The organism is Desulfosporosinus cupriresistens (assembly GCF_001707885.1).
In the GTDB taxonomy this organism is placed as follows: Bacteria; Bacillota; Desulfitobacteriia; order Desulfitobacteriales; family Desulfitobacteriaceae; genus Desulfosporosinus.
The window spans coordinates 1-54,413 of the sequence record NZ_MASS01000027.1; the positions used below are offsets into that span (position 1 = coordinate 1).

Genomic DNA, 54,413 nt, shown 5'->3' on the forward strand with positions numbered 1-54,413 from the left:
TTTACCGACAAAGAATTAAAACGTGGCTATGACAAACGCTTTTTCTACTTACCAAACGAGCAAATAACCGTAGAAAGCCTGGTAGTCTTCGCCATAGAACACGGCATGATCGAAAAGAAAAAAGAATCCCAATGCCTCGTCGTCATTGACGAAGCAGGAGGCCGCTTTAATTGCCGGGAATCCCTAAAAACAGATCGTGCAGAATGGATCGATTTCTTTTCACAGTACAGAAAACTGGGCTATTACTTCATACTCGTTGCCCAAAATGACCGAATGATCGATAAACAGATCAGAGGATTTGTCGAGTATGAAATGATCCACAGAAAAGTCAATCGCTTCGGACCCTTCCGCATCCTACCATTTACCCTATTTGTCTGTGTAGAAAAATGGTATGTAGTAAAGCAAAAAGTTGGTGCAGAGTTTATCTTATATCGCAAACGCATTGCCAATCACTATGATACCTACGCAATGTTTACCGGGTTCAAACTCAGTCAGACATTACTCGATAAAATTACAAACATCCGTGCACCAGTACCATTAAATCAGCAAATCCCTGTTACAGCTATATTTGATAAATCTGGAATGAACGATTAAAAACAAAGACTATGTGTCAGTGAGTGGGGTACTCGGGGGCCCCCGCCACTGATACATAGTCAATTTATTTGGATTAAATACTTATTATTAGGGTTATTAACAGTGGAGGCAACCGTAGGGGGGCACCTAGGAGGGATAACATTTGTGACAAAAAGTAGTATATTTAATAGAATAGAATATAATAGAACAAGATAATGCCATAGTAATTAGGTGTTTACTGAAAAAATTAATATCCAATAAAATGAATAATTATACAATGAAAATATAAAAAATTAAAATATAGTTACATAAAAGTGAAGTATATGTTGACATTTTTAGCAACGAGATGCATACTATGTATAAGAAGTTCGCTCACTGCGAACACTACAAATGCGCTAATCAAGTTTCCACAAATACGCTTCGCAATGTGCGGCAAAAAACATTGCTGTTACAAACACGCTTCACAATGTGCGACAAAGGAACATTGTTGTTACAAACACGCTTCACAATGTGCGGCAAAAAAACATTGTAAGAAAGTCCCAGACTATTGGGGCTTTCTTTTTTAGGGGGATATTATGCAAGAGAGCGCCATGTATTTCGGTAAAAATGAGATATATGAAAAAATTAGGGCTGTTGGTGGGCAATGGAATGATTCAAAAGACCGACCTTTGGTTTGTTTAATTGAGTCAACAGAATATCAAGGAATTTATTGGGCAATACCTGTAGGAAATTGGAATCATCGAGATGAAAGCGGTCAAAAGAGAATTCAACAATACATTTCTTACCCTGATAATGATTTAAGATCATGCTATTATCACGTTGGTAAAACAAATATTAGATCAATTTTCTTTATTAGTGATGTAATTCCAATAACCAAAGAATATATAGAAAGAGAATATATAGGTTTTGGTGGAAATCCATATGTCATTAAAAATCCAAAACTCCTAGAAGCTCTTACAAAGAAATTGAAAAGAATCTTAGCTTTTGAATCTTCAAAAAGAAATGCATTTAGGCAACGCATTACGGATGTCAAACATAATTTAATTCAGGAATTAGAACAGCGGAAAATTGAAGAAGTTGCCACTGTCGAAGAAACAAAGACTCCCGTTCAATTACATATTGCTCCAACTGAAATTGGAACCACAAAAGCGCCTATTGAATAATAAATTAAATAAAATACAATCCTGGATTTAGGTTCCAGTGAGTTGGGTACTGGTATTGTCTACTGGTTGCCAACGACGAGGCTATTTTTATGCTTAAATTCAGCCTTACAATGCAGGGTTTTAAATAGTGTAAGCTCGCCTCCACCAAATAAGTACTCAATAATTGATACAATTAATGAACATAAAAGGTCCAGCAATGCTGGGCTTTTCGGCTTTCTAGGGCAGATGAGCATCGTTTAAGACGGTGCTTTTTAGTTTTTTTGCAGCCTATTCGTTGAAAGGTATAGGAACCGTTAAAAGGTTTGAGGAAACGTTAATGTGATACGGCTTTACATCAATCTAACAAATCAGTCCATAATTTTCTCAAAATCTATAATGGTGAAATCAAAAGTTTCATGTTTGTCATATAAATTTCTAATCCACCTACACCATTTTATCCCCGATTGAGCATCAATGATTCCCTTTTGAATCAGAATATACCCTCCAAGTATTAAGTTATTTATGGGTTCTGCTTTACTATTTACATTTGTTTGCATGTCCTTTAAATACTTTTTGTATCTTTCCAACTGCTTCTGGTATCGGGCTTCAATTTGCTCCAGAAGGATTTCAACAGTAGCATAGTCAAAAATCTCGATGCAAAATGCCTTTAGGATCATCTCATCTTTGATAACTGCATCCTCCAATGGAGAAACAATCCACTTTTTTAGAGCTGTCATTCCGTCTTCTGTTATACTATATATTTTCTTATCAGGTTTACCCTGCTGATCTATTGAAGTGTATCTTGCGTACCCTTTTTCTTCCAGTTCCGCGAGCAAAGGATATATGGCACTATGATTAGTATGCCAGAATCGGTTAAGGCTTAGCAGCAAATCATAACCTGTCTGAGGCATTATTGATAAAAGGCTAAGTAATCCATAAGATAGCTTATTCAATAGAACCCCTCCGATTATCTCAAGATTGGTATATTACAAATAGTGTTAGTTTACATATTTATTTTATGTCATTATCCACGTATTGTCTATTAGAGCTAACCTTGCCCTATGTCAGTATTGACATAGGGCAAAATGGGTGTAAAATTGTACACAAGTCATATATCAAAATTGACATATGCGTGTGTACGATTTTTATATCGGTAGTTGTCAAGATAGTCGTCGCATAAACTCAAAAATCTTTATCATGATAGGGGCAACTGAATAGAATTAACGAACTAAAAACGGGACGCTCGGCGCTGGACAGAAGGAATTTTTGTGATCTGCGATCAAAAATCCCTTCTGTCCTCCAGCATATTTGTTCGTTTGTGTCACTGGGATATCAGCGCGCATATTCTCGGCCTTTGGCCCCCGATATCCCGTGTGGCACCCTGACACTTAACTCGTTACTTCGATCACAAGCCTTATGACGCATCCGTTTTAGACTCTGGCTGATTATCCTTCCAAGTTTTTTGGGATTCAGCCATACTTCTTTAGGCAAGGTTTAATTTTCTTGTTTGACGGTCCAGCGTTCTGGATGGCGAGCTTTCGCAGCCTCATAGAGCTCGTGACGTTTCTCAACTATCCTTTTGCCCATGTCCTTCATTAAGAGTGGTAAATCTGCTCCAAGTGTCCCGATCTTACAGCAACGTTGATAGGTTTGTAAGGATATGCTAGTTTCTTCACAAGCAAGCTGTTGACTCACCCCGCTTGCTACTGTTTCTTAATTCCAGCTCAATAATTATAATGCGATTCGCAGTGCTGGTCAGACCTCCTCGTCATTTGGTCAAATCGATTATTTTTCTTAGAACTAGAAGGGCAACCGTTTCAGCGAGCACTGACTCTTTGCGCTGAAGCACTTCTTCACCTGCCTTAACTCTTTTTCCATTTCATTTTCTCGCCGTTGTGCGAGAGCTAGTTCCTGAGCTACTCCGCCATTAGGCTGCATGCAGTTGTCCTGCTATAAGCTGGAAGGGATAAGGTATCGCTCATATACTGCTAATTAAATAGCAGACGAAGATACTGTGCGTAAACATATACAAGGAGGTCGAAATCAAAATGAAGAGAGTCATTCCAATTACTTTACTAGCCGTCTTATTATTGGGCGGATGCAGCCAATCCAGCAAGCCGAATATAGTGGCATCAGCCACTCAAACAACGCCACAACCTCAAGAGGTCTATATCATGACAGGTAAAATTGAGGCAGAAGATCAGGCTGCCGTTACAAGTAAAATATCCGCAAAAGTCGCGCAAATAGCCGTAGATGTGGGTTCACAGGTAAAGCAAGGGGATCCGATTATAATCCTGGATACCAATGATATTCAAGCTCAGGTAAGACAGGCTGAGACGGCAGTTTTGACTGCTCAAGCAAACTTGAGTAGTACCTTGGCAGGGTCTAGACCTGAACAAATTGACCAAGCTCAGGCATCTCTGGATAGTACCAAACAAAGTTATGATACTGTAAAAACCAATTTCGACCGCATGCAGGCACTCTATGACCAGGGAGCGGCTTCACACCAGCAGCTTGAAACTGCTCAAACCCAGCAGGTAGCGGCCGAAGCACAGTACAAGTCAGACCAGGACCAGCTGAGTATGCTAAAACAGGGGGCAACAAAGGAAACGATCAGCATCGGGCAGAAGCAGGTAGAACAGGCTCAGGCGGCTTTAGAAGTTACAAAAACCCAGTTAAACAATGGGACAATTGTAGCACCCATATCAGGGACTGTGATCGCAAAAAATATTAATGCCGGTGAACTGGCAACTCCCGGTACAGCCTTGGTTTCAATTGTAAATACTGAAAGCCTGTATGTGAACGCCTACCTTCCTTCGAGGATGGTTGGGCAAGTAAAACCGGGACAGCAGGTGATTGTAAAAGTTTCAGAAATTCCGGATAAAAAATTTGAAGGTGAAATAACCGTTGTGAATGCTGAAGTCGATTCTCTCAGCAAAAATGTCTTGGTTAAAGTTGCGCTCAAAAACCCGGACTCCAAATTAAAAAAAGGAATGTTTGTAGAAATTGCTTTAAAAAAGTAAAGGTAGGGATAACAAATGAATGGAAAACGCAAGGTGTTGATAATTGCCATATTATTCGTGATGGTGGCCGCATTAGGAAGTGTTGCGCTTTATTATTGGTATAACGGCACATATTTTGTTTCAACAGAGGATGCAACGGTCACGGGGGACTTGGTTAAAGTCAGCCCTCAAATTTCGGGCAAACTGCTTGAATTCGATGTTAAGGAAGGCAGCAGGGTCGTCAAAGATCAGATTTTAGGACGTGTGGAAATGGATAACCTTTCAGACAGCATTGACCAGTCGGCAATCAGGGCACCGATTGATGGAATTGTGATTAAGAAACAAGGAATCGTCGGAGAAATTGAATCTGTGGGACAAACGCTTGCAGTGCTCGTTGATCCCAAAACCTTATACATTAATGCCAACATAGAAGAAAAGAAATTGGGAAGGATTCACCCCGGGCAGACTGTGGATATAACCATTGACCAATTCGAAGGTGAAAAATTTACTGGGACAGTGAACTATGTTGGTCAGGCATCCAATTCAACTTTTTCGTTGCTTCCTTCCTCTACCAGTGGAACCTTTACAAAAGTAGTTCAGAAAATACCGGTGAGAATTGAATTTGACCAGCATGACGAGCAGTTGTTACCGGGGACGAATTCGTTAATAAAAATTCACGTAAAGTAGCGGAGAGGTTTAAAGATGCAAGAACAAAAAGACAATGGGTTCTACAAATGGATGGCTCTGTTTGTAGTGATAATTGGAACTTTTATGTCGATACTGGACAGCAGTATCGTTAATATTGCTATTCCCAAATTGATGGCGGTATTCGGAGTATCTCTGGATAGTGTGCAATGGATATTGACAGCGTATACGCTTGCCCTGGCGGCAATTATCCCACTCACAGTCTATCTGGGAGAGATTTTAGGAACCAAAAAGTTATACATCATTGCCCTGGCAATGTTTACAATGGGCTCCTTAGTCTGTGGATTTGCATGGAGCAATAGTTCCATGATCGTATTCAGAGTGATCCAGGCGCTGGGCGGCGGTATGATTATGCCTGTAGGAATGTCCATTATTTTAGAGGTTATTCCTCCTCATGAACGAGGGATGGCTTTCGGCTTCTATGGAATTGCTGCTATGGCGGCGCCTGCCATCGGTCCAACGTTGGGTGGGTTTATTATTGAGAAACTGGACTGGCGTATGCTATTTCTTGTAAATGTTCCTATTGGGATCGTCGGCGTTATAATGGCTGCGATCATTTTGCAGCCATCGAAGACAAAGCCTATGAAGGGCTTCGATTTTATCGGCTTTGCTTCCTCAGTCATTGGTCTGGTGAGTATATTATATGTCTTGGGAGAAGGTTCTGCCATCGACTGGGGAAATGTAAAAAATCCACTATTGATGATTCTCGGATGTGGAAGTCTCTTAATATTTGTCGTCAATGAACTGACTCATCCAGCTCCTCTGCTTGATTTACGGACGCTTAAAATCTATGATTTTGGAATGAGTCAGGTGGCTAGTTGCGTTACTACCTTTGCACTAATGGGTGGGGCCTATGTAGTTCCGATATTTTTACAAAGTATGAGAGGGTATACTGCAATGGAAACAGGTCTAATCATGCTTCCTGCGGCGCTGGCCACGGGAGTTATGATGCCCATTAGTGGTGCCCTTTTCGACAAGGTTGGAGTTAAGCCTGTAGTAATCCCGGGATTGATTATTTTAGCTATATCCTCCTATTATCTTTCCTTCATTAATATGAATACCAGCAAAGAAACTATTATTTTCTTGCTCTCGGTTAGAGGGATCGCTCTAGGACTTGCGATGATGCCGGTAAGCACGGCTGGAATGAATGCGGTTCCACGGGAGAAGAACGCAAATGCCTCGGCTCTAAATAATACCATCCGTCAGATTACGAGTGCCCTAAGCATTACAGTGATGACTACCATGATAAATAGCCGTCTACACGATAATTATGCTAAATTGTCCGGGCAAATTACAAGCTTTAATCCCCAAGCGGCAAACTTTATAAAGCAAATTCAAGCGCTCTTTACGATAAATCATTATTCATCCGCGGAAGCTCAGGCAGCGGCAACCTCTACCCTGTATGGAATGGTCTACAAACAGGCCTATCTGGATGCGATGGATTATGCAACTGCACTTTCGGTTATAGCAGTAATCGTAGCGATTATGTTTGTACTATTTATGAGCGGAAAAAAGAAATTAGCTTCTAAAGATGATCAAAACGAGGAAGCCGGGCATGCTATTATGTTCGAATGATCTGACGTCAAAAATCTGGGACTATTTACATTGAAAAAGAGGAACCGGATAAATGGAACCCAATAAGAATTGGATTGTAAGCGAACGCCTCAGAGAAGAGGCTATAGACTTGGATTTATTTGAACAAGCCAAAATTTAGGTGCAAAATGGGAGGATGAGACAGTTATTCGCATCAGTGTTTCTTCTTATCGAACAACTTACGAAGACATTGATCGTTCCGTAAAGGCATTTGCCGAGGCAAAATGGGAGGCGTCTTTATCTGCAACAATTTCTAATTGATTATCAGCAATCATAGTTAAATAAAACGCTAGTGCTATCTATTGTTTATTGATGTTAGGATCTCTATTTCCTATTCCAAAAGCTAATCCATACACTACTCCAAAGGCTATTGCATTAACAAAACTACTTTTGTCTGGAAATAAACTATCTTTAGTCATGAAGAACTTTCCTCACCCTTTTTCTATACTTGAGTCCGAGAAAGAACGTCTGCAATAATATACTATAGGCCTTAGATTTGAAGATGTATAATTCATAAAAAACTTCCAAAGGAGTTTGCCTCATGAATATTACATCTTTTTTAATATACTGCGTTATTGTCACATTTACGCCCGGTCCTACAAATATTGTTATATTGTCCACAGCTCATAACTTTGGGACAAAAAGGGCAATGGAATATTCATATGGAGCAACTGTTGCTTTTGGTATATTACTTGGTATTTCCGCTGTATTGAATACTGTGCTTTTAGCCCTAATACCAAAGGTTTTGCTAATTATGCAGGTAATCGGAAGCGTCTATATGCTCTATCTTGCTTATCAAATATACAAGATGGATGTATCGGATTCCGCAGGAATACAAACCGGTACTTTTATTTCTGGCTTCCTTATGCAGTTTATAAATCCTAAAGTCGTACTGTTCACAATGACAGTGATTCCAAGCTTTGTTATGCCATTCTATACTGCTCCGCCTGCACTCGCAGTATTTGTTGCAGCTATAACAATTATCGGATTTTGCGCATTTATTACGTGGGTTCTCTTTGGTGTAATGTTCAAGGAATTTTTGAAGAAATATCAAAAGACTGTTAATATTATTATGGCGTTATTTTTGGTCTATTCTGCGATCGTGGCATCAGGGATAGTTCAGCTAATAAAGAGGTAATTAATATGCATAGATTTATTTATAAAAAATTAGCAGGTATTACTGCATTATCAGCAAGCTTTACTGATTTTAAATATAAAAAGCACTCCCATATGGAGTATGCGTTAGGTGTAACACTGCGGGGTATTCAGGAGTATAACCTAGAAGGAAGTTTACAGTTGTCATATCAAAATGGCGTCATGCTTTTTAACCCGGAGCAGCCGCATGACGGTATGGCACACGATAAGACAGGTCTTGATTATGTTATGGTATACATTGAGCCGAAAATGTTTTTAGAAATTCTTGAAAAGAAGGATATCGTCCGCTTCTCTTCTCCGATTGTGTATAATGACAGGCTTCAACAAATAATACTCAACCTTTCTTGTGCAATATTAAGCGGAAAAGATGAAGCATTGTGCAGTGAATTACTTCTATCTCTTTCGGACAGCTTTACTCAGCCCAATCTTTATATGAGTTACAGGAAGGACAATGATTTAACCCAAAAAGCAAAGGATATGATTCATTGCAGGCTGGAAAATGTACTAAGACTTGATGACATTTCCAGAGAACTTGGCCTTTCAAAATTTCAGTTTATCAGAATGTTTAAAGCCAGTACCGGAATTTCGCCATATCAATATTTTCTAAACTGCAAGGTAGAGCTGGCAAAACAGTTAATAGAAAAAAGCAAGGATGTTTATTTAGCAGTAGCCGAGTGTGGTTTTGTTGATTTAACCCATTTAAATAAGCATTTTAAAAGCATCTACGGAATCACTGCATTTGAATATATGTCCTACTTAAATTAGGGCGGCATAGTGACAAATGACGGCACTCTTATAAACAGCTTTTTCATGAGGCAGACAAGCCCCTGTAATTTGCGAATATAAAGAAAGGCGTGAGCTATATGGCGGAATCAAAGAGTGGTTTCACCCCACAAACCCCTGATTTTTTAAACCGTGTTCAATCAAGTTTTGCCCAGCAATCGGTAATGAATTTAATCGGTGCGGAACTCGTTAAGGTCCTTCCGGGTGAAGTTGAGATTTCAATTCCGTTTCGTGATAATCTTACTCAACAACATGGTTTCCTGCATGCAGGCATTATAACAACCATCGCTGACAGTGCCTGTGGTTATGCGGCCTTTAGTCTAATGCCTGCCGGCGCTTCGGTCCTGACAGTTGAATTTAAGGTTAATCTACTTGCCCCAGCGAAGGGCGAAAGGTTTGTAGCCAAAGGGCTGGTAGTCAAGCCGGGACGGACTATAACTGTTTGCTCAGGCGAGGTTTTTACTCTAAGATTCAAAAATGCCCAAATTGGTTGCCACAATGACAGCAACGATGATGACGCTTCAAGGTCGTCCCGGAGTCGCCGAGGGTTAAGAACCTTGAAATTCTATGTGATAATTAGAAGATAGAGGGATTAAAGAATGAATGGTGAGACTAAAGCCAAATTAGCTGTTTGTGGACTGGATTGTACAAGATGCGCCGACTATAAAAATGGTGAGATCAAGAATTTGAGTGCCAGACTGACATATCTGCTTAGAGGTTATGAACGAGTGGCAAGTCTGAAGTCGATAAGTAATCCTTTCTTTAATGAATATCAAATATTTCTCGAATTTCTCCAGCACTTTGCCCAGGGAGTTTGCGGTGGTTGCCGGAGTGATAATTTACGGTGCCCTATCGAATGTCATGCCAAAACTTGCCATCGGCAACATGGTGTGGATTTTTGTTTTGAATGCAACGAGTATCCTTGCAACAAACAATTTGCAGGCAAGACCCGAGAAAGATGGCTGGAGCGAAACAATCGAATGAAGGAAATAGGCGTTGAGAATTATTATTTGGAACAAAGTAAATTACCCAGATATTAAAGACAAGCCTAATGAAAGACGTCTTGATGTCCATAATCTTCAAATTCCGCTAATCCGACAAATGCCGTCCAACTACATAAAGGTTGGACGGTATTTATACGTCTCGGCAGATCCCGAAGAGTCATCTATTCTACGTTTAGGAAACTGCCTGTTCTGCGAAGCCGAACGCCCTTAATATTTTTCCTTATACATAGCGTATTATTTATCTAATATTAACTTCAAAAGCCTGTTCTTCTAAAACGGATTTATGGTCACTGGAATTCTTGTAGCTATTCTCTCCTACTTACTGAGGTTCTCCGTAGTAAACGACAACCGGCGTTATCTTTAACTTCCTGATCTTGGCGTCCAAAGTGTCATAGATCCAAAAACTTGATTTTACCCCGGTTGATCCTGAAACCCATTTTAACTCATTGCCATTCTGATCCTGGACTATAAAGTGTATATCATAAGAATTATCCTGCAAAACCTGATCCTTCAAAGTAAAATTAAGTACCGTCGATACGGGGGAGGGAAATGTTTTTCGATATTTGCAAATATACTCAAGCACCCACGCATGGGGGCACGGCCAATGAGCAAATAAAATAATCCTGTTCTCTAATTAACTTCTCCAACCTTTTGATATCCAAGTGTTTGGTCCAAAGTAGTATGGAAGCAAGACTTGAATGTGCTGTATATCTCAAGGGGTAACCGTTTTAAGTACAATCACATACGATATAGTAGACAAGCCAAGTAAAAATGTAAAAAGAAGGTGTCAGTATGGTATGTCATGAAAATGAAGATGGTAGCCTTACTTGCTATTTTCCACTCCAAGTATGCACCTATTATCCAGATGGCACTGTTATCTGTGTTCCAAGGTGGGGTAATCTACTGGGTGGTATTCTACTAGCAGTTATGATTAGCTATCTGCTAGTTGTTAGACTACGCTAAGTCATCACTGGCGTCGCTTTAATTGCTAGCTGCACAAGTATAAACTCCTGTCATTAAGAACTATGTTTATTTAAGTCCGATAAAATAGGTTAATTAAGTAACCGGCCGAAATACACCCTAAGAATAGAAAGACCACTCATAGCCATTAATGAGTCAGATTACGTTAAGCAGTACCGGCACCGTTTCAAAAGGTGCTGGTGAATATCCCACAAATGCCGTCACAGCTCTAAGGTGGGACGGCATTATTGTTACATCATAAGAAAAGTGCAAGCTGCATCTGACCAAAGGCGGCTGGTGAAATTGCGGGCCACTTTTCACATTCTCAGCCGACAATTAGCCGTCATTTGAATGTGCTCAAAAATGCACATTTGATTGTCGATCAGAAGGAAGGAACATTTATTATTTACAGGCTCAACACAACAATATTGCAAGAATGGCTTGGGTGGCTTATTGAACACTTTGGAGGTGGAGATAGTGATGGGAAAGAATAGGGCAATGCCGTGGTGGGGTTGGCTTACATGGGTTCTAGCAATAATACTAGGAATGGTGGCTTACACTCATCTTCCTGCACAGGTTGTTGGCAATGCGAACCGAATGACTCCGCGTTTATTAGTGGTTTTGTATGAACCAGCAATCATACTCGGCATCATTCTTTTATGGCACGTGCTATGGAGGGTTGATCCAAAGAAAAAGAACTACGAGTCCTTTTGGCCGTCTTATCGATATATCGGTGGCGTCATTGTCGTATGTATTAGCTTAGTGTACCTGACGGTGATCGGTCATGCTTTAAATATCGCATCAATGCGATTAGTCCCAACTGTTATTGGTATCATGTTCATGCTTTTAGCAAATGTTTTACCCCGTATTCAACCAAATTGGTGGGTCGGATTCCGCACGCCATGGACTATATCGAGTACAGAAAGCTGGAATCGGACGCATCGATTAGGGGGACAACTGGGTATTCCAGCGGGAATTCTTATAATAATTCTTGCCTGGATTTTACCAACAAACTTTGTGATGAGGTTGGCTATTATCATACCGGTACTCCTATGGGTGCTCATTACAGTTGTGGCTTCGTATTTTTACGCTAAAAAAGAGTAATTGTTCTAACTGAGGGCACTGGCAGTTATTGATGTCAGTGTCCTTTATATATAACTGGGATCAAGACCTTAAGTATTTGTTTTTTTGATCTATGCCGTCCAGATGGTTCTTTCAGTATTGTTTATACGTATATGGTAATAATTGTTTTACTCGAAAGCTGCGTTAACTGCATTGTTTGGTTGATGGTGGATTGATTCAATTATTTCATTTGGATTGACATACATTGTGGTAAAGGAAGGTATCGAAGCCATGCAAGAAGCTCGTGGAGTGGAAGATACCTGTAGTTGCCATGATGATTGAACCTCGGTTCGAGGTTTTAAGCATTCTATTGTAATGATTCTATGGTTAAGGTGGAATGATATATTTACTAATATGTCTATTGCTCAATAAATAGAGGAGGTAATAAAAATGGCCAAGCATTATAAAGACTCGAAAAAAATAGCAATAACAAGCATGACTCCTATAAAGGCCACTGTTGAGATGGCAGAGAAGGCTATGGAAAATAATAGTCCCTTACTTGCAAATGCCCTTTTACATGAGGTGGAGGATCTCATTCATGAGGGAGAAAAAGAATGAGGAGAGGGCTGTTGAAAATATTCGGAAATACCTCCCTTCTTGGAGAAATGACCCCGTTTAAGCAAATGCACCCCCTTGATCATCAAGCAGGAGGTGTATCGTTAAATTGTATCTAAGAATGCGTTTTTTAACCTCATAATCTCAAATAAGAACTCTATAATTGATACAATTATAGAACATAAAAAGTCCAGAATTACTTAGTAATACTGGGCTTTTCGGCATTTTAGGGAAGATTGAGTTATCGTTTAAGACGGTGCTTTTTTGTTTTTATTGGAATTTTGCCCATTTCCCAGAAGGAAAATGGTAGGAAATGTTGAAGTATTTAGAAAAAATAATGTAAGTTTGTAAATGTGTTTGGTATGTTTACAAAAAAAATTCTATTATTTGCGCATTTATTTATTTTTTAGTTTTTTATGCTTTACCATTGGGTTTTACAAAATTAAACAAAAGGAGCAATGCATAATGAGTTCAGTCTGCACTGTCAAGTTGGGCGCAACGGCAAATCTTGTGCTGGGCTATAACCCTAATTGGAACCTAACTACTCGAGATGATCAGAATGGCCTTTTTCACCCAAATCAGAAGGCACTCGCGGAAATCGATGTCAACATAACGCGGAATGATGCCGCCTGGGGCTATCCAGTCATAGCGCTGCATGATTCAGCAAAGGAGTTATTGAGTGCTTTAGTTCCATATAAAACAGTAATTACTGCAGAAAATTCGGATGAGCCTACTTTGCCTGCGGGTCCTTTAATGATTGCAGATAAGGATCAAGGGTCCGCAATTCAGGAACTGTCCAGAACATTAGGTGTTGATTTAAGTAATTCTGATTATGGGTATGCCTTAGTTCAAATCCGCCGGGAAAATGGCAGTGCAGAACATCCTTGCATTGAAAAGGGAATACACCTCAATCCCAACCCTAATCAATTTCCAGTACAGCTAGGTGTCACAGATAATTTCCGCAAGGGTTTGGCTTCCTTGCGTCATGGAATTGATGATTTCGGAAACTTTAGCCCGGAGAACTTTACCAAAGATAGTGCTCAGGCCTATATTGATTTCTTTAAGGATTATGGTACACACTTTGTTTCAAAAATCACAGCGGGTGATGTTCTCTTCCAGGTCTTTGCCTTTCCATCGAATCGTTTTAAGACAATAAAAAGCGCCTATGCGAGTGGAAAGAATCCATTAAGCGGCCCAGAAGCGGTATCATTCGATTACTTTACGACTGATGCCAATACAGGCGCTTTTGGTTTTGTCAAAGAATATGGCAAGATTCTTTGTTTGAGCGGAGATGAACAGCTGACGGAATCCCTGGGGACTCAAGAATGGCTTGAAAATACATGGTCGGCAACGAACAGTATTTTTGCTCCCTTTCAAACCGGTTCCAAAGTTTCTCTGGAACGGCTAAATCGTGATTTCACAAAAATAGTACCGATAAGAATTGAACTCGCATCGCTGGCTTTATTTGCTGAATTTAACCGCAAAAAGGCTTGGAGAAGGGTGTTGAACGCAGTCATTGCCCAGAAATATAAAGGAGACGTTCAAACCATATTTACGAAATACTGTACTGTGGACTTCAAAGCCCAGATACCAGACAGTGGCGTTACGGGGTTCATTTCGACGATCGCTACCCCCACAATCAATGCTTACAAACCAAGCATTGATTTGTCCGAAGTCCAATTGGTCGGCGCGAACTATGTAAAAGACTTTACTCTATGTGCAAATTATATGGAGCAATCAAATCCGAATGGCGTCCATATCCCAGGCTCTGACGTGTTGTTGCTTGCCCAAGTAGTCAACCTTGAAGACAGCAAATCGGTTCCGACTATTTCGCTAACGGATACGGCATACAAAACTGCAGCCTTCAATTGCGATAGCTTCTTCGGTGCTCTGATTATCATGAATGAATCGGGCTCTGAATACCATACAATTGTCGATGGACTCAAGTATGTACTAACGGCTGATGCTTCTGAAACTCGATTCAATGTGAAGGTTGAGGCGGATATCCGTAAGGTGCCCTGCGCAGAAGCGATGCCGCGTTTGAAAGATAGCCTGGAATTCTCATTGACTTTTGCTCAAGGCCTCATTTCGGGTAACGCAGTACCCTTAGATCAAGATCAAAGCTTCCTGAAAGATGGGCTGAATTGGATAGCGGATATTATTCCGAAAGATAGCACAGATCTTGAGCTCCTGGATATTCGTGTTCGTGCTTTGGATCTGGCTCGCCTCAATACGAAGACCAGCCTTGGGGTGTTTGTTCCGTTATTGCCCTATTCCGACTATGAAAAACAAGTCACCAATATTTTAAATTACATCAAAGAAATTGATGACAACGTATACCAGGCACAGGAAAAAATCGAGCAACGCAAGCAAAGCGAATTGATTATTGATGTTGCAAAAACTCTCAATCAAAATATCATTCAATCGGGTGAACTGCTCGCTGGGCTGGTTAAGGCAACTGCCGATCAACAGAATGATCTGTCAACTTATTACGAATCCATTATAGCCCAGCAAAAAGAAGAATACCAACGTCAAGATAATTTAATCAGTAGTCTTGAAAACCAAGTATACTCACAACAAGCTGTCGTAGCCCAATCCGTCGAAGCTTATAAACAAGCTGTTAAGGATTGGCAAACAATGGAGGCAATAAAGTTTGGCCTGGATCTTGCGACGAACTTATTTGCTCTGGGAACCAGCTTTGCTGTTCCTGCGGGTTCAATCAAAGCCTTGGAAGATCTGGGACTTGCAGCCCAGAGAATCCAGAAAGCGCTCAATGTTTTAAATGCGGTCTCCAAGCTCTATACTTCCGGCTCAACAAGTATAGAGTCGATCCAGAATGCCCAGGAGGCTCTTGATGGGATGAATGATTTGGATATTTCCGGTTTGAACTGGGATGAAATGAGCCTCAACATGAATGCCATTATGGCTGTAGGCCCATCAAGCCCTAGCGTGGCCCAAGAAAAGGCGGATCTCCAGAGAAATTTTGGAATTCTTGTTCTTCGTGGAAAAGCTTGGGTTAACGCAAAATCATCCTCTCGTCAAACTGCTCGTGATATTTATCTTCAGCAGAAACAGAAGGCTCTGAGCAATGCCCAAGCAGAGCGCTTAACTAAGCTGCAAGGGTATTTGAAACCGGCGATTATTGCTGATCTTGACAAGTCAGAAATTGACCTGGTTGGTTTGACAGGCAGCCTCTTATTTATTCGTAATCAAATGATGGGTATTGTATCCCAAGCCTTTACTTTACAAGATAAAGTCTTGCAATATCAGTATTTACAATCTCCCACACCAATCAAGTCATTCGATCTCCTCGGATTCAAGGGCGCTTTAGCTGCTCAGACAAACAATACCATTCAAGCAAAGACCTTACTGAACCAGCTCCAGGCATCCGAAACAGATCCCATTGAGTTTGAAGTGCAAGGTGTTGACGTTAAGCAACTGATTAATGGGAGTTCCTATCAGATCTCGATTCTTCCAAATAATTCATGTTTCTCTGAATATGTCGATGTTCGGGTTGTTGCCGTAGTTGCTGCTGTTGAAGATGTTGTCTCGACACAAAGCGGCCGTTATTTGTTAAATCTGGCCTATCAGGGAAGCCCATTCTATGATCGGGATACAAACCGCAATCTCTTAACGTTCAACACCGTGCGGAGAGAACGGACGTATGAATATACTGTTGGAACCGACGAACCTGATTTTACTGATCGGGGCAGTTCGTGGTCTGACGATGTAAATCCAATAACTCCGTTCTCTACTTGGGAAATCAGCTTCCCGAAGACTCACCTGAATGAGAAGATTTGTTTCAAGGGTGCCACGGTAAATGTTAAGCTAAGCTTTGTTCTTAAAGTCAGAATCAAGGATCAGCCGATCAGTTTGCGCTCCGCTAATTTGATGTCCTTGACGGAAATCAATGGGCCATCAGAGCAGGACTTGGTTTCGACGATGGCCAAACAAGGATCTGCGCTAAACGGTTGGGATGTCGTTTTCAATATGTCCCTTGAAAATATTAACGATGTGCTTGCCGCGCAATACGACGAGTTTAAGAATAATGATCAAGAATTTGGCGGAAGAATAAATGTCGAAACAGATCCAGTAGAGGTTTTTGTTGGTCCCCCCAAAATCATATCCTGGCAGCTGTTTGATGTTCATTATGGTTATCCTAAGCTAAGCTTTCTTTCGAACAACAATCAAAACGTCCAATTAGATTTTCAAATTACGAGTGGAAGCCTTACAAAATGCGTAAAGGTCGGCGACGATCCCGAGAAGTGTGATCCGCCCATCCCAATTCAAGGTGAGATAGTAACAGCCATTGTTCCGATTTCGAAAATTCAAGGACTGGTACAGTCCAAATCCAATGATAGCAGTAATGTTTATAGTGTCGTTTTAAATATGCAGGATGGTAGTTTCGAAGCCAATAACATCCAAATGAGCGATGAAGAGAGGGTTTCTTTCAATCGAGCAGTAGCAGCATACTTTATCCATCATCCGATAACGTATGTAATTAATTCCCTTGATCTTTCGAATATCTCCACATTGCAGGATTTAACTCCTCATCAATTTCTGTTCAAGGTAATGCTTACAAATAATAAGAATAATATCCTGCAATTGTTTATTACAACATCGAATCGGGATGCCAAGGATTACAGCCAGACATTTCTGAACAATGTTCCTGAGCCAATTCCTCAGGGTTACGAAACTAGTTTAATGATTAGCAGCAAAGTTTTCTTTGGAAGTGTTCTTCCCAAAGGATTGGGCAGCAACACGGGCTGGGTGCTTGAGGGTAGTAAGTTGAATCCCAGTTCTAGTGATGACTCTGTTTGGACAAGCAAATTCACTTCAGGAAACCTGAGCATTAATATTAATCTGAGCTCATTAAATGAAAATGGGCACTATGTTGGCGGCGGTGGAGGTCCAGTTTGGTCTGATGGTCACAGGTATTGGTTAAAACAAAATCCATTTTCTTGGAGTATATCAGATATGACCATGGCCTCTAGAGACGATGGAAAATTAGCTATGGCATTAAGCTCCAAGCAAGAAACGGTGGAATTTTCTGTACAAACTTTTGCGGAGTATTCAAATTACACCAATGACTATGGAGCGGTTGTTGTATTCTCGGTTAATCCAACGATAATAAAACTTGTTGTTGATAAAAGCGCCGGGAATCCCAGAAACCAATTATTGAAGATTAATATTGAAACTACCGATGATCAAATCGTTTCTACGCCTGTAGTAAACACGGAAAAGAGTGGAATTTGCGATTATGCAAAGAGTAATGTTGGTCAACAAGTTCAACAACAAGCTCCAAGCCAAATTAAGACGAAAATTCAATCTTTGACCTTTGACTCAGTTTCTCTATTTGCATTGGAAAACTTACTATTCCCTAATAAGAATTGCATTGACCTTAAAATTGCCTATGTGCCTGGCGATTTGCTAGTTCTTGGAAATTTTATAAAGTCAGACCATTGATTTTGCTGGACAATTACTGCTTTTTAAAGTGTATCAAATTCGGAGGGAAAGAGAGGGCAAATTGAGTAGAAACCACCTTGAAAAACTATTAAAATATATACAGAACGTTTACAACATTGAACATGGTTTGAATAAATTGTCTGACGGAAGAGTTAACCCAACTTATAGCACAGGTCAAGTAATTCTGCCTGTGCTTTTGATTTTTGATCTCCTTTGTTGATGCTCCACACCGAGGGCAGATTAGTGCTAACGCCTCGTCTTATGGCATTGATTATCTATCTCAGGATAAGGGTTTCATCTTGCTTCAGGAACCTCCTTTTAAACCGAACACGGACAACCGGATGAAATTGTTGATCACGTCATTGACAGCTCTGCCTCTAATGTAAACCAATACGTACAAAAGATTGGAAGAAAGGATTGTATGTCAATGGAAAGAACGTTGGAAGAACTGATTATTCTAACGTCTATCATTCATCTAATCGATACCCTCGCTTACTCTGTTAGACTGAACTCTGTTAAGAGTGGGCAAGTGGCATTGTCCTTTTCTCTATTTAATCTTATCGCGCTTGTTTCCCGTACTGCAAATACCTTACAAGCCCCATTGATTGCAGGTATTATCGGAAGTAGTATTGTTCACGGGTCAAATCCAGCAATGGATATGCGGATAGTGATTTTCGCATCAACCGTTGGAACTTTAGCCGGTGTACTTTTAATTCCATCATTTCTTAGGGTTTTTGAGAAAGCTGTAAACCGTCTAGAGGTAATGGGTTCTGTCCCCTCGCTAGTGATTGAGGCCTTGCAGATAAATAATATTAAGCGAATCGTTAAGAGTGTCTCTAAACCCTCTAAGTCGATGTTAGAAAGATTAAGGTATCGTGAGATCCCAAAGAGATTGTTGATTTTAAATTCGTTAGTCACAGGAATATATACGGTTGGCGTCCTTGCAGCAAGTTACTCAGCAATATTGGTTCCAGAGGAACATAGACTTACGGTTGTTGCATCATCTGGAATGATCAATGGGGTTGCTTCAATTTTGCTTACGCTTCTTATTGACCCAAAGTCAGCGATGATTACTGACCAAGCATTAAGAGGAAAGAGGCCGTATGGTGATGTTAAGGCACTTGTGGTGTTGCTTATTACCTCTAAGTTAGTTGGGACTTTGTTAGGCCAGGTACTGTTCTTGCCCGCAGCCGAAGCAATTGCTTTTTTCTACAAGTAAATCGTGAAAGGCCTCGGCTGAGGTAAAATTTCTTCTATAAGAGATTAACAGACGATGAGTTTAAGCAATGAATAAGTCCGTTAAAGATTACTTTGAGGTTTTGTTCTTGATATAACAAGAAACTTCAATTCTTTTGATCATCCTAATCCTGCCACTAGGATTTAAAACCTTCGACAGGTGGTTGCAAGTTAAAGGTCTAAGATTCCATTGATGGGTTTTTAGTGAAGATTATTTTATCTACTCAACATCTAGGGTCAGTGAAACAATATCCCTATTGGAAATCTAGAAATCATCCCAGCTTTCCTACTTTGTTGTAGATGAATACGCGTTGGCTAAAACAAAGGTAGTGTTATTATATTCGTATTCTTGGGTAAATCTAGTCTTGGCATCTGCATGCGCTCCTACATTGAAGTTGTCTTGACTCATAATTATCTCATTTTTAGATATTTGCCAATCACCTTGGTCTCCGGCTGTAGCGTCCCAAATGATGTTGTATCCGTCTTTACCATTCCAATTTATAAGTGTTAATTCCGGATAACCTCCGATATCACCACATGTAGTTATTAATCCCAAGACAGGGAATGAAATACCTTCAAGCTTATATAATTTAATGCTTATTGGATACATAGAAAAGTCAAGATTTGAATAGTTAGTTCCAATTTGAAATTTGGCTTGCTCCTCAAATGCTTTGCCATTCCAATGTAAGACAACAAGTGAGCGCGTTTTCAGGTAATAAGCGATAAGCTCATTTTTGTTATCGTTATCTAAGTCGAAGAGATAATAATCATTTTCAGGAATACTGTATCCCTGAGGTAAAACTGCTCCGGTAATCTCTGTTGGTACAGGCGAATCAGAGAATGAGACTATTTGTTTAGCAACAACAAGCTGAGTATTGTTGTCTAGGGCCAAATATCGGCGAGCAATATTATCAGGAGTTGAGCTAGACTCCTTTTTCTTAAACAGGTACGTAATGTCTGTGTATTTGCGCCCAGGTACGACGGTAAATGATTCCCCACCAAAATAGCTGTCGTGGCGGGCTCCTACAGTTCTTAGAAGATTGATATCCAATTTGTAGTTTCCCGGAGCCAGATCATACGAGCTAACAATTCTAGTCTCATTGTCGTATTGAACTTTAGCAGATGTTCCATCACTTCTGGTTAGTGTAACCTTCGGTTTATCAGCAGGTTTTACAGATTCAATGTTGATGTAGTCGCTTAAGGCAAGCTGAAACTCGATAGCTCCAAAAGGAGGGTTAACTATTTGGTTCAGCTTGGAAATGAGATCATTGCCACCCGCCGTAATAAATGCGCTTGAATCGCCAAGCGCATTTAGCTCGTTGAGAAGACTTTTGGCCTTAGAGTAATATGTATCCTTTCCAAGCCCAGTATTGTAGTAGTTATCGTAAAGCGGTGTGAAAGTATCGATCTGGTGAGCGGCTGATTTGGCTAAGCTATGAGCATATTCTTCTGAGGCAGGATATTTTTCCTGCAATATTTTTAAAATATCACCGGACTTGGTCTCGTCACTAAAATTAAGTTCAAATAGTTTCCCATAAGCAAAGGCAACTTTGGCGTGTTGTGGGTAATTAGAGATGAAGGAACGAAAAGCCTCATCGGCTTCGGATTTTTGTCCAATACTTAAGAGCTTGGTAGCTCTGGTTAGGCTCTGATCAGGTTGATAAACCGTCTTAAACCAGTAGTAGCTGCAGCCCGCTAATACTAGGCAAACAGCTAAGATTAAAAAAGAGGCGATTTTGATTTTTTTCGGTTTTTTAGAGCTTATTTGGGCACTTACCGCAATTTCCTCAACCTCGCCGTTTCCATCTTTATCTAGTTGTTTAGTGGCCTCTTTATCCTCTTTATCCTCTGACACTGAGAGTGTATTGTCAATTTCAACAGGTCTCCCGCAGTTAGGGCAATTGTGGTAAGTTCCAACTTCATGGCCACAAGTACACTTCACGTTTTCTCCCCCTTTAGTTCGCCTTAAGCAGATACTAACAACCTATAAGGATTCACCGTTTCATCAATTTTTGACCTATCTTCCTCTATACGTTAATACGACCGTGGACTAGATTATCAGGGGGGACCACCAACAAATATGTTTGCTCAAATAAGTATATAACAAAGTTTTACCATTAATAAATATTTTTCCATAAAATCAACTATTTGACGTAGATCGACATTATCTCCAAAGGATATTTAGTGTGGATTGTGTAATATTTCTTTTAACAAAAAGGAAAAAATTTGTTACTCTCCTGCAGGCGAAGGATGATGAAGATGTACTCTGATAGCAGAGAGTATCTTTTGGATGAACTTAATCAATTAGACAGGATTATTCACCTACACATTCTCAAACAGCAGCAGGTGCGGTCGGTCGATCCATTGCAACAATTTAGGGGGTTGGTACTGTCTGAGGAGGAGATAGTCGGACTGCTCGGAGATGTTTCTGTGCTCCCGAAGAACAATGAGAGCTGCAAACTGCGGGAAATGAAGATCGAGCAAATTCGTGAGAGCTTGCGGGCCGAAGCTCTAAGGATCAGAGAACGGCGAGAGGCCAGTCTTAATAACGGAATTTACCTGTCCTTAAATCATCTCGCCCAAATATTCAACCTGACGCACTTTGAGCAGCAATGTATCATCATTTGTCTGGCCGTGGAATTGGAGCGCAAGTACGGTAAACTATATGCTTATCTGCAGAATGATGTTACCCGCCAAAAGCCTGACGTTGAGCTGATACTTAAACTGTTGTGCCCTGTGCCTCAGGAACGACTTGAGGCCAGGTCGGTTTTTTCGCCACAGGCTCCACTCATCAAACATGGGCTCCTGCAGTTGGCAGATAACTCACCAGGAGATTTGATCCCACTAATATCACGCAATCTTAAACTGAATGACCGGATCGTAGATTTTCTTTTGGAATTTGGACAGATTGATGTACGGCTTGCCCCTGTAGCTAGCCTGGTTCTTCCCGGAGCAGACAAGTCAGGGAAGTTTCAGGGCCTCGAAACTCGGCAGCGGGTAAAGGAATTTCTATATTCATATTTTGGTGAATCCGGTTCAGTTGGGGAAGGTGTGGTTTTTTATTGCCATGGGAAATATGGCGCAGGAAAAAAATTGCTTGTTGAATCGTTATGCGATGAATTTGAATTGCCACTGATTTACGGTGATACGGAAAGAATGCTGGACAGCTGGATTCCCTTTGGGGAGCTGATGCAGCTACTCGGCCGGGAAGCTGCACTGCAAGGAGCAATATTGTGCTTGGTGAATTTTGACCATCTCCTTGACAGGGGAGATAAAAGCCTGCTGCAATTGGAATCAATGATTGAAGCGGTGCAGACCTATTCACGGTTAACTTTTTTGCTGGGTCGGCGCCCATGGAACCCGCAGGGGGTGCTAAAAGGAACTGTCTTCATTGACATTGAAGCTCCGGCGCCTGATGTTACCGCTAGGCAAAACCTGTGGGAGGAACTCAGTGAAGAGTATCTGGGGGCGGATACCCCGGCTTTTAATCCGGATTGGCGGGAGCTGGCCGGTAAATTCCGATTTACGCCGGGACAGATCCGGGACGCTCTTGCCGTGGCCCATCACCGGGCCCTCTGGTGTCCTGCGGGGGACAGGCAGGTAACCATGGCAGACCTGTACGCTGCTTGTCAGGCTCAGTCGAATCAGAAACTGAGCAGCCTTGCGCAAAAATTAAAACCCGGATACACCTGGGACGATATAATCCTACCGCTTGACCGGCTAAAACAGTTGCAGGAAATTTGCAGTCAGGTCAAATACCGCGATGTTGTATTCGATCAATGGGGTTTCGCCGGCAAAATGTCTTATGGCAGAGGACTAAACGCGCTTTTTTCCGGTCCTCCGGGCACAGGCAAAACCATGTCAGCCGAGGTTATTGCTGGTGAGCTGCAGATGGACCTTTACAAAATCGATTTGTCTCAGGTCATCAGCAAATATATAGGCGAAACAGAACAAAACCTGCAGCGGATCTTTGATGAGGCTGCAACAAGTAATGCCATTCTTTTCTTCGACGAGGCCGATGCCCTTTTTGGCAAGCGGTCGGAGGTCCGGGATGCCCATGATCGTTATGCAAATATCGAAACGGCTTATCTGCTCCAGAAGATAGAGGAATACGACGGCATAACGATACTAGCCACCAATCTGCGGAATAACATGGACGATGCTTTTGTCCGCCGGATGCGCTTTATTGTAGATTTTCCCTTCCCAGACGAAGTACATCGGGAAAAAATCTGGAGGCATATGTTTCCCGAAGATACTCCGCGGAATGAGGATCTTGACCTAAAATTTTTGGCAAAGAAGTTTAGAATTGCCGGAGGAGATATCAAAAACATTGTCCTGGCAGCGGCATTTCTAGCTGCCGGAGAGACCGTGGCCATCGGGATGGAGCACCTTATCCGCGCCACTAGGGATGAGATGCACAAAAACGGTAAGCTTTGTCTGAAAGAAGACTTTGGTGAATATTATGAGTGGATTAATTGAAGAATTCTAAAATCCGATGAGGTGGGGTTATGAGCGAATTTACGGTGTTTGCCGATATTGGGCAGACCCTAATTAAACTGCTTAGAGACAATATGAAGGACCTGAACATGAACGAGAACTCGATAGTATTATGCTCACCGGCCGACGTAACCGATGACATCAGTCTGTCGATTTTCCTGTATCAGGTAGTGGAGAATTCGGACATGAGAAACCAGGATATGTTCGAACTGGGACCGGATCGGCTGCAGTATCCCCCTTTATACCTGGACCTCTATTATTTGCTGACGACCTATTCAAAGGCCGATCTGGCCTCCCGTTCACTGGAAGAACACCGGATCTTGGGGAAGGCAATGAGTATCCTGCATGACCATGTAGTTTTGAGCGGACCGGCACTGCAGGGCGGGTTAGCCGGCAAGCATGATGAGTTTAGGATATCTATGAACACCCTCTCACTGGACGATGCAAATAAGCTTTGGAGCACCTTTACCAACAAACAGTTTAGACCGTCTGTAAGTTATCTGGTCACTCCGGTGGCCGTTGATTCCACCCGGATTATGGGAACCAGCCGTGTATTGTCACGGGAATTGGAGTACAACGTGATGGGGGAGGATAGATAATTTTGGCCAACCAATTTTATCTAGTTCAAAAGACCGCTAAAAAAGTGTCCCTTGCTGTCCGGGTGACTGATGATTATACCCTGAGAGAACCTGTTGGCAGGATTAAGGTTGGCATCAAAGAAGCCGTCGCCGGACCGGTCAAAAACCCAAGCGGATATTATGTATTTACTGACTTACTCCCAGGCAGTTATTCAGTTGAGGTCGCTTCGCAATATTACTTAACCGGGGAGTCGGCCGTTAATACCGCTCTTCTTGATGCAAAATATCCGGTGTTAAATATTAGTTTAACCCCCCACAGCGCCTATCCCTTTACCGGGAGTGTCGCCCTAATCCGAGGACTGGTGTACGGATCGGCGGGTAAAAGCTTGGCGAAAGCCGGTGTACAGGCTGTCGTTACCGACCCGGAGAACGCTGATAAGGCAAAGTTAAGTAAAAACCCTGTCAAAGCGGGGGACAGAACTGTATTATTGGCCGATATTTACGGAGAGCTTACTCCAGATGAGCTGCTGATGATTAAAGATGTCAATAAAATGTGTAACGAAGTCATTAAAATTGCACCGCCCGTGCCTGCTAACTCGGCAGTTCAACCCGTTAGTTTAGCGTCACCCCTTAAGTTTGACCATCCTGCCAAAACTCCGTTGATGTCTGTTTTAAAAACCCTAACTAACGAGAAGGGGGAGTTTGTAATCTACTTCAGGACGCTTAAGGCTAATAAATTCAACGTGAGCATACAGGTGCATCATCCTGACTACCAAATCTTCAACCGGGAGGTGGAAATCACTGCGGACAAACAGGTTTCCCTGGGTGTAATTCAACTGACAACGGCTTAAGTGCTAAGAAATAAACAACAGAAAAGGAGGATGAAAAATGCCGGAATACTTATCACCGGGAGTTTATGTGGAAGAAATTGAAATTGGTTCGAAACCCATTGAAGGAGTATCCACCAGTACAGCCGGTTTTTTAGGTGAGGCAGAGAGGGGGCCTACGGCTGCAGCACTGGTTACTAACTGGCTGCAGTACCAAAGGGTTTTTGGCAGTTATTTCGGGGCAGACAAATATCTCCCCTATGCAGTAAAAGGCTTTTTTGACAACGGTGGGCAGCGCTGCTATATCGGGCGGATTGTAAAGCAGTCCTCGGAGACTGCCACTATCAGTTTGACGGCTGGCAGCAGTGATGTTCTGACGGTATCTGCTGTAGGTGAAGGGACATGGGGCAACTGGATTGCGTTGAAGCTTTCTGCAGGCTCCTTTAGTAAAAAAGATAATCCTCTCTTCAAATTAAGTGTAAGTTATTGGAAAAAGGAGCCCGCCTCATTGTATGACCCAGAGAGTGATGCCAAGACTAGGCCGCGTCCTGATGTGACGGAGATTTTTGACAACCTTTCGCTGGTTGAGAATTCTCCGGATTATTACATCAAGAGGATTAACGGAATTTCCGACCTAATCACGGTTTCCGAAATCAGTAATTCAGCGTCAATTCCAGATGGTCCGGCGGCTATCACCTATCTTACAGGTGGCTCTGATGGGACTGGTAACCTAGTATTGTCTGATTTTCAGCGGGAGGATACCGATGATGATCCTGCTAACAGGAAAGGATTAACCGCTTTCAAAACCATTGACGATATTTCAATTGTTTATGTCCCTAACGTCTTAAACATCAGTGGTCTTGCTGCCGAGTTAATCACCCACTGTGAGACAATGAAGGACCGCTTTGCGGTGCTCGATGCGGAACAAGGTTCGGCCAAGGTTTCCGACCTAAACCCGCGGGACAATTACGACACAAAATACGCTGCCTACTACTATCCCTGGATCAAGATTGTCGATTCTGAGGCTGGCCTGATGCGAACTATACCGCCGGGTGGCCATGTGGCTGGAATCTACGCTCGTAGTGATACCGAGCGGGGTGTTCACAAAGCACCGGCCAACGAACCTGTCCGCGGCGCGGCTGACCTAGAATTCCAGATTACTAGGGGTGAACAGGATATTCTGAACCCCAGAGGGGTCAATGTGATCCGCGCTTTTCCCGGCAGGGGAATCAGGGTCTGGGGCGCGCGTACATTGTCCAGTGACCCCCTGTGGAAGTATATCAACCTCCGCCGGCTGTTCCTTTTCCTGGAGGAATCCATAGACAAAGGAAACCAATGGGTGGTTTTTGAACCGAACAATGAAAAACTCTGGGCTAGGGTAAAAAGTACTATCACGGAGTTCCTAACCCGAGTGTGGCGGGATGGAGCGCTAATGGGCACCAAGGCAGAGGAAGCCTTTTTTGTCAAGGTTGACCGTTCCACCATGACCCAGAGCGATATTGACAACGGGCGCCTAATTGTTCTCATTGGTGTTGCGCCTGTAAAACCGGCAGAGTTTGTTATCTTCCGCATCGCCCAGTGGGCTGGCGGCTCTACGGTTACTGAATAAAACAGGAGGTGCAGAAGTATGCCGGGGCAAAGAAAAGATCCATTGCGGAATTTCCGTTTCAGAGTGGAGATAGACGGCATCCAGCAGGCCGGTTTCACAGAAGTTACCGGCTTTGATGCCACAGTGGATGTAATAGATTACCGTGAGGGGAGTGACCCCACACATGTACGCAAACTATCCGGTTTAACCAAATACGGAAATATAACCCTAAAATGGGGCATCACTGATTCCATGGAGATTTACAACTGGCACAAAGGGGTTATTGATGGGAGTGTCCAGCGCAAGAATATTTCGATCATCATCGTTGATGAAACCGGGGCCGACAAAGCGCGCTGGAACATCATCAATGCCTGGCCTGTTAAATACGGTCCCCCTGATCTCAATGCCAAGGGTAATGATGTGGCTATTGAAACCTTGGAACTTGTCCATGAGGGGATGACGCGGGTCAGTTAAGATGCCGGAAGCTAAAGCAGAGGCATTCATCATTTCAGAAAGCAGGTGGATAAGTGGCTTTTCAAACTGAATTCGAATTTACTCTCCCCAAGGGTTATGTTGACGAGTACGGCAGTTTGCACCGCAGCGGGACCATGCGTTTAGCCACTGCGGCAGACGAAATCCTACCTATGAAGGACCCACGGGTACAGCAGAATCCTGCGTATCTGACCGTTATCCTTTTAGCGAGGGTAATTATCAAGCTAGGCGAGGTACAGTCCATTAACCCCAAGGTTATTGAAGGCTTGTTCTCTTCAGATCTGGCTTTTCTTCAGGATTTCTACCGTCGGATTAACGGGGACGGAAGAACGGTGCTCAAAACCATATGCCCGAAGTGTGAATATGAGTTTGAAGTGGAGGTGGCTGGTTCGGGGGAAGTCTAACGGGCTACCCCCATGACCGGCTTTACGAGGAGGTAGCCTTTATTGCCTATTATTTTCACTGGCCCCATGACGAAATCATGGAAATGGAGCACCGAGAGCGCAAAAGGTGGTGCAGGGAGATTTCCAAAATAAACCGCAAACTGAATAAAGAACCGGAGAATGCATTTGATCTCTAAGGGGGAGGGCGGAATATGGCCACGGGTAAGAGGAAGAACCCTTATACAAATTTTAAATTTCTGGTGGAAATCAACGGCATGGTGGTGGCTGGTTTTTCGGAAGTTTATGGACTCCAGGCGGAGACTGAAACAGAAGAGTACCGGGAAGGCGGGGTCAACCATTTCGTGCTTAAGTTGCCCAAGGTCACCAGTTATCCTAACCTTACCCTCAAAAGAGGCCTAACCGATTCCGATGCGCTCTATAAATGGTATCGAGATGTAGCTGTCGGCAGTATTGTACGGAAGCAGGTTTCTGTAGTTGTATTGGATCATTCGGGAAATGAAGTTCGCCGCTGGAATTTCTCCCAGGCTTACCCAGTAAAATGGACAGGGCCTGAGCTTAGTGCCGACAGCAGCGCAATTGCGGTGGAAGTTGTGGAACTTGTGCATAAGGGGCTAATCTGAAATGATGACTGATCAGACTTTTTGGCAGTGGGTATGGCGTAAAAACAGCATCATGAAAAAATATGGGTCGGCGGGACCGCCCCTTGTTTTGCGGTATGTCGTCGCTGCTCAGCAGGTTTTGTACTTTTGGCAGTCATTAACCCTCAGGTTAAATGTAGCTTTACCAGCTTTCGTAAGCTATGCAACAGTAGGAGCGCCCCTCGCGATGTATGCGTATGCAACAGTAGGAGCGCCCCTCGCGATGTATGCGTATGCAACAGTAGGAGCGCCCCCCGCGAGGTATGCGTATGCAACAGCAGGAGTGCCCCCCGCGAGGTATGCGTATGCAACAGCAGGAGCGCCCCCGCGAGGTATGCGTATGCAACAGTAGGAGCGCCCCCACGAGGTATGCGTATGCAACAGCAGGAGCGCCCCTCGCGAGGTATGCGACAGCGGGACTGTCCTCCGCCGGTATTAGAGGAGTGGTAACCCTACCTGAAGACGCGGCATTCTTTAGGAAGTACCCTTGGGCGGTCACTGCCAATAAGGAGCGCCAAGGATTAAAAGCGCCAACTGGACCTTCGCTTTTGGGGGACGCTGCCATTAAAAGAGTGAAGCTTTTTACTTCTTCAGATATAGAGCGGTTTGCCCTGCAGAAAACCGTACAAACATTGGTGACCTGGCATAACAAAGCCGTAAGACGAGTTGGATTCTCACAGGGGCCTATAGCAGCCTCGCAGTTAACAACTCGGGTTTTTCTTTCATCGGTTAATGAATCGTTGGAAAAAATTACTGATTTGCAGTGGCGGCTGGTTATGGCCGGCGCTCCTATAAAAGTCGCATCACCGATGACCATAAAGGCATCAGTCACAACGATGCCTACGGTCACAGCCATAGAGAGTTCCGTCGCAGTCAAGCAGACTCCGAACGCAGCCGGATATACAACGGAAGCAATCAGGTATGTGCGGGTTGTAGCAGGAGTGGCACAGAATTCAGCCACACAGTTGCCACGTTCGGTAAGCTGGCTGCTAAAATCAAGGGGAAAGGGGCCACTAGCAGAAGTACATCTTAAAAATACACCCGGATATCGGTTGCATTCAGCTTTAGTGTCTCATACCTCGGCAGTGCATGTGCATGCTCTGGATTATACTACCGCGGTGGCCAACACACCCCCGTCGGTCGAAATTATCCACGCTGTGGCAACAAGTGTTCACGAGCCGGCCGAAATTGTTCACGTCCCAGCCACAACCACTTATAAGCCAGCCACAACTGTTCAAGCTTCGGACTCTACAGTCCGGGGGATAACTATCCCTTCCACGGCGTCGGCGGTGGACATTTCTCGGCTGGCGGAGCAGGTATGCCGGGTAATAGAAGGCAAAATTACTCGGGAGAAGGAAAGAAGGGGGATGTAAGGTGGATGTCACGGAATCGAAGAAAGTGAAGGCGGAGATACAGCCGTTGGATAACAGAGGAAATCCAAAGGGTGACCCGGTTAAAGTTTTGTTTAATCCGGCGGAGTATTCCATCGAGAAAAACAATCAGTTCCAGCAAACGTTGCTGCCCGGTCTGTCAGCGCCAGTCACCCATTTCATCGGAGGCAACGCCAGTAGCCTTACCATGGACCTTTTTTTCGATACCTATGAGACAGGGGAAGATGTCAGGGATTATACCAGGAAAATTACCAACCTGCTGGAGATTGACAGTGACCTCCATGCCCCGCCTGTCTGTCAGTTCAGATGGGGTAGGCTGGAATTTAAAGCTGTACTGGAACGGGTAACCCAGCGGTTTTCCATGTTTCGCGATGAACAGGGGATACCGGTTCGAGCTACCCTCAACGTAACGTTTAAAGAGTACAAAACTATCACGGAGCAGTTTCAGGAAAAGCCCCGTTTTTCATCAGACCGGACTAAACACAGGTTAATCAGTCAAGGTGATAGCCTGTGGTTAATTGCTGACCGGGAATATGACGACCCAGCTCTTTGGCGGCGCATCGCCCGAGTTAACAACATCGAGAATCCGCGGATCTTACAAGTAGGGAAGGAAATAATAGTGCCCCCTTTGGAGTGATGAAATGGAAAAGAAGTATCACAATTTTTATGCTCCTGCTTTTGACGTTCTTATTGAAAACACTAATATCCTTCAGGAAGGGATGGAGCTTACCGACGTCATGGTAGAAAACACTGTAGAGGGCGCGGACAGCTTTTCTTTTACCGTGAATAATGCCTTCGACATCGTCAGAAAGGACTTTAATTGGCTGGACCAATATTTATCCGTTGGAAAAAAGGTCGAGATAAAAATGGGATATTACGACCGTCTGCAATCTGTGTTTTTTGGATTGGTAACGGCAGTGGATATTACTTTTCCTGCTGGCGGTTTTCCCCAGGTGGAAGTGAGAGGTCTGGACATTTCCCATCTGATGATGAAAGGGAGCAGCTGCTTTTCTTGGGATGAGGTCAAAGACAGTGAGATAGCTAGAAAAATCGCAGCCAAATTTAAATTGGACGGTGTGGAAATAGAAGAAAGCAAAATAAAGCACTCTAAGGTGGTTCAGGACGGGGAGAGTGACTTTAATTTTCTCACCAGGCTGGCGGCCAGAAATGGTTTTGAATTTTTTATTCTCGGTAAAACCCTTTATTTCAGGGACCCGGCGAAAAGAAAGCTGGAGCTGCTGACTTTGGAATGGGGTAAGAATTTGCTTAGTTTTGCACCGCGGATCAATATTTCCGGGCAGGTTTCAGGGATCGAGGTTAGAGGCTGGGATGCCTTGGCTAAGAAGGTTATTGTGGGCAAAGCCGGCGTAGGAGATGAGACCGGTAGCGATGATGGGAAAAAAAGCGGTGGTGAACTGGTCAGTGAAGCTTTTCGGAAAGAGATTGTGGAACGAATCAGTTGTTCTGTGCGTTCTCAAGAAGAAGCAGACCTTAAAGCCAAAACAGAGTACAATCGACGGGCCAAAAAGCTGCTTACCGGCGGCGGTGAATCTATTGGGTTACCGGACATAATGCCAGGCGGGTATCTGAAACTGGCGGGCTTGGGTAAAACCTTCAGCAGGACATATTATATTTTAGGCACTCAACATACAATCAGCAGTTTAGGCTACCGGACAACGTTCAATGTTGAAGGGAAAAAGATATGAACATAGTTGATTTGTTAAGAACAGACCGAGATGATGCGGGGGAGAAACTATGCGGAGTAGTCATCGGGATTGTCACCAATAACAAAGATCCAGAAGGCATGGGCCGGGTCAAGGTGAAATTCCCCTGGCGGGAGAGTGAGGATGAAAGTGACTGGGCCCGATTGGCCACCTTAATGGCCGGTAGTGAACGAGGCAGCTTCTTTCTGCCGGAAGTCGATGATGAGGTTTTGGTGGCTTTTGGCCAGGGTAATATTGATCAGCCTTATGTTATCGGAATGCTGTGGAACGGTAAAGACAAGCCGCCGGAGACTAACAGTGACGGTAAGAACAATATACGTAAGATCAAATCTAGAAGTGGGCATGAGATAATTTTTAACGATGACAGCGAGCAAAAAAAAGAAAAATTAGAGATCCATACCAAAGGTGGACATACACTGGTTTTGGATGATTCTGCAGGTCAGGAAAAAATTGAGATCAAAGATAAAACCGGTTCGAATTCTATCATCATCGATTCAGCTCAGAACTCGTTAACGATTACAAGCGCGGCACAGCTCAAAATCAAGGCTCAGATGATCGAACTGGATGCGGATGCTTCCATGACTTTAAAATCCAGCGGTATCCTTACCATTAAAGGGTCAATGGTTAAAATCAATTGAGGAGGTTGGTCTTTATGCCGCCGGCTGCAAGGGTGGGTGATACCACTGCCCACGGCACTCCGCTTGGTCCGGGACCGGGTAGTGTAAATGTTTTAATTGGCGGAAAACCGGCCTGGCGGGCAAATTCAGATGTCCATAATTGCCCGCTGGTTACAGGAACTGTTCCTCATGTCGGGGGAATGGTGACTATGGGCAGCACCACTGTGCTGATCAATAACCTGCCGGCCGTGCGGATGGGGGATATGATCACGGAGAGTGGGCCGCCAAATTCGGTAGCGATGGGAGAAGCTACAGTAATGATCGGGTGAACACCGGTGGTGAAAGGTGCGGAGGTAACCATGGCTAAGGAATTCTTGGGTAGAGGGTGGAAATTCCCTGTTCTGATTGACGGTTTGACCGGAAAAATTGCCATGTCGGAATATGAGCAGGATATCCGGGAAGCGATTTGGATAATTCTGGACACCGCCAAAGGTGAAAGGGTAATGCGGCCCGATTTTGGCTGTGGGATTCATGACTTTGTGTTTGCCGCCATGGATGTCGCTACAATGGGCATGATTGAATCAAAGGTGCGTGAAGCCCTTATCCGCTGGGAACCGAGAATTGAGATTATCAGGATTAACGTGTCTCCAGGGAAGGCGGCTGACGGAAAATTGGAAATTGCCCTGGATTATCGTGTACGTTCTACTAATAACCAGTTAAACCTGGTCTACCCTTTCTATCTTAATGAAGGTTAATAGATGATTTGAGGGGGGTGAGATAATGCAGGATTCTGGTGTTGAACCCAAAGATATCGTGAAACAAATAAGTGAACTCATACCTTTTTACACACCGGAGTGGGAGTTTGTTAATGATAAAAGCGATCCGGGGACGGCACTGATTAACATATTTGCCCTAATGTATGAAGGGGCCTGTAAACGCTTTAGACAGGTTCCTTATAAAAACTTTGTTGCCTTTCTGGAAATGATTGGGGTACAGCTCCTGCCACCTCAGCAGGCCCGCGTCCCGGTAACCTTCAGCTTAAGTATGGGCGCTGTAGGAGCGGTGCTTATTCCGGTGGGAACGCAGGTTGCTGTTAACCCGCTCGATGGCGGGGCGCCGGTTATTTTCGAAACAGAAAGGAATATCCTGGCCACGCCGGCCAAACTTTGCAAAGTATTTACAACTGTACCAGCCTTGGACGGGATCTTTGAACATACGCCGGTATTACAGGGTGACAACAGAGCCAGACTTTTTGCCGGAAAAGAGAATCAAAACCTTCAGGAGCACAGTATGTATCTGGCCCACAGTGAAATCCTGAACCTCAAGGGCCGGGCATCAGTGGACATAAGTTTTTATGCTATGGGTACAGATCTGACTAAAGAAAACTTAACCAGGGATATTTCCTGGGAGTGGTGGAATAAAGACTGCGACCGCTGGGTTTCCTCCCACGAGGATCGAGTAGACCAGTTGAAAGTTGCGGCAGTAATCAGAAAAGACGGTGAAGCCCGGCAATGGGTTAATATTACTTTAGACAAAGACTTTGATTCCAGATTTACAAAAACAAAGGTCTTTGATATGGAAAACTTCTGGCTGCGTTGCAGGATAGTAGAACCGATGACTAAGGAGTCGGGTTTTAACAAGCTCCAGATTGACCATATCATGGTCCACTCCGGACCTTTATATGCGTTGCCTGATCCCGATGGATTATTTTGTAACGATATTCCCCTTAACATACCGGTTCTGGAAAAACCGCCAGTATACCCCTTCGGTAAACGGCCAAGAACCTTTGATACCTTTTATATTGCCAATAATGACGCTTTGTCAAAGAAAGGCGCCGAAATTAAACTTCAGATTAACCTGTTTCCTGATGATCCGGAATTCCTACCGGTAAAGCTCATTCAGGGAATTGGTCCCGAATTTGAGGAACGGTTAATTAGCTATAAAGAAAACAATAAACCATTTCCCATCGATACGGTGAGTAAACTCTTAAATAGATCAGTTGAAGAACTGGCACGTATACTGTCTGACCCTCAACATCCGGTCGGCTTAAAAAGAGTGCAAAACATCAAAGAAGCTGCCGAAAAGGAATTCTATGACAAAAACACGGATTATAAAAAACTTGCCGAGCTGATTAAAGCAGCACCTTCCGATGAGTTGATGCTTTCATGGGAATACTGGAACGGCACCAGCTGGCAGGCTATTAAAAGTCTTGAGGACGGTACGGAAAAGTTTACTCAACCCGGTTCAGTGAGTTTCAAATGCCCTTCAGACTTGGCACCAACCACCGTCAACGGTCAAGAGAACTACTGGATCAGGGTCCGGATTATCAACGGAGACTATGGTAAGGAAAAGTATATAAAGGTTAATGCCAATCCAGAAACCTGGCAGGTGAATTCAGGTGATATACGGCCCCCAAAGCTGTGCAGCCTGAAAATTGATTATGCCTATGCCGCTGCCGAACTCCCAAAGGTTGAAAAATGTATCGCTTATAACAATCTCCAGTTTTCCGTGTGTAAACTGGGGCTATTCAAACCCTTTGACGTTTTGCCAGATAGCAGACCTGCCCTTTACCTGGGCTTTGACCGACCTCCATTAAAAGGACCGGTAAGCATGTTTCTGAACCTGGAGGAACAGGAATATAAAGTGGAGGAAATACCAAGGTTTACCTGGGAGTATTACCGGGAAGCTGACGGCAGGACCGGTACGGTGCGACTGGAAGCGCTGGATGGGACAAACAATCTCATCGACAGTGGAAACGTTGAATTTGTTGGTCCGCCAGATTTTACCCGCCTGTTTCTTTTCGGGGCTGAACTCAGCTGGATAAGGGCTGTTGACGCGGACGCTAAGTTTGACCGGGTGCCTGATGCAGGAACACCTGAGCAGACGCTTTGGTTAAAGGATATACGTCTGAATACGGTCTGGGCGTCCCAGGCTGAGACAGTCAGCGATGAAATTATTGGGTCGGGCGATGGTGAGTCTGGGCAGAAATTTAGGCTTCGACGAACTCCGGTAATTTCGGAAGCTATCTGGGTAAATGAATTTAGCGTCCTGTCAGAAGATGAGCGGGCAGCTCTGCTCAGAAATGGTACAGTAGAAACAAGAGAAGTTAGAGATGAAAAAGGCGCTGTCCAGGAATTTTGGGTCAGGTGGGAGTCGGTGGAGGACCTGGCTGAATCTGCAGGTGATGAGCGTCATTATATGATTGATCGGGCCTTTGGTCAGGCCAGTTTTGGTAACGGTATCAACGGAGCAGCCTTGCCTGTGAGCTTGAACAATATCAAAGCGGAATACCGCACCGGAGGAGGGTCCAGAGGTAATGTGGGGGCAGGCGAAATCTCTGGGATGCGGACCTCAGTAGCTTTTGTGGACAAAGTGGTGAACCATGTGGCTGCCGCCGGTGGAACCGATACCGAACTTGTGGAACAGGCTCTTACTCGGGGGCCGCAGATGTTGAAGCACGGTAACCGGGCTGTCACCGCCGAAGACTATGAATGGCTGGCTCGTCAAGCCTCTCGCAGTGTTGCGCGGGTCAAATGCTTCCCCAACTGCAACGACAGGTGGGAAAAACAGACGGGCTGGGTGACGGTTATTATCATCCCCGAGGGCGGTGAAGCCAAGCCCCGGCCTAATCTGCAGTTAAAACGACGAGTGGAAAGATTTCTCCGAGAACGGGCTGCCGGGGTGGTCACCGGCAGAGGGAAGCTTCTGATCAGAGAACCGGAGTACAAAGAAATTTCCGTTATAGCTACCCTTGTAGCTACGGAGTTTGAAATGGCGCCGTTAGTAGAGAAGACTTCTATGGAAAGGTTAAAGGCCTTCCTTCACCCGCTAAGTGGCGGGTGTGACAGGAAGGGTTGGGAGTTTGGTCGGCATCCCTATCTTTCTGATTTCTATGGGTTACTTGAGAGTATTGAGGGTGTGGACTTTGTGACGGAACTTACTGTGGACGACAGCGATATTGAGGACTATGTACTCATATATAGCGGTAACCACAATGTAACTGTCCGGCCGCCAGGCGGTCAACAGCTGCGTTAACCGCCGCCCCGCTGGAGGAGGGAAAATTATGCTGCCTTTACCGGTATTAGATGATAAAAGCTTCAGAGAAATAATAGAAGACGCTTTAAAATTAATTCCCCGGTTTACGCCGGAATGGACTGATTATAACCCACACGATCCAGGAATGACTTTTATTGAACTTTTTGCCTGGCTAACCGAGATGCAGCATTATTACATGGACCAAGTGGGGGAGCAAAATTACCTGAAATTTTTGCGGCTGTTGGGTATCAGGCCCAAAGAGGCCGTTGCGGCAAAAGTAGACGTGACCTTTTCCCTGCCGGAAGGGTATGCTGCAGCTTCACCACTGATTGTGCCCCAGGGGACTAAACTTTTGGCAGGCGAAGTAATTTTTGAAACCCTGGAAACAATCAGTTTGAATAAGGCGAAGCTGGTGAAAATTTTAACTGCCGCAGGAGATTTCTCGGATAATACCGAAGCAAACCGGCGTTTGGGCCTATACTACTATGCCTTCGGTGAAAAAGCTGTCCAAGGCAGTAGACTTTATCTGGGCTTTGATAATTCCCCTGCAGAGCTAACGTTGACTGTCAATCTATTTGAAGATTACCCGGAAGAGGGGAGCCATTATGGTGAGCAGCCGGTAATCATTCCTACGGCCAGGGTCAGCTGGGAATACGGTTATAGGGAAATAGGCTGGGCTGTTGCCAGAGAGACTGGGGACTGGCGGCCGCTGAACCTTCTCAAAGATGAAACCCTCGGCCTGTTCCGGAGTGGCAGGGTATACCTTGCTAGGCCAGATTCCGAGCCGCAGCAGGAGAAAATAAACTTTTGGCTTCGTTGTACCGTGGTGCAGGACGGCTACGAAATACCACCTAAAATTCATAACATCCTGTATAACACGATCGGGGCGGTACAGCAGGAGACCTTAAGCGGTGCGGACAATCCGTTGCTGCTGACCTGCGGCAGCGGTCTGCCGGGGCAAAAAATTATCCTTCAACGCACTCGCGTGATTTCCTCAACCTTTGCTCTGCAGGTTGAGGAAAAAAATAGAGAAAGTAACCAAATTACCCTGATGTGGCGGGACTGGCAGCGGGTGGACGATTTTGACGCCTCAGGACCCGATGACCGGCATTACGTATTAAACCCTGAAACCGGTGAAGTATTTTTCGGTGACGGGGTTAACGGAGCGGTTCCCCCGGCGCCGGTCAGGGTGGGGGAAAAGAATATCCGAGTTGTAACGTATCAGGTCGGCGGTGGTGAAAAAGGCAATCTAAAAGCAGGGGCGGTAAATAAGCTGCTTTGTCCGCCGGACAGTGAACTTGCCGATCTCCTGGTAGAAAACCATTTGCCGGCAGTCAGCGGTGCTGAACCGGAAACCCTGGATAAGGCTAAGGCACGGGCCCGAAGGGAATTAAATACGGTATCCAGGGCGGTGACCTTTGCTGATTTCGAGAAGCTAGCCTGCATGACCCCTGGGTTGCGGGTGGCTAGAGCCAAAGCCTTTCATGGGAAGGAGGGGGTCAAAGTGGTGGTTGTCCCTTACAGCCAGGCACCTAACCCTATGCCAGGAGAAGGTTTTCTGGAAACTGTCCGTCGGCATCTGGATATGCACAGGCTGGTCACCACCAGGGTAGAAGTATTGCCCCCTCAGTATACGGTAGTCAATGTATATGCCTCCGTAGGCATTAAGCCGCGTTATGATCCGGCAACCAGCAGGGAGCAAATCCTGATGGGGCTGGAAAAATTTCTGCACCCCGTCTGGGGCGGTCCCGAAGGAACCGGTTGGCCTTTTGGCCGGAAGGTCTATAAATCGGAACTGTACCAGCTCATCGAAACTATAGAAGGTGTCGATTACGTAAAAGAATTGGAGGTTACCGGTCCAGAGGAAGGCGACCAGATGAAAGATCAGGTAAAGCCGCAAAGATTAGTATACCTAGGTGAGCGGAGGGTTGATATCCTCAGCCCCGGACGAACCGAGAAAGGAGCGGTACGGTAATGAGTTCACGAGCAGACCGGATGCAGTTTCTTACGCTGAATAAAAAAGCGGCCTGGGATGAAGGCCTGCCGTTCCGGATGTGCATTTCGGAGGAAGGAATCAAAATAACAGAGGCTGAAAAATATGTAACCGATCTTGCTGTAGGCAAGGAAGCATTTCCAGCGGGGGTGGAAGTGAGGGACTATGCTGCCGGCTGGTGCAATATGATCTACCTTCTGGATCAAGAGGGCACGGTATGGATTTGTGACCCTGGGCAGAAAAGATTTGAACGGATTTGCTGTACCGGAGCCTATATTCAGAATCCCCTGAGCATCGCTATCACTGCGGATACGGTTTACATAGGGGATGGAGGAGCAGAGGGGAGAATCTTTGCTTTTGCCCTGGTCAACTGGCAGCTTAGGTGGTGTATTACTACCGGCTTTCCTTCTGTTGACTTGGCTGTGGATGAAGAGGGGAAATTGTTCGCTCTGGATGCTGGAGAGCGGAGAGTTTTAATCTTCAATACCGGAGGAAGTCTTATTGAGAAGATTGTATTCGATGGTCCGGACAGGGATTTAATTGCGCTGACAGTTTCACGGGGCGGAATCATTTATTGCTTTGATCGGCAGTCAAATAAGCTCCTCAGTGTGGATCTGGGCTCCGGGGAGAAAAATTATAGCCTGCTTGCTTTTAACCGGGAATTTACCGGTTTGGCTGTCGATACCCGGGACAGCATCTTTATTGGCAGTAATTCCAGCATTTTTAAATATGACGTGACCGGGAAATTGACCAGCGAGATAACTGCTTATAGTGGGACTGTTAAGGGGTTGGCAGTGGTTGGGAGGGATAAGCTTTTTGTTTTGGGAGCAGTGGAGCTTAACATCCTGACGACGCGGACCGTGCTGGCCAGACCGGAGGAAGGGCTGCTGCCGAAAGGGGTTTACTTCTCCAAGGCCTTTGACAGCACCGCACCGGGAACGAGGTGGCATAAGTTCCTCCTTGATGCGGAAATCCCGGAGAATACACAAATAAAGGTTTCTTATCTGATTGATGAGCAAAACTCGCTGGACGATTATATCACCGAAGGTTTGGCGGCGGAGGAGGAGGAACTGGAAAAGATCGTTACACACCTGAACGGCCTGAACTGGTCTCCGCCCCTCATTAACCCAGGCGATGCCCTGGTCTTGTATGATGAAAGTAACGCCGAAATAAGTTCGAAAGGGCGGTACCTTTGGCTTCGGATTGAACTTACTGGCAATGAAACGGAATCACCTGTCTTAAGGAGTATCCGCGTTTATCTCCCGCGGTCATCGTATCTACGGTACTTACCCGCTGTTTATCAGGAAGATGACAGCAGCAGATATTTCCTGGAACGGTTTTTGTCTTTGTTTGAAACCTTTTTTAGTAAACTTGAGGAGCAAACCTACCACGTCACTGGTCTTTTTGACCAGGCTGCTGTTCCAGGGGAGTTTCTCAACCGTCTTGCGGCCTGGTTGGGCATTGTCGTTGATGAAAATTGGCCGGAAGAGAAATTACGGCAGTTGATAAAAAAGGCCATGGACTTATATAGGAAGCGCGGTACCTGTGCCGGAATTGAGGAGATGATTGAGCTATATACGGGGATTAAACCTTATATCATAGAACATTTTGAGCTCGATTGCATGCAGGATGAAAAATTGAAGGAACTGCTTTACGGAAATGATCCCGATGTGTTTACTGTGCTGCTGAATTCGGTCAAGGCACACAGAGAATGTTTTACAGTTCACGATTTTACGGACAACGAACTTGTAACGGTACAGCGAATACTAAGTTCAGAAAAACCAGCTCATACCGACGTCAGACTTGTGGTGCTGCAGCCCTGGATTTATCTTGATCTGTACACTTACCTGGGTGTTAACACATGTCTATCCGAACCTTCTCCCTGTCTCGACACTGGGGCATATATGCCGCGCGATACGGTTTTAACTGATTACGAAGCAGCTGGACAGATGGAAAGACGGTCAAGACTGGGTCTGGATACAATACTAACTTGAAAAAGGAGGTCTTATTATGACAGATTGCTACTCTAAAAATACCTTTGTGCGCAACCGGTACTTTTATGGCAAGTTACTTACTGTCAGTGACTTTGAGATAGAGCAGCGCTACTTTATTGAAAAGTCCCAGGCTGTTAACCGCCTGCTCCACGGTGTAGGCGTGGTAAGCGGTTTGCAAGTCACCTCGACAATAAAATCTACTGCTGCGGGAAAAACTCTAACCGTTAAGATTTCCGAAGGCATGGCACTGGATTGCTGTGGGAATCTGATTTATGTAAGCGGCGAGGAAAATGTGGAGGAAAACCCGGTAGAAAACCATACTTACTATTTTTATTTGAAATACAAACAGTGCTATGGGCATCCTCAGCCGGCACCGGCCAAGAATTATCCCTGTAAGGAAGAATGTTGCTACGGCCATATTGAGGAAGCTTACGAGGTTATTATTTCCACCGGGGAACCGGAAGTCCAATTAACCGGAGAATATGATGTGCCTGTTAAAGAACTTGAGAAAATTTGTCTAACGGAAACCACGGGATCCTGTCCGCACTGTAAAAATCCCGATGACGCCAAAGTTCTTATCGGCGTGGCGAAGGTAGTGGACGGAAAAATAGATAATGAAGGATCAACAGCGGAATTTATCAGATATCGTTCGGTAGTATATAACCACCCCATGCTGCGTGACCTGGTGCTTGCCCTGAATGAGTTTGCGCTTAAGATCAGCGCTGAGGTTAAGGTTTTAAGTAATGATTTGAAGACTTTGAACGTTGATGTGCAGGGGATTGAAAAACATGTAGAAAAAATTGACGGCCAGGTGGTGGCGTTAGAAGAGTTCGAGCTTAAGATCGGCGGTGAGATCGAGGTTTTAAGTAATGATCTGAAGACTTTGAGCATTGATGTTCAGGGCATGGAAAAACACCTGGCTGAAATTGACGGTCAGGTGGTGGCATTGGAGGAAGACTCGAAGAAACTGGATAAACATCTTGGGCTACATTTAACCGACTTCAAAAACCCCCATAAGACTAGTCACAATGCAACCAACCCTGCTCCTGCGGACGAAAGCAGTGATGACAACACCAGAGATAAGCATGTGTCCAATGCCGATGCCATGCGCTGGAACCGTTCTATTGCAGCGATCCAGGTGGACAACGTTGTTTTGGAAAAGCCAGGAGGCTATATCCACCTGAAGGCAGGGGAAAATGTCACCCTGAAGACTGAGGAAGATGCTACAGTCATCGTCAGCGCCGCCGGGGCTACAGCGACAACAGCCAAAACCGGCCGGGTGTCGATTAAAACCGGTAATGGCGGGATTGGATCTGTAATGGTTGACCCTGGTTTAAAGGAAAGCTACGGTGTTCAGCTAGGCTTGGAATTTGAGACAGAAAGCAGTATATATGTTGAATATGCGCCTGTTCATATCCTGAATTCTAAAGAGCAGGTTTCCATCTCAAGCCGGGTGTTCCTAAAAGGGGATAACATTGGCAAATTCGAAATCTTTGTACATTACATAAACAATGATATGACTCATATTGTCGAGACCTTCACGGCTAATGTCCAGTGGGTTGCTATCCCGGCAGAAAAAGTGAGAATCCTCAAACCTGGCAAGATTGCCTTGACAGATATCAAAGATATCAATGAGCTTTATGCGTACAAATTAAGTAGTGAAGGTATTACTGATGCGGCGGCTCTGGCCAAAGCTTCCGACCAGAAGGTTGCTGATATCCTAGAGATAAATGATCTCGGCAAAGTCCGAAGCCTGATTAATGAAGCAAAGAAGCTACTGGAGGAATCATGAACGTAGTGCCTGACCAATGGTTGTGAGTTCTGGAGGTGATATTAAATGAGTGGTCGTCGGGCAGATCAAACTAAAAAAATCGTTGCTGCACAACCCAACAAGGACGTAACATCCGTAAGAGGGCAAATTACGGATCGCTCATCAATAAACCTACTTCTCCAACTTCAGAAGACTCTAGGCAATGAGGCGGTGCAGCGCCTGATCCAGGCAAATCTGAATGCCGCTCAACCGAGAGATATAGTTAACTTTTATAAAGTTTCTATTGAAGGAAAGACAGTTACTCTTACTGAAGGAGAGTATAAATCTGAACTCGTTCGGATTACCAGCCAGCTAGAAGTTAATTTTGGGTTGCTGGAGGGTGAAGCGGTTTACAATGCCCGGCAGCATAAGATGTTCCTTGATGAAATCCACGGTTTTGTAGGTTGTATAAGTGATATCCTTGGTGATACAGTACCACCTCATATCGGAATTTGGTCCTGGCCACGTCCGGCAATCGAACGGGGGCGGGAAGCGCTTAAGACCGGAAGAGTAGAGGTGGCGGCAAAACAGTTAAAGCTTGCTCAGGAATCATTACGCGATGCCAAGCGGGAGTGGAATGTATATATCGATAAGACAACAGGCGGTTCTGAACAAGCGGTTACAGCTTTGACCTATACAAGAGATATCTCTTTCGCTATTGCTATCGGGACAGCCACAGTTGTCGCCGCTCCGGTAGTCGCCGGCGCCCTTGCCGGGGGTGGCGCTATAACAACCGGTACCGTCCTTACCACAGGTGCCATGGTAACCTCAGGTGGAGCCGGGGCAGGCGCTGTCCTACGGGGCGGGTCTTCTGCAGCGGGGCAGGCTCTGGCCGGCGGCCCGATTAACTATAACGAGGTATTGAAGGAATCTGTTGAGGGAGCTAAGCGTGGCGCAGTGGACGCTGCTAGCGGTGTGGTCGGTGTTGGTGCAGGAAAAGCACTCGGACTCGGAGCAAAAGGTGTGGGTCTCGGCCAGCAAATTTTAAAAGGTGGCTTGGCGGGCGGAGCAGGTGGAGGTATCGGAGGAGTATTGGATGCGTCCCTGGAGAGGAAATCGGCCAAGGAAATCATTGAGGCTGGTGGCAAAGGCGTATTGGCAGGATTTGTGGGGGGGATTTTTGGTACTGCAGCTACTGGTTTTTCACAGGGGAAATCCCCAATGGTGAAGTTTCTTGCTGAGACCCTTGGTGAGGGTGGCGGCGGGGCGGTAAGCGCCGCCCTTACAGGAGGATCACCAGAAGAAATTAAGAAAGCGATCATCACAAGTGTTATTACCGGAAGAGCAACATCAATGGCGGCTCACCCTACTAAGGGGGCGCTTAAGGCTAATGTAAAGGCAGATATGGAAGTATTACCTGAACGAACTCCTGATAGGACAAAGCCAGGAACAGCAAAAAAACCTTGGAAGTGGTCATGGAAAAAGGGTAACAAGAATGAAATTCCCATGATGATAGACCACCCTGAATACCCCAACATCTTTTATGATGCCAATATTAAAAACCTTAACTTGAAAAAACTGTTTAAAGAACTAGGAAAGACTGAAACGGGCAGTCAAATCATTCGGGAAATTGAAAACGGTAACATGCATCTTATTGTTACGAAGGAGGGCTTGTCGAAAAGAGCTGTGGGACTCCAAACCGGCAAGGAGGTGCATGTAGTGTGGAACGATAACAGGAAGGAGGTTGTGAGCACCCTAATTCACGAGGGGTCGCACTTTCTGTTCAATGATGAGAACGGTAACCCCACCGGCACAAGGCTTCATAACGAGGCTGACGCCAGAATTCATGAGTATGAATACAGGATGAAAGTGGGAGCAAAGCCCTATGACAGCGCAGAAGCTGCCTATCGGGAAACCTTTAGAAAAGTGAATAAGGAAACAATGGATCCGGCTAAAGCCCAGGTTGCAGCTGAAAAGGCGATGATAGCAGACCTGAAGCAGGATTATGAACGTACAGGGGTGGAGTCACCTCAGCAGGAAAGGGCTGACAGCGGGCAGTTAATCCACGAGACGGCAGTGAGAATTGAAAATAGAATCTTCAAGGGATCCAAGGCGCCTCTACCAGCATCTGAGGTTGCAGGCGGCGGATCTGCTCCAACCGGAACTGCCCCAATTAAACCCGGGACTTCGGAGTACCACCGCCAGCCAAATGAGGATCGGAGAACGGTTAGGGGAGTTCCCGCTTCCAGGAAAGGAGGGTCAGTGACAGGGTCTCCAAAAGAGAGCGTAGATGATTTTATTAAAAGAGGCGGTGAGATAAAGAAGTTACCTCCTGACCCCAGGCTTAGTTCTGACTCATCCACCCGCTCTTTCTATGAAGAAATTGCAGAATCGGGATTGATTCATGAAGATCCGGTCCTGGAGAGTTTGCTTAGGGTCCAGGGAACATGTAGGGATACCCTATTTAAGGATCAGATTGTCCCCATATTGAGGAGGTCAATGCCGGCTAATTCGGTATTTACAACTAGGGATTCCATATTCCTCGAGCAGGTTCTGGGTATCCAAAAGCTTCCCTGGCGGAGGGGGGCAGGTCCGGATCTTATTCTTGTAGACGTTCAGGGAAAAAGAATAGCAATTTTAGATTTGACCAGAACTCCAAGGGCAAGCCATTCCTCAAAAACAGCGAATTATACCGGGCTCCTGAAAGATGTTTTGCCTAGAGGATGGCAAATAGAGACTACTCAGGATTTCTACCATGTGGGCCAATTTAGTTCCCAGAAGGTAATTCTCCAGTTAAAAGATATTTTAGTTAAGTTCGGATTGCATTTGAGCTAATTGACGATTGTTTAAAGTCGAAGGAACCAAGGCTTTAGCACCTTCACCAATAAATATTAGTTGCGTGGTTTCCAGACGGGGGCAACATTTATATTTCAGCAGAGCTTCGATATGTCTTAAACATATTGGTTAAATAATTTAACCTTAAATAATAAATCTATTTTTCTGTTCAAAAGAAAAGACCAGCTTGAATGTTACTTCAAGGTGGTCTTTTTAAATAATGGCTTTAATATTCCGCACATTATCAACTCTCCTGTTGACATAAGGTTAAATTCAGCAGTAAATAATCAGCAAAGTACTTCTCAAGATTTACTTTCTCGTTTGTTCTCGAAAAGAGTATATTCTTTGTTCGTGGGATGTTGGCTAGCCCTCGCCTCTTGATCCTTCTAAATGTTTTTTCATAAGAATCCTTGCTTGTTCTGCGTTGTGACAAACAATGGCCTCATATATCGAGATATGTTCTTGGATTGTGCATAATCCCCCAATGTCATGACTAAAACGGAGTGGTCCAGCTTTCTTTATGAGCTCCAGAATATGAATTACAAACGTTTGGAGAAGTCGATTCATCATTGAATTCTGTGAAGCTTGAGTAATCAGAAAGTGAAACCGCATATCCGCTTTAGCATAAGCGTCTAAATCATTTAAATGAGACTGCATGTCACGAAGGGCCTGAGAAATTCGCTGCAAGTCTTCCTCTGTGGCTCTCAACGCTGCTAAGCCGGCACATTCAACTTCAAGCGTAATCCGAGTTTCCCAAAGCTCCTCTATTCGTGTCGGCTCGACCGATAAAGCTAAAGCCAAAGGACTAATAACCTCATTTAACTGAGCATCGCGAATGAACGTACCCCCTCCGGGTTTAATTTCAACCCATCCTAAGAACTCCATAGTTCTTAAGGCTTCGCGCAAAGTTGTCCGACTAACCCCCAACTCACCTGCCATTTCTCGTTCACCCATCAGGCGATCTCCGGGTCGGAGCTTTTCCTTGATTATCAAGCTATTAATTTGTTTTAGAACCTCGTGAGACGTTCTTTGAGGTTTCGTAATCTTTTCAAACTGCATTGAAACCCTCCCCTAGGTACGAGAGCTAAACTTGACGGAGCTAAACCTAACAGAGCTAAACCTGGATACCCATGGGACAATTTTGATTACACAATGTGCAGTCCCCACAATCTGTATTATTAGCTTGTTTTGAGCCTTGTACAAAAGCGGCCAAAACGTTGGCCCTTTTCCCGCTGAAAAAATAGCCCCTCTCTAATCCTTCGCCAAGATATTTGGGGCAATCGACGAGACACCCTCCGCAGTGCAGGCATTTAAGCAAATCCCACTGCTGATTTTCAGAAGCTGCCAAACGTCCATTATCGAGCAAAATGACATACACCTCTTTGGGGCCGTGCATACCTTGGACCATTCTAAACTCGATATCTGCCGTTCTGCTAGGGCCACTGATAAAGGAAATATATTTAAGAACATCTTTTCCCATGCCATACACACTGATCGCCCGACAAACAGTCAAAGCATCTTCGAGTGAAGGGACAATTTTATCAATTCCAGCCACCACAATATGGTTATACGGAAGATTCGAGGTGAATCGTACATTTCCCTCACTTTCTAAGAGGGCAAGGGTTCCATTCTGTTCAACAATAGCCTCTGCACCTGTAATTCCATACTGCATATGAGCTACCTGGAGTTTGATCTCATCCTTATTCTGGGCTACCCACTCCTTATTGGAAATGGGGGTATTAATGCTGGCAATCCAAGGGTGCGCGTTAACCTTTGTCCCGGCGATTCGTTCCCCTAGATCAGTATCAAAAACCTTAACCTCTTGGGACTGTAAATACTCCCTTAGATTTATTTCGTTAAATACAGAGTTTTTACTCATTGCAACGCTCTGATTGCCTGCCAGGATTTTCAAGATTTGTTTTTGAGCCTCTGTGGCGTTCTGAGCAAAAATTACATGACAGCCTTTGCCTTTGAGGGTGGTAACTGCCTTGTCAACATAATCCTTAAGATTAGCGGCCATCGAGCTTTTGATTTCTTGCACTTGGCTAGCCAGATTTGGATACTCTTGCAGAAGTCCGTCGCGACGAGAACTAATTTTCTTTAAGATCATTTGAGCCTTTGTACTGCTCATTTTCTCATCTCCTCCCATAGGCTCGGCTCAGAATCTGAACCACGTGAGAAACTTTTTGCTTCATAGCGTGCTGAGCAATGCCATCGCGAAAATGAACCATGCATCCGGGACAACTCGTCGCCAAAGTGGTGGCCTGAGTATCCGCAACGTCCTTCAATTTTCCTTCATTAATCCGTTGTGAAAGTTCATAGAAGCTTAAACTGAACGAACCACCAAATCCACAACACATATCGGCGTCCTGCATTTCTACATAATTCACTCCAGGGATCTTTTGGATAATTTCCCGGGGTTCCTTTTTCACACCCATACTCCGAGCGAGATGACAAGGATCATGATAGGTCACCGTTTCTGCGACTCTGTGCTCAGGTGGCTTTAACCGAATATCTTGGCTGAGAAATTCGTTAATATCTTTTACCTTCAGAGCAAGGTTTCTCACCTTTTTCTGAAGCTCCGGGGAATCCTCGGCAAACAGTTTAGGGTACTCCTCTTTGAAAGCAACGGCACAACTCGGGCAAACAAAAACCAAAGCATCCATCTCTAAAGAACTATAAGCCGCAATGTTTTTTAAAGCCATAGTTTTGGCGTGATCTAGGTCTCCGCTCACAATACTAGGAATTCCGCAACAAACATCCTCATTAGCAAGTTTAACCTCAACGTTATTTTCTGCTAAGACATGAAGTAGCGCTTCGCCCAGATCTGTCTCAGTGTAATTCACGACACACCCTGGATAAAAACCGACTTTTTTAACCGGTTTAGCAAGTGGTTTTGGTTTGGCAATTTCCGTAAAGGACTTGCCGGAGAAGCGGGGAATTACACGCTCTTGCGGTAAGCCGAAGGAATTTAACGTCAAACGGGAGGTCATCCCCTTATCAGACTCTTTTAAGGCCAGCTTTCCAAAGGTTGTCGCTAGTTTATTGACCACAGGCAGGGTTTGAGGTTTGCTTAACATCGAGAAGATTAAATTCTTCTTCCAACCTACCCCTTTTTGAGCCACAGCATCTTGCCGAAGCTTCCATAACATATTGGGGGTCGCCATTTGTACGGGGCAGGCGGTTTGACACTTTTGACAGCCGATACAAAGAGATAAGCCGTTTTCTTCAGTCTTTTCTAGGTCGCCATGAAAGGCGGCAAAGACTAAGCCTCGTCCCCCCAGATATTTATAGCCGTACTTGCTGCCGACTTCCGCATAAACTGGACAAAAGTTTAAGCAGCTTCCGCAATTGATACAGTATAGGGATTCTTGAAATCCTGCCTCAATCGCTTCCTGACGACCATTTTTCAATAAAACGATATGCACTTCTTTAGGACCCTGACCGTGTGTATCTTCGTCCAGATCAGGGTCTAGGGATTCACTGACTCCTGAGATCACCGAAACATAGGTTCCGATGTCCTGACCTACGCCATAGACTGCTGCCGCCCGTACAACTTGCATAGCATCTTCAAGGGTCGAGACGATTTTCTCCACACCGGCAATCACAATGTGAACTTTAGGCATCATTGAAACCGCCCGGATATTCCCTTCATTTTCAGTTACGAAAATGCTCCCCGTATCTGCTGCAATCGCATTGGCCCCCGAGATTCCAACATCCGCTTTAACCAAAAAGTCGCGGAGTCCCTTACGGGCAGAAACGACCAAGGCTTCGGGAGTACATTCTAATTGAATTCCCTCCTCTTCAGAAAAGAGCTGGGTTATCTTTTCGATTGAAAGATGGATCGCTGGAGCCAGCGAGTGACTCGCTTCACACTTTGCCAGCTGATTAATTCGATCTCCCAGATCTGTTTCAACGACTGTTACGCCACGATCTTCAAGGTAATGGGAAATATTAATTTCTTTACCGGCATTGGATTTGGACTTAACGACCAAGCCCTCCTTCGGAATGAGGCTCGCGATATAGTTTTGGGCATCCTCAGCAGTATCAGCCAGATACACTTTGCAGCCCTTTTCTTCCAACGATCGTTGTGCTTTGGCGATCACTTCATCTAAATGATCCATGCTATATTCTTTGATCTGGCGCAAACGATTAGAAAGCTCGGGATAATTGGGAACCATCTTTAACATGGCTGGGCGGATCGCATCAAAAGCGCGAAATCTCCCTTTGCGAGACTCCATATCCTTGAGCCCTTCTGTGACCTTACTTTTTACGATTTTATAGGTTTGCTTTCCCATGGTTGACCTCTTCTCCTTTGGTTTAGTGGTTGGACCGGTAGGCATAAACAAAAGAGGGGATTATAGTAAGGGATTAGCGTATGCAAACGCTCGTTAATATTTAAGTATCAGCCTTCATCCCGCCCAGATAGGCTTCCATAACCCGAGGATTTTTGGCAACCTCTTCAGCCTTCCCATGCAGGACGATCTTTCCTGTTTCCAGAACATAGGCATAGTGAGCAATCTTTAAGGCTTGACGAACATTTTGCTCAACGAGGAGAATCGTTGTACCTTCCTGATTGATCTCTTGAATGACTTTAAAGATATCGGCAACGACCAGAGGGGCTAGGCCCATGGAGGGTTCATCAAGTAGTAGCAGCTTAGGTCTAGCCATCAGAGCACGGCCGATCGCCAGCATTTGTTGCTGCCCTCCAGAAAGTGTTCCTCCTAATTGTTGTTTGCGTTCTTCTAAGATCGGAAAACGCTTAAAAACCTTTTCTAAATCTGCCTGAACTTCTTTATCTTTTCTTTGATAGGCTCCCATCTCCAAGTTTTCCAGAACCGTCATCCCTGCTAAAACATTTCGTCCCTCTGGGACCAGAGACATGCCCAGACTTACAATTCTGTGAGGGGCCAAACCTCGAATCTCCTGGTTTAGGAACTTAATCTGTCCAGCCTGAGCCTTGAGAAGCCCAACCAGAGATTTCATAGTGGTCGTCTTTCCGGCTCCGTTCGCCCCGATGAGAGAAACAATCGAGCCTTGGGGAACGTCGAGGTCAATCCCTTTAATCGCCCTTATACTGCCATAACTTGTCGACAAACCGCTGATGTTCAGCATCTCTATGCCTCCTCCCGGCCCAAATAAGCTTCAATGACCAACGGGTTTTTCTGAATCTCGGCCGGAGTACCTTCAGCAATCTTTTGTCCGAAATTAATTACCACAAGTCGATCACAAACGTTCATGACAAGATTCATATCATGTTCAATTAAGATGACGGTTTTCCCCATCAGTTGTATTTTCTTGATCAGAAGACGCAAGTCTTCGGTTTCACTCTCATTCATTCCTGCGGCAGGTTCATCGAGAAGAATTATCTCGGGTTCTGTTGCCAGCGCCCTGGCGATTTCCAAGCGGCGTTGTTGCCCATAGGGGAGCGAACCAGCGGGAGTATCCGTGTCATTTTCAACTCCGACTAACTGAAGGAGAGCTTGAGCTCGTTCGCTGGTCCTTTTCTCTTCCTTGCGTTGGGCGGGAGTACGCCATAATCCCTTCCATACCCCGGCCTTAGTTCGACAATGTGCCCCGACCATAACATTGTCCAGCGGACTCATATGGCCGAACAGGCGAATATTCTGGAATGTGCGAGCTAAGCCTAACGACGTAACCTTATATGGCCGTATTCCTAACAAATTTTTACCCTTGTAGGAGATCTTTCCGCTGCTAGGTGGAAAAATCCCGGTGATCAGGTTAAAGAGAGTCGTCTTTCCGGCACCATTTGGACCGATAATCCCTACGATTTCCCCGCCATTCACGGTAAAACTCACATTACCTAACGCCGCCAAACCGCCAAAGCTTTTACTCACTTGATCAAGGACTAATGTCATTGTTTAATCCCCCTTCCAAGCTTGCGTTTCCAGAAACGAACTGTCTCCTCACTAATCAACCCCTGAGGCCGAAAGGCCATCATAGCAACCATCAGCGCTCCATAAATCATTAGACGATATTCAGAAGCTGAGCGCAACAGTTCAGGCAGCAAGGTTAGCAGTAATGCTCCGACAATGGGCCCTATAATTAAGTCGCTGCCACCTAAGACAGCAAAAGTGAGAATTTCAACGGTACGGTTGTAGGCAAAATCCTTCGGTCCGATAAAAAAAGTTAAATGAGCAGATAGACCGCCGGCAATCCCAGCAATTAAAGCCCCTAGAGCAAAAGCGAGCAGTTTATAATATGTCGTATTGATCCCCATAGCTTCGGCCGCAGGTTCATCGGCTTTAATAGCTGCAAAGGCCCGACCAACTCTGGATCGGTTAAGTCTTGTACAAAAAAAGATCAGAAAAGAGAGACAGAGGAGCAGGACAACTAAGACCATCAAGTTACTCGTCTGCTGAGCAGTTAAGCCACCAACCCCATGGGGGAAACCTAAGGCAGACAGGGCTTTGCCAATCTTAGCCCCAAGGGTTGGAATTCCGGATATTCCCAATGCACCATTGGTAACCTTCAGGTTTAAAACGATAACTCGTACAACTTCTCCAAAGCCGAGGGTGGCAATCGCCAAGTAGATCCCTGTAAGTCTTAAGGCAGGAAATCCAATAATTATGGAAATAAAACTTGCAGCAATACCCCCGATTGGGATGCCCAGATAGACGGGTAAACCTGCTTTTACAGTCAGGATTGCACAAGTATAGGCTCCAATGCTCATAAAACCAGCATTTCCCAGAGATAACTGCCCGGTCGCTAGCGTCAGATAAATGCTTACCCCAAGGATGGCATTTAACAAAACAAAGATGGCAATTTGTAGATAATATTGGTTCAAGATAACGTCCACTTAAAAACGTCCTCCCTTCCGAGTCGAAGACCCAAAAAGTCCTTGAGGACGAATAAACAAAATTAGAATAATCATACCAAAGGCTACAGCATCTCTATAGGAAGAGGCGCCGTAAGCAACCGTGAATACTTCTGCTATCCCTAAAATCAGGCCTCCGACCATTGCTCCGGTGATATTTCCCATTCCACCAAAGATTAGAACAGCAAGCCCTTTCAAGCCCATGCTTAATCCCATCGTGGGCTCAACGGCATTAATAGAGAGTCCGACCAGAACTCCAGCAATTCCTCCTAATCCTGAAGCGAGTGCGACGGTTAGTAAGATTATTTTGTTGGTGTTAATACCAAGCAGGTTGGCTGTATCGATGCTTTCAGCAGTTGTTCGGATGGCTTTGCCAACACGGGTTTTAGACAGCCAAAATCTAAGAACAAACATCAAGCCGAAGGATATGGCGAGAATTATAATTTGAACAAGCGAAATTTGAATCGATCCTAGTTGGATCTGAACCCCTGATAATGCTCCCGAAGGAAAAGTTTGTGATTGAGGCCCAAAGATCTTTAATGCTAGATTTTCAAGAAAAATTGATACTCCGATCGTGCTAATTAAAGGAGCCAGATCGGAAACGGCCCGGCGCCGTAGAGGACGCAGGGCCAGCATTTCCATCAGAATACCTAGCAACGCACAGGCCACCATGGCGCCAGCCATAGCCACAAAGATATTTACCTTCAGATAAGTCACCAGAAATAATCCGACGAAAGCTCCGAACATAAATATCTCTCCGTGAGCCATGTTGATGATGTTTAGGACCCCCATAATGAGGGTATATCCCAAAGCAACTAGTGAATAAGTGCTTCCCAATGTCAAACCATTGACCAATTGTTGCCAGAACAAAACCTTCACTCCTAAAGTTTATTTTAACTCTGTAAACTGACCGTCCTTAACGATTAAAACTGTAGCATCCATTAAAGGGTTCCGTTTTTCGTCAAAAGCAAATTTTCCAGTCACACCTTCGAAATCCTTAATGGTCGCCAGGCTGTCGCGGAGCTTTTGGCGATCTGTGGTTGATCCGGATTTTTCCAACGCAGCTGCGTAAATGTGAAGTGCATCATAAGATTGGGCGGCAAACTGATCGGGCGTTTTATTATATTTAGCTTTGTAGTCAGCAACAAACTTTTTAATCTTTTCATTTTCTTTGCCAGGGTACCAAGGGCTAGCCACAATCGCGCCTTCCGCTGCTTGTCCGGCGATCTTGATTAGCTCGGGAGAGTTAAAGCCATTCGTTCCGACAAAGGGAACAGTTATCCCAATTTCTCTGGCTTTCTTTAAAACGAGGGCCGCTTCCTGATAGAGGCTCGATACCATTACAGCATCAGGCTTTAACGAAGCAATTTTAGTCAACTGAGCGGAAAAGTCCGTATCTTTATCAGCAAACGTTTCGGTAGCGATGATCTCCACTCCATTATCCTTGAGGGCTTTTTCCATCGTCTTATAGCCGGACACGGCCCAGTCGTTATTACTTGAATACATAACCGCTACCTTTTTCAAGTTATATTTCTCGACGGCCTTCTTAACGGCTTGGGGGACTGCTGAAGATTCTGGCAAAGCATTCCGGAAGACAAACTCCCCAATATCCGTTACCCCTTCGGCTGTGGTTGAAGTTCCCATGATTGGTACGCCTGATTGGTTGGCAATCGGGCCGGCCGCAAACATTTCTCCGCTGAGGGTCGGTCCAATAAGTCCTACGACATTATCTTTGTTGATTAATTTGTTAACGGCATTAATGGCTTCAGTATTATTCCCACGGGAATCCTCATACACAAGGTCAATTTTAACCTTGCCTTGAGCATTGATCTCATCCTTAGCGAGATCCAGACCTTCCTTCTGTGATTGACCATAGGCAGCTCCGCCGCCACTCATATAGGCGACAACACCGAGTTTAGCAGATTCACCTTGTGAATTAGAATTTGCAGCGGGAGCAGAACCCCCTCCACATCCTGCAGTAGTCAGCAGCAGAGTTCCGATCATCATTCCAGTAAACCATTTTGAAAGACTTTTTTTCATTGTTACAATTACACCTTCCTTAATTTGATTGTGTTTTATAATAGATAGATTTATTATTCGTCGTATATTATCGAATTACCTTCATGGTTATAAAAAAACTACGAAAATTGTAATTCTTAGCTTCAAGATGACATTAAAAGAATGAAAAGCCATTTTCAGGATAGATTTCGCAATATCTTAGGGTGAAAGACAGAAGAGTGGAGTGGAGTTTTATCACCACTGGGAGTTTAAGCAAAAAATAAATTAGTAATTAGTAATTAGTTATTTACTCAACTTTCGCACCCCAGTTGTGCAAATAAAGCCCTAATATAACTGGGCAAATCACTAATCCAGTTGTGTAGTTGACTAAGCGATTCTTTGTTCTTGGGTTTGTTCGGTAGTAGATCGAGTACAAATGCCATCAATTGACGTAAGGCTGTTTTTAAGTCTAAATCCATTACCTCATCTGCAAAAAGGTAAAACAATCCTCCCAGTGAACGTTCATCGTTATTTTTTCTACGCTCCCACTCAAGGATGAGATAACGAGTAAAGACTATTGTTGTGTGGCTAATCATCATATCGAATGACCGTCCTTGGAATTCGGTACCCAGTTTTAAGTGTGATTTAGCCACTTTGAAAAAGGTCTCGATACCCCAACGCATCCCATAAATCCTTATAATCTCAGCATTATCTAAGGCAATATCTGTTGTTAGAATTGCCAACCAATCTCTGCGGTTGTTCCGATTCTGGACGAAGACAATCTTAAGAGATAAACCTGTTATGGTTTGAACACGAACTGAGCCCAGAATTTCCGCTTTATGGTTTTTAGGGATTTTAGCGTAAAGCTCACTTAGACTTAATGCATTTCCCTCGAAACAATACGTTGTTAAGCTCTTT

44 protein-coding genes and 3 pseudogenes are annotated in these 54,413 nt (G+C 44.5%); 34 read left to right on the forward strand and 13 right to left on the reverse strand.

The genetic code is table 11. The annotated features are described in order from the left end of the window. The coding region (locus DSBG_RS11920; protein ID WP_083236839.1) for a zonular occludens toxin domain-containing protein at positions 1–594 on the forward strand (594 nt) is incomplete at its 5' end. Between the two features lie 554 nt (positions 595–1,148). Further along, a complete protein-coding gene (locus tag DSBG_RS11925; RefSeq protein ID WP_068964552.1) occupies positions 1,149–1,736 on the forward strand; it encodes a hypothetical protein in 588 nt (195 codons plus the stop codon). A 347-nt stretch (positions 1,737–2,083) separates the two neighbouring features. Here the strand turns inward: DSBG_RS11925 and DSBG_RS11930 are convergent, their stop codons facing one another. Together DSBG_RS11930 and DSBG_RS11935 are read right to left on the reverse strand one after the other, a co-directional pair. Continuing rightward, the gene (locus tag DSBG_RS11930; protein ID WP_068964553.1) at positions 2,084–2,668 is read right to left on the reverse strand and encodes a PadR family transcriptional regulator; all 585 of its coding nucleotides are present in this window, start codon (positions 2,666–2,668) and stop codon (positions 2,084–2,086) included. A 541-nt stretch (positions 2,669–3,209) separates the two neighbouring features. Continuing rightward, a complete protein-coding gene (locus DSBG_RS11935; RefSeq protein WP_068964554.1) occupies positions 3,210–3,410 on the reverse strand; it encodes a hypothetical protein in 201 nt (66 codons plus the stop codon). A gap of 353 nt (positions 3,411–3,763) precedes the next feature. Between DSBG_RS11935 and DSBG_RS11940 the strand changes: the two genes are divergently transcribed. The 7 genes from DSBG_RS11940 to DSBG_RS11970 all read left to right on the forward strand — a co-directional run bounded on the left by DSBG_RS11940 (position 3,764) and on the right by DSBG_RS11970 (position 9,993). After that, the gene (locus tag DSBG_RS11940; RefSeq protein WP_068964555.1) at positions 3,764–4,738 is read left to right on the forward strand and encodes an HlyD family secretion protein; all 975 of its coding nucleotides are present in this window, start codon (positions 3,764–3,766) and stop codon (positions 4,736–4,738) included. A 15-nt stretch (positions 4,739–4,753) separates the two neighbouring features. Continuing rightward, the gene (locus DSBG_RS11945; protein ID WP_068964556.1) at positions 4,754–5,404 is read left to right on the forward strand and encodes an HlyD family secretion protein; all 651 of its coding nucleotides are present in this window, start codon (positions 4,754–4,756) and stop codon (positions 5,402–5,404) included. 15 nt (positions 5,405–5,419) lie between these two features. Further along, positions 5,420–6,997 (forward strand): DHA2 family efflux MFS transporter permease subunit, encoded by a 1,578-nt coding sequence (locus DSBG_RS11950; RefSeq protein WP_068964557.1) that lies wholly within the window; start codon positions 5,420–5,422, stop codon positions 6,995–6,997. A 559-nt stretch (positions 6,998–7,556) separates the two neighbouring features. Then, positions 7,557–8,153, forward strand: a complete 597-nt coding sequence (locus DSBG_RS11955) for a LysE family translocator (RefSeq protein WP_068964558.1) — start codon at positions 7,557–7,559, stop codon at positions 8,151–8,153. 5 nt (positions 8,154–8,158) lie between these two features. Then, complete coding sequence (locus tag DSBG_RS11960) at positions 8,159–8,935, forward strand: AraC family transcriptional regulator (protein WP_068964559.1); 777 nt, start codon at positions 8,159–8,161, stop codon at positions 8,933–8,935. Between the two features lie 98 nt (positions 8,936–9,033). After that, on the forward strand, positions 9,034–9,540 hold the full coding sequence (locus tag DSBG_RS11965) for a PaaI family thioesterase (RefSeq protein WP_242877578.1): 507 nt from the start codon (positions 9,034–9,036) through the stop codon (positions 9,538–9,540). A gap of 12 nt (positions 9,541–9,552) precedes the next feature. Then, positions 9,553–9,993, forward strand: a complete 441-nt coding sequence (locus DSBG_RS11970; protein ID WP_068964560.1) for a DUF3795 domain-containing protein — start codon at positions 9,553–9,555, stop codon at positions 9,991–9,993. A 283-nt stretch (positions 9,994–10,276) separates the two neighbouring features. Here DSBG_RS11970 and DSBG_RS24335 read toward each other — a convergent pair whose 3' ends face one another. After that, the gene (locus DSBG_RS24335; protein ID WP_176716261.1) at positions 10,277–10,540 is read right to left on the reverse strand and encodes a DUF5643 domain-containing protein; all 264 of its coding nucleotides are present in this window, start codon (positions 10,538–10,540) and stop codon (positions 10,277–10,279) included. Positions 10,541–11,213: 673 nt separating this feature from the next. Between DSBG_RS24335 and DSBG_RS21850 the strand changes: the two are divergent. The 5 genes and pseudogenes from DSBG_RS21850 to DSBG_RS11990 all read left to right on the forward strand — a co-directional run. Continuing rightward, positions 11,214–11,411: pseudogene (locus DSBG_RS21850) on the forward strand (ArsR family transcriptional regulator); the annotation flags it as partial. Beyond that, the gene (locus DSBG_RS11980) at positions 11,398–12,021 is read left to right on the forward strand and encodes an SdpI family protein (RefSeq protein ID WP_068964590.1); all 624 of its coding nucleotides are present in this window, start codon (positions 11,398–11,400) and stop codon (positions 12,019–12,021) included. The pseudogene DSBG_RS21850 and the gene DSBG_RS11980, both read left to right, overlap by 14 nt. A gap of 408 nt (positions 12,022–12,429) precedes the next feature. Further along, positions 12,430–12,597 carry a hypothetical protein gene (locus DSBG_RS23110; protein ID WP_176716262.1) on the forward strand — a complete coding sequence of 56 codons (168 nt, stop codon included), beginning with the start codon at positions 12,430–12,432 and terminating at the stop codon, positions 12,595–12,597. A gap of 462 nt (positions 12,598–13,059) precedes the next feature. Continuing rightward, complete coding sequence (locus DSBG_RS11985) at positions 13,060–18,060, forward strand: MAC/perforin domain-containing protein (protein WP_068964562.1); 5,001 nt, start codon at positions 13,060–13,062, stop codon at positions 18,058–18,060. 427 nt (positions 18,061–18,487) lie between these two features. Further along, a complete protein-coding gene (locus DSBG_RS11990; RefSeq protein ID WP_068964591.1) occupies positions 18,488–19,279 on the forward strand; it encodes a lipid II flippase Amj family protein in 792 nt (263 codons plus the stop codon). 303 nt (positions 19,280–19,582) lie between these two features. Here DSBG_RS11990 and DSBG_RS11995 read toward each other — a convergent pair whose 3' ends face one another. Then, complete coding sequence (locus DSBG_RS11995) at positions 19,583–21,238, reverse strand: tol-pal system YbgF family protein (protein WP_068964563.1); 1,656 nt, start codon at positions 21,236–21,238, stop codon at positions 19,583–19,585. A 317-nt stretch (positions 21,239–21,555) separates the two neighbouring features. Between DSBG_RS11995 and DSBG_RS23735 the strand changes: the two genes are divergently transcribed. From DSBG_RS23735 to DSBG_RS12090, 20 genes and pseudogenes are all read left to right on the forward strand, one after another. Next, the gene (locus DSBG_RS23735; protein ID WP_242877580.1) at positions 21,556–23,775 is read left to right on the forward strand and encodes an ATP-binding protein; all 2,220 of its coding nucleotides are present in this window, start codon (positions 21,556–21,558) and stop codon (positions 23,773–23,775) included. 29 nt (positions 23,776–23,804) lie between these two features. After that, positions 23,805–24,392: a Pvc16 family protein gene (locus DSBG_RS12005; protein WP_068964565.1), complete on the forward strand. Its 588-nt coding sequence runs from the start codon at positions 23,805–23,807 to the stop codon at positions 24,390–24,392. Between the two features lie 2 nt (positions 24,393–24,394). Beyond that, entirely contained in the window at positions 24,395–25,222 is an 828-nt protein-coding gene (locus tag DSBG_RS12010; RefSeq protein WP_068964566.1) for a carboxypeptidase-like regulatory domain-containing protein, read from the forward strand. 37 nt (positions 25,223–25,259) lie between these two features. Next, the gene (locus tag DSBG_RS12015; protein ID WP_068964567.1) at positions 25,260–26,807 is read left to right on the forward strand and encodes a phage tail sheath family protein; all 1,548 of its coding nucleotides are present in this window, start codon (positions 25,260–25,262) and stop codon (positions 26,805–26,807) included. A gap of 18 nt (positions 26,808–26,825) precedes the next feature. Further along, positions 26,826–27,260, forward strand: coding sequence for a phage tail protein (locus DSBG_RS12020; protein WP_068964568.1), 435 nt, complete (start codon positions 26,826–26,828; stop codon positions 27,258–27,260). 53 nt (positions 27,261–27,313) lie between these two features. Continuing rightward, positions 27,314–27,682 (forward strand): hypothetical protein, encoded by a 369-nt coding sequence (locus DSBG_RS12025; RefSeq protein WP_068964569.1) that lies wholly within the window; start codon positions 27,314–27,316, stop codon positions 27,680–27,682. Positions 27,683–27,705: 23 nt separating this feature from the next. Further along, positions 27,706–27,858, forward strand: a pseudogene (locus DSBG_RS24210) (DUF6760 family protein); the annotation flags it as partial. 15 nt (positions 27,859–27,873) lie between these two features. Further along, the gene (locus tag DSBG_RS12030) at positions 27,874–28,302 is read left to right on the forward strand and encodes a phage tail protein (protein WP_068964570.1); all 429 of its coding nucleotides are present in this window, start codon (positions 27,874–27,876) and stop codon (positions 28,300–28,302) included. A gap of 1 nt (position 28,303) precedes the next feature. Next, positions 28,304–28,672, forward strand: a complete 369-nt coding sequence (locus tag DSBG_RS12035; protein ID WP_068964571.1) for a hypothetical protein — start codon at positions 28,304–28,306, stop codon at positions 28,670–28,672. Continuing rightward, positions 28,626–29,693, forward strand: coding sequence for a hypothetical protein (locus tag DSBG_RS12040; protein WP_141694302.1), 1,068 nt, complete (start codon positions 28,626–28,628; stop codon positions 29,691–29,693). The genes DSBG_RS12035 and DSBG_RS12040 overlap by 47 nt, the downstream gene beginning before the upstream one ends. Before the next feature lies 1 nt (position 29,694). Then, complete coding sequence (locus tag DSBG_RS12045; protein ID WP_141694303.1) at positions 29,695–30,348, forward strand: CIS tube protein; 654 nt, start codon at positions 29,695–29,697, stop codon at positions 30,346–30,348. Positions 30,349–30,352: 4 nt separating this feature from the next. Beyond that, complete coding sequence (locus DSBG_RS12050; RefSeq protein WP_068964573.1) at positions 30,353–31,417, forward strand: phage late control D family protein; 1,065 nt, start codon at positions 30,353–30,355, stop codon at positions 31,415–31,417. Continuing rightward, the gene (locus tag DSBG_RS12055) at positions 31,414–32,073 is read left to right on the forward strand and encodes a phage baseplate assembly protein V (protein ID WP_068964574.1); all 660 of its coding nucleotides are present in this window, start codon (positions 31,414–31,416) and stop codon (positions 32,071–32,073) included. Before DSBG_RS12050 ends, DSBG_RS12055 begins: the two co-directional genes overlap by 4 nt. Before the next feature lie 14 nt (positions 32,074–32,087). Next, positions 32,088–32,381 carry a PAAR domain-containing protein gene (locus DSBG_RS12060; RefSeq protein ID WP_068964575.1) on the forward strand — a complete coding sequence of 98 codons (294 nt, stop codon included), beginning with the start codon at positions 32,088–32,090 and terminating at the stop codon, positions 32,379–32,381. Between the two features lie 6 nt (positions 32,382–32,387). After that, positions 32,388–32,807, forward strand: coding sequence for a GPW/gp25 family protein (locus DSBG_RS12065; RefSeq protein ID WP_141694304.1), 420 nt, complete (start codon positions 32,388–32,390; stop codon positions 32,805–32,807). 25 nt (positions 32,808–32,832) lie between these two features. Beyond that, positions 32,833–36,087 carry a putative baseplate assembly protein gene (locus DSBG_RS12070; RefSeq protein ID WP_068964577.1) on the forward strand — a complete coding sequence of 1,085 codons (3,255 nt, stop codon included), beginning with the start codon at positions 32,833–32,835 and terminating at the stop codon, positions 36,085–36,087. A gap of 28 nt (positions 36,088–36,115) precedes the next feature. Further along, entirely contained in the window at positions 36,116–38,062 is a 1,947-nt protein-coding gene (locus tag DSBG_RS12075) for a putative baseplate assembly protein (RefSeq protein WP_068964578.1), read from the forward strand. Further along, on the forward strand, positions 38,062–40,074 hold the full coding sequence (locus DSBG_RS12080) for a phage tail protein (RefSeq protein ID WP_068964579.1): 2,013 nt from the start codon (positions 38,062–38,064) through the stop codon (positions 40,072–40,074). Before DSBG_RS12075 ends, DSBG_RS12080 begins: the two co-directional genes overlap by 1 nt. 16 nt (positions 40,075–40,090) lie before the next feature. Next, a complete protein-coding gene (locus DSBG_RS12085; protein ID WP_068964580.1) occupies positions 40,091–41,866 on the forward strand; it encodes a helix-hairpin-helix domain-containing protein in 1,776 nt (591 codons plus the stop codon). Positions 41,867–41,911: 45 nt separating this feature from the next. Then, positions 41,912–44,659 carry a hypothetical protein gene (locus tag DSBG_RS12090; protein WP_068964581.1) on the forward strand — a complete coding sequence of 916 codons (2,748 nt, stop codon included), beginning with the start codon at positions 41,912–41,914 and terminating at the stop codon, positions 44,657–44,659. A 363-nt stretch (positions 44,660–45,022) separates the two neighbouring features. On the opposite strand, the gene DSBG_RS12095 is transcribed toward DSBG_RS12090, so the two are convergent. The 9 genes and pseudogenes from DSBG_RS12095 to DSBG_RS12135 all read right to left on the reverse strand — a co-directional run. Next, a complete protein-coding gene (locus tag DSBG_RS12095) occupies positions 45,023–45,718 on the reverse strand; it encodes a FadR/GntR family transcriptional regulator (RefSeq protein WP_068964582.1) in 696 nt (231 codons plus the stop codon). Positions 45,719–45,773: 55 nt separating this feature from the next. After that, the gene (locus DSBG_RS12100) at positions 45,774–46,790 is read right to left on the reverse strand and encodes an LUD domain-containing protein (RefSeq protein WP_068964583.1); all 1,017 of its coding nucleotides are present in this window, start codon (positions 46,788–46,790) and stop codon (positions 45,774–45,776) included. A gap of 4 nt (positions 46,791–46,794) precedes the next feature. After that, positions 46,795–48,957 (reverse strand): LUD domain-containing protein, encoded by a 2,163-nt coding sequence (locus DSBG_RS12105; RefSeq protein ID WP_068964584.1) that lies wholly within the window; start codon positions 48,955–48,957, stop codon positions 46,795–46,797. 100 nt (positions 48,958–49,057) lie between these two features. Further along, entirely contained in the window at positions 49,058–49,774 is a 717-nt protein-coding gene (locus DSBG_RS12110; RefSeq protein ID WP_068964585.1) for an ABC transporter ATP-binding protein, read from the reverse strand. A 2-nt stretch (positions 49,775–49,776) separates the two neighbouring features. Then, positions 49,777–50,538: an ABC transporter ATP-binding protein gene (locus DSBG_RS12115; RefSeq protein WP_068964586.1), complete on the reverse strand. Its 762-nt coding sequence runs from the start codon at positions 50,536–50,538 to the stop codon at positions 49,777–49,779. After that, positions 50,535–51,479 (reverse strand): branched-chain amino acid ABC transporter permease, encoded by a 945-nt coding sequence (locus tag DSBG_RS12120; protein WP_068964587.1) that lies wholly within the window; start codon positions 51,477–51,479, stop codon positions 50,535–50,537. Before DSBG_RS12120 ends, DSBG_RS12115 begins: the two co-directional genes overlap by 4 nt. Next, entirely contained in the window at positions 51,480–52,367 is an 888-nt protein-coding gene (locus DSBG_RS12125; protein ID WP_068964588.1) for a branched-chain amino acid ABC transporter permease, read from the reverse strand. 18 nt (positions 52,368–52,385) lie between these two features. Beyond that, a complete protein-coding gene (locus tag DSBG_RS12130; protein ID WP_068964589.1) occupies positions 52,386–53,537 on the reverse strand; it encodes an ABC transporter substrate-binding protein in 1,152 nt (383 codons plus the stop codon). A 269-nt stretch (positions 53,538–53,806) separates the two neighbouring features. Next, positions 53,807–54,413: pseudogene (locus tag DSBG_RS12135) on the reverse strand (IS4 family transposase); the annotation flags it as partial.

Excerpts from the sequence above, each read along its gene's own strand:
- DSBG_RS11925 (WP_068964552.1), top strand. The coding sequence starts at position 1,149 with ATGCAAGAGAGCGCCATGTATTTCGGTAAAAATGAGATATATGAAAAA.
- DSBG_RS11940 (WP_068964555.1), top strand. The coding sequence starts at position 3,764 with ATGAAGAGAGTCATTCCAATTACTTTACTAGCCGTCTTATTATTGGGC.
- DSBG_RS11945 (WP_068964556.1), top strand. The coding sequence starts at position 4,754 with ATGAATGGAAAACGCAAGGTGTTGATAATTGCCATATTATTCGTGATG.
- DSBG_RS11950 (WP_068964557.1), top strand. The coding sequence starts at position 5,420 with ATGCAAGAACAAAAAGACAATGGGTTCTACAAATGGATGGCTCTGTTT.
- DSBG_RS11955 (WP_068964558.1), top strand. The coding sequence starts at position 7,557 with ATGAATATTACATCTTTTTTAATATACTGCGTTATTGTCACATTTACG.
- DSBG_RS11960 (WP_068964559.1), top strand. The coding sequence starts at position 8,159 with ATGCATAGATTTATTTATAAAAAATTAGCAGGTATTACTGCATTATCA.
- DSBG_RS11965 (WP_242877578.1), top strand. The coding sequence starts at position 9,034 with ATGGCGGAATCAAAGAGTGGTTTCACCCCACAAACCCCTGATTTTTTA.
- DSBG_RS11970 (WP_068964560.1), top strand. The coding sequence starts at position 9,553 with ATGAATGGTGAGACTAAAGCCAAATTAGCTGTTTGTGGACTGGATTGT.
- DSBG_RS11980 (WP_068964590.1), top strand. The coding sequence starts at position 11,398 with ATGGGAAAGAATAGGGCAATGCCGTGGTGGGGTTGGCTTACATGGGTT.
- DSBG_RS23110 (WP_176716262.1), top strand. The coding sequence starts at position 12,430 with ATGGCCAAGCATTATAAAGACTCGAAAAAAATAGCAATAACAAGCATG.
- DSBG_RS11985 (WP_068964562.1), top strand. The coding sequence starts at position 13,060 with ATGAGTTCAGTCTGCACTGTCAAGTTGGGCGCAACGGCAAATCTTGTG.
- DSBG_RS11990 (WP_068964591.1), top strand. The coding sequence starts at position 18,488 with ATGGAAAGAACGTTGGAAGAACTGATTATTCTAACGTCTATCATTCAT.
- DSBG_RS23735 (WP_242877580.1), top strand. The coding sequence starts at position 21,556 with ATGTACTCTGATAGCAGAGAGTATCTTTTGGATGAACTTAATCAATTA.
- DSBG_RS12005 (WP_068964565.1), top strand. The coding sequence starts at position 23,805 with ATGAGCGAATTTACGGTGTTTGCCGATATTGGGCAGACCCTAATTAAA.
- DSBG_RS12015 (WP_068964567.1), top strand. The coding sequence starts at position 25,260 with ATGCCGGAATACTTATCACCGGGAGTTTATGTGGAAGAAATTGAAATT.
- DSBG_RS12020 (WP_068964568.1), top strand. The coding sequence starts at position 26,826 with ATGCCGGGGCAAAGAAAAGATCCATTGCGGAATTTCCGTTTCAGAGTG.
- DSBG_RS12030 (WP_068964570.1), top strand. The coding sequence starts at position 27,874 with ATGGCCACGGGTAAGAGGAAGAACCCTTATACAAATTTTAAATTTCTG.
- DSBG_RS12035 (WP_068964571.1), top strand. The coding sequence starts at position 28,304 with ATGATGACTGATCAGACTTTTTGGCAGTGGGTATGGCGTAAAAACAGC.
- DSBG_RS12040 (WP_141694302.1), top strand. The coding sequence starts at position 28,626 with ATGCAACAGCAGGAGCGCCCCCGCGAGGTATGCGTATGCAACAGTAGG.
- DSBG_RS12050 (WP_068964573.1), top strand. The coding sequence starts at position 30,353 with ATGGAAAAGAAGTATCACAATTTTTATGCTCCTGCTTTTGACGTTCTT.
- DSBG_RS12055 (WP_068964574.1), top strand. The coding sequence starts at position 31,414 with ATGAACATAGTTGATTTGTTAAGAACAGACCGAGATGATGCGGGGGAG.
- DSBG_RS12060 (WP_068964575.1), top strand. The coding sequence starts at position 32,088 with ATGCCGCCGGCTGCAAGGGTGGGTGATACCACTGCCCACGGCACTCCG.
- DSBG_RS12070 (WP_068964577.1), top strand. The coding sequence starts at position 32,833 with ATGCAGGATTCTGGTGTTGAACCCAAAGATATCGTGAAACAAATAAGT.
- DSBG_RS12075 (WP_068964578.1), top strand. The coding sequence starts at position 36,116 with ATGCTGCCTTTACCGGTATTAGATGATAAAAGCTTCAGAGAAATAATA.
- DSBG_RS12080 (WP_068964579.1), top strand. The coding sequence starts at position 38,062 with ATGAGTTCACGAGCAGACCGGATGCAGTTTCTTACGCTGAATAAAAAA.
- DSBG_RS12085 (WP_068964580.1), top strand. The coding sequence starts at position 40,091 with ATGACAGATTGCTACTCTAAAAATACCTTTGTGCGCAACCGGTACTTT.
- DSBG_RS12090 (WP_068964581.1), top strand. The coding sequence starts at position 41,912 with ATGAGTGGTCGTCGGGCAGATCAAACTAAAAAAATCGTTGCTGCACAA.
- DSBG_RS12095 (WP_068964582.1), bottom strand. The coding sequence starts at position 45,718 with ATGCAGTTTGAAAAGATTACGAAACCTCAAAGAACGTCTCACGAGGTT.
- DSBG_RS12100 (WP_068964583.1), bottom strand. The coding sequence starts at position 46,790 with ATGAGCAGTACAAAGGCTCAAATGATCTTAAAGAAAATTAGTTCTCGT.
- DSBG_RS12105 (WP_068964584.1), bottom strand. The coding sequence starts at position 48,957 with ATGGGAAAGCAAACCTATAAAATCGTAAAAAGTAAGGTCACAGAAGGG.
- DSBG_RS12110 (WP_068964585.1), bottom strand. The coding sequence starts at position 49,774 with ATGCTGAACATCAGCGGTTTGTCGACAAGTTATGGCAGTATAAGGGCG.
- DSBG_RS12115 (WP_068964586.1), bottom strand. The coding sequence starts at position 50,538 with ATGACATTAGTCCTTGATCAAGTGAGTAAAAGCTTTGGCGGTTTGGCG.
- DSBG_RS12130 (WP_068964589.1), bottom strand. The coding sequence starts at position 53,537 with ATGAAAAAAAGTCTTTCAAAATGGTTTACTGGAATGATGATCGGAACT.